This is a genomic window from Microbacterium sp. P26 (genome assembly GCF_023712585.1).
GTDB classification, from domain to species: Bacteria; Actinomycetota; Actinomycetes; order Actinomycetales; family Microbacteriaceae; genus Microbacterium; species Microbacterium algihabitans_A.
The window spans coordinates 114023-168884 of the sequence record NZ_JAMAXZ010000002.1 but is presented as its reverse complement, the minus strand read 5'-3'; the positions used below and the strand labels follow the sequence as shown (position 1 = coordinate 168884).

The window sequence follows — 54862 nt, the reverse complement described above, 5'->3', positions numbered from 1 at the left end:
CCGGGCCGGCAGCGCGGTGTTGAGCAGCGTCGCGGCGACCAGGCCCAGCAGCATCGACAGCGGCGTCACGAGCAGAGTGAACAGCACGGTGTTGCCCAGCGCCCGCCAGAACAGCGGGTCACCGACGAGCCGTGCGTAGTTGTCGAGGCCCGCGAAGGTGCCGTCGCCGAACCCGTCGGTGCGCTGCAGGCTGACGAAGAACGCCCCCACCAGCGGCACGAGCACGAACACCAGCAGCAGCAGGTAGTTCGGCGCGAGGAACCCGTACGCCGCGAGCGCCTCGCGACGGGCGCCGGGGCGGCGGGTGCGCAGGCGCTCCCCCCGCTCCGGTCGGCCCTGTCGCGACAGGCGCGGTCGGGCGACCGCGGTGTCAGCCACCGGTGGCCGCTCCGATGCCCGACTGCAGGTTCGTCACCGTGGTCGCGGCATCTTGGGCGCCGGTGAAGGCGAGGTCGAGCTGCTCCTTGAGCACCGGGATGATCGCCGACATCGAGGGGCTCGCGACTTGGGCGACGTCCTGCGGCTGCACGAGCGAGGCCTGGCCGGCGAAGACCGGGGCGAGCTCGGGCCGCACGTCGAACTCGAGCTGGTCGTTGAGCAGGTCGCCACGGGTGGGGAGGAGAGATGCCGCGCGGCAGAAGTCGCGCATGGGATCGGCATCGGTCACGAACTCCAGGAACGCCGCGGCCAGCTCGGGCTGCTGTGTGTTCGCGGTCGCCACGAGCGCGTTGCCGCCGAAGTCGCTGCCCGCGCGGGCGTTGCGGGGCGCGTAGGTCGCCGTCCATTCGAAGTCGGCCGTGGTGTCGGCATCCGGGATCTGGAAGGCCCCTGACCACACCATCGCCACCGACTGCGAGAACCACGACTCGGCCGCGTAGCTGGAGGAGGCGATCGTGTTGTTGGCGGGCACGTAGTTCTTGGTGAAGAACGAGCTCGAGAACTCGACGGCCTCGCGGGCCGCATCGGAGTCGATCGCCGGGGTCTTCTGGTCGGACTCGAGGAACGCACCGTCGGACTGGAAGAGCAGGCTCAGCCAGCGGGTGACCCCGTTGCCCTGCCAGTTGTAGGCCCACGGCCAGCGGTCGGCCGGGAGTCCGGCGCGCAGTCGCTCACCAAGGGCGTCGAGCTGGTCCCAGGTCCAGGCGTTCTCGGGCGAGGTCGGGATCTCGGACGCGTCGATCCCGGCCTGACGGAACAGGTCGAGGTTGACGAGGATCGCCGAGGTGTCAGTGTGGTGCGGCAGGCCGAAGGTGCCGTCGCCGTTCTGCACCGCAGCCCACGCCTGCGGGGTGAACTGCCCCTGGCGGTCGGCCGACAGCAGGGGCTTCAGGTCGAGCAGCTGGCCGCGACCCGCGTACGCGCCGAACGTGTAATAGGGCACGCGGAAGATGTCGGGCGGGTTGCCCGCCTGCAGCTGCGCGTCGATGTTGGTGAACATCTGCTCGTAGGGCACGGCGTTGAGCTCGACGGTCGAGCCCTCGTTGGCCGCTTCGAAGGCGGCGATCGCGGCGCGGAAGCCCGCGAGCTCGGCATCCGTCCCCCACGTGGTGAAGGTGAGGGTGCCTTGACGTTTCTCGGCGGGGGCGGTCTGCACGAACCCGCAGCTGGCGAGGAGGAAGGGCAGCGCGAGCGCTCCCGATCCGGCGAGGAAGGTACGGCGTGTCAGGGGCATGGCGTTCTCCGATGTCTCTCCGCGAGGAGCGGACGCCGGGGCCGCGCTGCTCCTCCGGGCTGACGGTACGCGTGCGGGTCCGTCGCACCGGGGGGTTGCGAGGACGCCGGCTTTCTGCGCGCACAGGGTATTCGTGCCGCGTCCAGCCCCCTCTTCTCGGGCCGCCCCGCGGGTAGCGTCACGCCCGTGACCTTCAACGACAACGCCCGCGTCGGCAACAACACCGCCAAGCGACGCGGCGGCACCGTGGCCGCGGTGGGCGGCGGAGCCGTCGGCGTCGGCGGCATCGTCGTGCTGCTGATCTCGCTGTTCACCGGCACCGACCTCACCGGTCTGCTCGGCGGAGGCGGCGCCCCGGCAGCCCCGCAGAGCGGCGGCGAACGCGTCGCCAGCTGCGAGACGGGCGCGGATGCCAACAGCAACGACGACTGCCGACTCGCGGCCGCATCTCTCAACCTCGACCAGTTCTGGGGCAACACCCTCGAGGGGTACCGGGCTCCGCAGCTGATCATCGTCGACGGCTCGACCTCGACCACGTGCGGCACGGCCTCGAACGCCACGGGGCCGTTCTACTGCCCGCCCGACGAGACGGTGTACGTCGACCCCACCTTCTTCGCGATCCTGCGCGAGCAGTACGACACCACCGCAGGTCCCCTCGCCCAGCTGTACGTGCTCGCCCACGAGTACGGCCACCACGTGCAGAACCTCATCGGCGTGATGGACCAGCACCCGAACAACGGGACCGGACCCGACAGCAACGGCGTGCGCACCGAGCTGCAGGCCGACTGCTTCGCCGGCGCGTGGGTGGCGAACGCGGGCGAACAGGTCGACGAGACCGGCACGCCCTACCTCGAGCCCCCGACCGACCAGCAGATCACCGACGCCCTCGCGGCGGCCGCGGCCGTCGGCGACGACCACATCCAGGCCGAGTCGGGCGGGGTCGTCAACCCCGAGAGCTGGACCCACGGCTCGAGCGAGCAGCGCCAGCGGTGGTTCGACACCGGGCGTCAGGGCGGGGTGAACGCCTGCGACACGTTCTCGGTGTCGGGCTCGAGCCTGTAGGCCGGGGCTCCTCGCGGGCGTGCGGGCCGGAGGGCGACACACCGATCCCGGATGCCGTTACCCCGGCGCGCCGCACGTCCGGTCCGCGAACGTCGAACGTCGAAGACCGGCCGGGTCGATCGGCATCCGCAGACTCGTCCGACACCCCGCGCGGGCCCACGCTGAGCGGACCCTCGCCGCGGGTCAGTCCTCCCGCGGACGCGTCCGCACGATGATGACGATCAGCACGACCACCAGCACCAGCACCCCGCCACCGGCGAGGAGGCCGATCAGCAGGCCCGAGGGCGCACCGCCGTCGGAGGCCGGGGCGGCTTCGACCGGGGCCGCGGTTGCGCCCGCGGCACTCGCGCACACCGACGCGTCGGTACCGGCCGAGGTGCTCGCGCCGGTGTACGTGAACGGGATGACGCCCGAGACGGGGTGACCGTCGGATGAGACGGCACGCCACTCGATCGAGTAGTCGCCGGGGTCGCCGAGGGCCACCGAGGTCGTGAGATTCGGACCCGCGAGGGCCGCGCAGTCGCTCTCGTAGTGCCGACCGTCGGGGCCGAGCACGATGACGATGTTGCCGCCGTCGTAACCGAGCAGGTTGGCGCTGAAGTCGAGCGACACCTCCGACAGCGACGACACGCTCTCGCCCTCGGCCGGCGACGACGACACGAGGCTGTCGTGCGCCGAGGCCGCGATGGCCCCGCCGAGGGCGGCGGTCATCGCGGCTGCGACGACCACCGCCCCGGCCAGAACCCGACGCAGCGTGTTCCGGGAGCCCATGATCAGGCGCGCTTCGACCGGCGCGCGAAGGCGAGGGCGCCGAAGACGGCGCCGACGGCCGCGACCACGAGGGCCGCGATGCTCAGACCGAGCGCCACGCCCGAGGAGTCGTCGCTCGTCGAGGCAGCCGCGGTCATGTCATCGGCCGCGTGGTCGGTCGAGCCGCTCGCGGTCGAGCCGTGGCTGTGCTCACCCGTGGGCGGGGTGTCGGTGATGTAGAGCACGGGCGCCGGCTCGAGCGACTCGTCGGCCGCGACCTGGTCGGGCGTCGCCGCCCAGTCGACGACCTCTCCGTCGGAGTAGGTCTGCTCGGCGGGCAGCACGATGTGCCCGGTGTCGGGCACGGGACCGAGCACCGCTGAGAACATCTGGAACTGGTCCTGCCCGATCCCCACGCCGGGGTCGGCCTGCCACACGATCTTCAGCGCGGCATCGGTGATGGTGTTGCCCTCGACCTCGACGGGGGCGGGGAGCGCGCCCTTCTCGACGGTGGCGGTCCAGCCCGGAACGGGCTCGACGAGCACCGCGCTGAGGGGGGTGTCGGTGGGCAGCGTCACCTCGAGCTTGACGGTCGACGCCGTCTCGGACTCGGTCGGAACACGGAAGTTGACCGTGGCGTAGCTGCCGGGAGTGGCGGTGTTCGGGTTGACGGTGACGTGCGCCGAGGCCGCCAGCGGCACGGCGACGGCGAGGGCGGCACCCGCGGTGAGGCCCAGGAGGGTACGGCGGAGAGTGGTCTTGCGAGACATGGGTTGCTGCTTTCTGAAAGTGCGCACGCCGAGAAGGCGTTTGACGCGCGAGAGGAGGGGTCGAGGTCAGGCCGCGAGCGGCGGACCCCGGTGCCTCATCGGCGACAGCACCGTCATCGCCTGCGGCAGCAGCAGCGGCTCGGGCTCGGTGCGCACGGCATCCGTGTGCGCGGCGATGCCCCGGAACGGACGCAGAACCAGAAGAGCGGCGATGAAGAAGCGGGCGATCGCCTGCGCGGCGCGCTCACCCCGGCCGAGGGCCAGGATCGTCACGACGGCGGCGAAGGCGTGCGCGGCCCACATCCACGGCGAGTGCCCGGCGTGCGCCGCGACGGCATGCGTGGATGCAGCCGTGTCGATCACGACCGCGGCCGTGCCATGGTGGCCCCCGCTCACGGCGGCCCCGTCACCGCGCAGATCGAGGATCAGGATGCCGTGGAACAACGCCTGGCTGAGCGCGACAGCCGCCGATAGACGCCACCACGACATCGCCCGCCCGGCCAGCAGCACGCACACCGGGGTGGCGAGGCAGAGGGCGACGGCGATGTTGATCGCGGACGGCAGAGCGGAGTCGACCGCGCCGTGCGAGACGGTGGCGAGGAAGGTCGCGACAGCGGCCGCGGCGACACCGCGACCCGCGCGCTGAGCGCGCCCTGCTCTCGACGACATGGGACTCCTTCTCTCCCAGCCTATTCGGCGCGCGCCCTCGCGCGGCGGCGGTGCTCCGGCGTCGAGACAGGTCGGGTGCGAGGCGTGGCGGCCGCGCACCCGCTGGTGTCCCAGACCCCCCTGGGGCTGGTTGACTTCTTGACCTCGCGGTTGCGCTCGCGCAACGGTGGGGTGATCGTCGTGACACACGATCGCGCCCTGCTCTCCGATGTCGCGGAGACGATCATCGACCTCGATCCCACCGCTGACGGTCGGCCGCGCACGTATGGCGACGGGTATGAGGGTTACCGCTCCGGCAACCTTCAGCCCCACACGGGCACCGTTCGCCGCCCGCAGCACGTGCGTCTCGGCATTCTTCGCCAGGAAAGCTCGCTGCCGCTCGATCGGCGGGCCAGCTCCGTCTACGCCGAGCATGTCGACAAACTCGTCACCGCCCGGCAGATTTCCTCGAGCGAGGCTGTAGGCCTGTCTCAGCTCGGACTCCTTCGTGCGCGGGAGTCAGGCAAGCGCATAGGTGAGCTGTCGATGGGACAGCAACGCCGATTGGACCTCGCGCTGGTTCTCGCCTCGAAACCGCACGTACTGCTGCTGGACGAACCCACCAACCATCTGTCCATCGCCCTCGTCGACGAACTCACCGACGCGCTGGGGGCCACACAGGCAGCGGTGATCCTCTCCACACACGACAGACAGCTCCCCCGCGACGTCGAAGCGTGGGAATCGCTTCCTCTCCCTCCACCCGCTGAGAGCGAGGTGTACGCATGAGCGGGAGAGCACAACCGCGGGCCGAATCCGCGTCATACCGCGCCACGGCATCCGGAGACGGCATGTCGGTCACGATCCCCGCCGCGGTGCACGCGAGCCGCGCCCGCAGATCAGGCCGAGCCGGCGCGCAGCGCTTCCCACGCGTCGTGCGCCGCATCGGCGAGCAGCTCGACGTCGGGCACGGCGAGCGGATCGACGCAGAAGCCCACGCCGAGCCAGCGATCGTTCGAGACCGCCGCGACGCGCAGCGCGTGGCGCGGGCCGGGCTCCGACGAGGTGTAAACGTGCGCCACCCGTCGCCCGGCGACGGCGACCGCGACCCGGGGTCCGGGGACGTTCGAGATCGCGAGGGCGAACTCCCGCGGGTCGTCGGCGAGCCCGCGCGCGAAGACCCCCACCGGACCGGCCGCGGCGAGCGCGTGGAAGAGCTCGTCGAGAGAACGGGCATCGTGCCCGCGCTTGCGCTCGCGGGTCTGCGCGCTGAGCAGGTCGAGGCGCCGCAGGTCGTCGGGCTCGTGCAGATGCAGGTCGAGGTCGATGAATGAGTCGCGGTTTCCGGATGCCGCGGCATCCTCCCCCCGCTCGTGCAGGCTCACCGGCACCTGGGCGTTGAGCCGCGGGGTGTGCCCGTGATGCAGGAGCCGTCGGCGCAGCGCGCCCCCGATGACGGCGAGGAGCACGTCGTTGACGGTGGCGTGATCGGCGCGCGAGGCCCCGACCGCTCGGGCCTCGGCGAGCGGCACGTCGACGAAGGCGAGCGCGCGGCGCGCGGTGATCGGCCGGTCGAACGGCGACCGGGAACCGGGGTGACCGAGTTCGCGGGCGAGGGTCTGCGGCATCCGCTCCCATTCGCTCCAGCGGGTCGGCCGCGCCTCTGGGTCGCGCACGCCGACGTCATGCGCGGGCGCGTCGTGCGGCTCGAAGACGACGCTCTCGAGGAAGCGCACGGCCGTCAGTCCGTCGGCGACCGCATGGTGCAGCCGCACGGCGAGGGCCTCGCGGCCGTCGGCGAGCGGGCCGATGAGGTCGATGCTCCACAGCGGGCGCGAGCGATCGAGCGGTTCCGACATGAGGTGTCCGACCACCGCGCGCAGTTCGGCCGGGTCCGCCGCCGCGCGCTGCCGCACGTGATGCGCGAGGTCGAGCTCGTCGGCATCCGCCCACGACGGAACACCGCGGTCGTCGACGACCACCTGGCGCCCGCGCGGGAAGGCGGGGAGCCTCTCGGCGACGCTGGCGCGCAGGGCGTCGAGGTCGAGGGCGTCGCCCGGGTCGAGCACGAGGAGCTTCAGCGCGTGTCCGCGCACGACGTCGGACTCCAGCGCCAGGATGCGGGCGTCTGCGGCCGACAACGGCTCGTTCATGCCGCAACGGTAGCGGCCCGGGGCGTGTTCGGTAGCGTCGGATCATGGCCGATGACGCGATCCACGACACCGACTCCGCCCTTGCCTACGGCTCCGCGCTACTGCGAGGGGAGCGCGTGCGGCTCAGGGGACTCGCGGATGCCGACCTCGAACCGCTCGTCGACTGGTGGCGGCGAAGCGATGCCGCCACGCTGCAGCAGGCGAGCGTGACGGTTCGTCCGGAGGCGGCACTGCGTGAGATGTTCCAGATCTGGAGCCGCAACGACTCCCCCGGCGGAGCCGGCTTCAGCATCGACGACGAGACCGGCAGCCTGATCGGACACGCGACCCTGTGGGGCGCGACCCTGCCCGCACGCGTCGCGACCCTCGCGATCATCATCGGTCCCGATGCTGTCGGTCGAGGGTACGGAACGGATGCCACGCGCACGATGCTCCGCTACGCGTTCGACGAGCTCGGGGTGCGAAAGGTCGAACTGCGCGTGTGGGCGTTCAACGATCGCGCGATCCGCGCCTACGAGAAGGCCGGATTCGTGCGGGAGGGCGTGCGTCGGCAGGTCGCCTTCCACGGCGGGCGGTTCTTCGACGAGGTGCTCATGGGCGTGCTCGAAGAGGAGTTCCGCAACCGCTGAGGAGCGCCTCAGTCTTCAGAGGCGCGAGAGGACTAGAGCCGACGCGGCGCGTCATCGGGTTTCGGTGGCGCGGGCGCGCAGCCGATCGAAGTAGCCGGCGTCCATCTCCGAGCCGTCGCCGGAGCGGATGCCCTCGAGAACGGCGTCACGGAGCCGGGCGTTGTCGCGGTCGCGCCGGATGAGCTCGCGCACGTACTCGCTGCTCGACGCGAAGAGGTGGGCGGCCACCTGCTCGTCGGCGAAAGCCCGCAGCTCGTCGGGGAGCGAAATGTTCATCGTCGCCATGAAGAGAGGTTACCCTTGATGGCAAAGATTGTCATCAAGCGGATGTGGCCCGGTCCACCGACGGGCTCACGACCCCTGCGCGGTCGTCGACCAGGCGGCGCCGCCCGATCCAGCCCGTGAGGCCGCGGCCGTCGCGCCAGACGAACAGCATGACCACCGTGGCGAGTGCGAGCACGATCGACGTCAGCGACCACGGGGTCGGGAGAGACGCGAGCAGCACGTACGTTCCCGCGCCGGTGACGAAGCGCAGCGGCCGGGCGAGCCACGCCGGCAGGACGCCGTCGGTGAATCGCACGCGCGTGGCGATGTCGCCGACCGAACGCCCGGTCGCCAGCACCACGGCCGCCCACAGCGCCGCCGAGCAGACCGTGCCGATGACGATGGCCAGCCCGGATGCCGCGGTCGAGTCCGCGTCGCGGCCCGACAGCACGAGCGCCGCCTGCAGCACCGTCGTCACGCCGAAGCCGACGAGCCAGGTGCCCACGACATCGCAGACGATGCCGAGCAGTCGCCGCCGGCGGGTCACGGGGCGGGGCTCCTCGGCATCCGGAGCCTTCTTCACCCCCCGGTGCTGCGCCGGTACGGCGAAGGCCAGGAGCGAGCCGAGCAACGCTCCGCTGGTGTTGGCGATCACGTCGTCGACGTCGAAAACCCGGTAGGCACACGGGAAGATCCCCCACACGCCGGTGAGCTGCGTCGTCTCGATGAGACCCGACGCCAGGAAACCCGCGAGACCCGCGACGACGATGCCGCGGCCGCCGAGCACCCGCAGGAAGAAGCCGAGAGGGGCGAACAGCAGCACGTTCAAGGCCACCTGCAGCACGACCGGGTCGGTCAGGTACCGCCCCGACACGGCGACGGCGGAGCGGATGTCATCGACGAAGGCGAAGGGCTGCAGGTTGACCCCCGCGCAGCGGTAGACCTGCGATGCGGGCAGGGGGATGAGGGTGTACGTCCAGATCGCCCAGAAAGACACCGCCGCGCCCGCCCACAGCAGCGTGCGCCACAGCGTCAGACCGCCGCGACGACGGTAGCTGATCGCGACGAACGGCACGAAGGCCAGCACCGCCACAACCGCTCCCGCCGCGACGGCGAGCAGGCCCGAGCGCACGATGGAGTCCACTCGACGAGCCTATTGAGCCGGCGCGAACGCCCCGGTCGGTTTGCCGACGCGCCCGTAGCCTGGGAGCATGACCCGCGCCGACGCCCTCCGCGACGACATCGTCGCCCGCATCGACGAGACCGGCTTCGGCGCCCACGGCCTGCACGTGCACGTCGGTGACGACATGGCGACGCACCGATGGGCGGCCGACGTACGCGAAGAGATCCACTCCGTCGCCAAGGCCGTCGCGGTGCTGGCCGCGGGCCTCGCCGCCGACGAAGGGCTCGTGGACCTCGACGAGCCCGTCGCCCGGATCGTTCCCGCGACCTCGGACGTGACGCTGAGGCACCTGCTCTCGATGTCGAGCGGCGTCGACTTCGCGTACTCCGAGACGATGATGACCGACTGGCCCGATCTCGCCGCCGAATTCTTGTCGCGCCCGTCGCGCGGCCGGGTGTTCCAGTACTCGAATGCGAGCACCTACACCGCGATGCACGTGCTCTCGCAGCGCACCGGAGACGTCGAGGAGTTCCTCCGTCCGCGCCTGTTCGTCCCCCTCGGGCTCGACGACCTCTCGTGGCGTCGCTGCCCGAACGGGCGGGTGCTCGGCGGCGAGGGGCTCGCGCTGCGGACGGACGAGATGGCGCGGATCGGTCTGCTCATCCGGGATCGGGGCGTCTGGAACGGTCGCCGCCTCGTCTCGCCCGAGACGGTGGATGCCATGCACTCGGGCTGGATCGAGACCGGCGGCACCGGCGACGGCTACCGGCGCTACGCCCTCGGCGGGTGGGACGGACCGGGCGACGCGTGGCGCCTGCACGGGGCGTACGGCCAGCTCATCGTCTTCGCCGGCGATGCCGTCGTCACGATCTCCGCCGACGACCACGTCGGCGCCGACGCCGTGGCCGCATTCATCGCCGAGACCGCCGTGCGCTGATCGCATTCTTGGAATGTCGGGAATACGGCATCCGTTGCATTCGTTGATCACGTTCCAGCGACCAGAGGCTGAACGACCTGCGCGTCAGATTGCGCAACGCCCTGAGTGCGCGTAGTGTCGCGCGCCGTGACTGACGAAAGTCGCGTTGACGGCGAAGAGACGCCGATCGCGAAACGCATCCTGATCGGCGAGCCCCTCACCTCCGAGAAACTCGACGAGCAGCTCCTTCCGAAGAAGATGGCGTTGCCCATCTTCGCCTCCGACGCGCTGTCCTCCGTGGCCTACGCCCCGCAGGAACTCCTGATGATCCTGCTCATCGGTGGAACGGCCCTCCTGACCCTCAGCCCGTGGGTCGCCGCAGCCGTCGTGTTGCTGCTGATCGTGGTGGTGCTGAGCTACCGACAGCTGATCAAGGCCTACCCCTCGGGCGGTGGCGACTACGAGGTCGCCAGCAAGAACCTCGGCGAGGTGCCGGGTGTGGTGGTGGCCGCGGCCCTGTTGGTCGACTACGTGCTCACGGTCGCCGTGTCGGTGGCATCCGGAGTCGACAACATCATTTCGGCGTTGCCTGAATTGAATCCCTTCCGCGTCGAGATCGCCGTCGGGTTCGTCATTCTCATCGTCGTCGTGAACCTCCGCGGAGTGCGCGAGGCCTCGGGCGTCTTCGCGATCCCGACCTACCTCTTCATCGGCTCGGTCGGCCTCATGATCGTCGTCGGGCTCGGGCGCACGCTCCTGGGCAACGCCCCCGTGGCCGAGAGCGCCCAGTACGCCGTGCAGGCCGAATCGCTCACGCAAGCCGCGCTGATCCTGCTCGTACTGCGCGCGTTCTCGAGCGGATGTTCCGCCCTCACCGGTGTCGAAGCCGTGTCGAACGGCGTGCCCGCGTTCCGCATGCCGAAGATCCGCAACGCCCAGACCACGCTCACGATGATGGGCGGCATCGCCATCGTCCTGTTCGTCGGCCTCACGGCGCTGGCACTCATCTCGGGCGTGCACTACGCCGAGAACCCCTGCAACCTGGTCGGTTTCGACTGCGCCAACAACCCGCAGCCGAGCCTCATGGCTCAGGTCGCCGCCGCGACCTTCGGCATGGGCAGCATCCCGTTCTTCATCATCCAGGCCGCGACCGCGTGCGTGCTGCTGCTCGCGGCCAACACCGCGTTCAACGGCTTCCCCCTGCTGGGATCGGTGCTCGCGCGCGACGGCTACGCCCCCAAGGCGCTGAACACCCGCGGCGACCGCCTGGTCTACTCCAACGGCATGATCATCCTCGGCATCGTCGCCATCGGCGTGCTGATCGTCTACCAGGCCAACCTCACGACGCTGATCCAGCTCTACATCATCGGGGTGTTCGTGTCGTTCTCGCTGGGTCAGATCGGCATGGTCCGGCACTGGCGCCGCGCGCTGCGCGGGCTGAGGGACCTTCCGCCCGAGGCCGCGAAGCAGCAGTCCGCCGCGATCGAACGCCGCTCGGCCGTCTCGGGTCTGTGGATCAACTCCGTCGGTGCCGCGATGACCGTGCTCGTGCTCGTCATCGTGACCATCACCAAGTTCACCCACGGGGCGTGGCTGGTCTTCATCGCGATCCCGATCCTCGCGGTGCTCATGATCGGCGTGAACCGGTACTACCGCGACGTCGAGCACGAGATCCGGATGGACGACGACGTGCACTTCGGCTCGTCGGGCGACGTCGCCATCGTCCTGGTGAACCGCCTGCAGAAGCCCGTGATGAAGGCCATCGATTACGCTCTCGCCGCCAACCACGACAAGACCCTGGGCGTGCACGTCGCCATCACCGACGAAGACGCGGCCCGGTTGCAGAAGGAGTGGGCGGAGCACGAGATCCCGATCCCGCTCGTCATCATCGACTCGCCGTACCGCACCTACAGCTCGCCGGTGTCGACCTTCATCAAGAAATACCGCGAGAACAACGGCTCGGCCGTCGTCACGGTGTACCTGCCTCAGTTCATCGTGGGCCACTGGTGGGAGTCGATCCTGCACAACCGCCGCTCACGCCGTCTGGCGCAGCAGCTCATGCTCGTGCACGGCGTCTCGATCACGCTCGTGCCCTGGCTGCTCGACTCGTCGGAGCTGATCTACGGGCGGCGCTCACGCCCCCTGCCGGGCCAGCAGCGCAGTGGCCGGCCCGTCGCCGAGGTGCCGGCGCACAAGTCCAAGAAGGTGCCGCAGCCGCCGGCATCCTGAGTCCGTACCGAACGCCCTCGCCACTCCGGCGGGGGCGTTCGGCCTTTTCGCGGCGCCCGCTCCGCGGCATCCGGGGTCCGACGCCGCCGCCGGGGCGCTCAGCTTGCCTGAGTGTCCAGAACACCCGGACGATTTCGAGAAACGTCCGGGTGTTCTGGACACGCAACAGGGTCGCGGGGGGGGCTGCGGCAGAACGGGGCGCGCGCCCCGGCGCCCGCCCGCCTCAGCGGACCGTCCGGCGTAACAGGGCCACCGCGATCGACGCCGCCACGATGAGGATCGCGAGGCACCACGCCAGCGCGATCCAGATCTGCCCGCCGACGGGCTGCTGAGCGAGAAGGGCGCGGATCGTGTCGACGATCGAGGTGACCGGCTGGTTCTCGGCGAACCACCGCACGGGTCCGGGCATCGTCGCGGTCGGTACGAACGCCGAGCTCACGAACGGCAGGAAGATCAGCGGGTAGCTGAAGGCACTCGCGCCGTCGATCGTCTTCGCCGCGAGCCCCGCGATGACCGCGATCCAGGTGAGTGCGAGCGTGAAGAGCATCAGGATGCCGACCACCCCGAGCCACGCCGTGACCGAAGCCCCCGACCGGAAGCCGAGCAGCAGCGCGACCCCGACGACCAGGGCGAGCGAGACCGCGTTGGCGACGAGCGAGGTGAGCACGTGGCCCCACAGCACGCTCGTGGCGGCGATCGGCATCGAGCGGAACCGATCGACGATGCCGCCCTTCATGTCGAGGAACAGTCGGTAGGCCGTGTAGGCGATTCCGGATGCCACGGTGACCAGCAGAATGCCGGGCAGCAGGTAGTCGACGTACGCCGTTCCGCCGGTGTCGATCGCTCCGCCGAACACGAACACGAACAGCAGCATCATCGCGATCGGCATGATCGCCGTGGTCACGATGGTGTCGGGGCTGCGCAGAATGTGGCGCAACGACCGTCCGGTGAGCACGGCGGTGTCGGTGAGGGCGTGCGTGGTCATGATGCCTCCGCTTCGGTGGCGCCGGTGGGGCCGACGATGGCGAGGAAGATTTGCTCGAGGCTCGGCTGCTTCTCGACGTACTCGCGGGTCGCCGGGGGGAACAGCGCGCGCAGTTCGGCGAGGGTGCCCTCGGCGATGATGCGCCCCTCGTGCAGGATCGCGATGCGGTCGGCGAGGTGCTCGGCTTCTTCGAGATACTGCGTGGTCAGCAGCACGGTCGTGCCCGCCGCGGCGAGCGCGCGCACGGCCTCCCACACGTCGATCCGTGCCTGCGGGTCGAGGCCCGTGGTGGGCTCGTCGAGGAAGACGACCGAGGGGTCGCCGACGAGACTCATCGCGATGTCGAGGCGCCGCTTCATGCCGCCCGAGTAGGTGGATGCCGCGCGCCCGGCGGCATCCGTCAACGAGAACCGTGCGAGCAGGTCGTCGGCGACGCGGCGGGGGGCGGCGAGGTGTCGGAGGCGGGCGACCAGCATGAGGTTCTCGCGGCCGGTGAGCACCTCGTCGACGGCCGCGAACTGCCCCGTGAGGCTGATCGCGGCGCGCACCCGCGCTCCCTCGGTCGCCACGTCGAGGCCGTCGACCTGCGCCGTGCCGCCGTCGGCGGCGAGGAGGGTCGAGAGGATGCGGACGGCGGTGGTCTTGCCGGCGCCGTTGGAGCCGAGCAGGGCGACGATCGAGCCGCGGGCGACGTCGAGATCGACGCCCGTCAGCACGTGCACGTCGCCGTAGGACTTCACGAGGCCCCGCACGCGGATGGCGGGGGCCGTGTCGATGACAGGCATGGGTGTTCCTTCCGTTTCGTCCGGTCGGAGGGCGCACGAGGCCATCGCCTCCGGCCGACCGGGTGCCGGAGGACGTGCGGGCGGAGCGGCTCAGCCCTGCTGGCGGGACGCCTCGTCGATGGCGCGCGCGAGGCGCGTGCGTTCGCGGCCGATCCAGCTGCCGTCGCCGTAGTTCGCCATGAACTCCTCGGCGAAGACGACGGGGTCTGCGCCCACGAGGTCGCGCACGGGCGTCTGGGCGGCGGCGGCCTGCTCGAGCAGGTCGGCGAGGTCGCTCACCATGCGGATGAGGCCGTCGGTGTTCTCGGTGGGGCCGAGGTTGAGCAGGTATCGCTCGAGGGCCGCGGCCGTCTGGCGGTAGGGCTCGGGCAGGGCGTGCACGCGCTGGCGGTACTCGCGCCACTGCTTCTTCGCGCTCAGGTCGCCGATGATCTTCTCGTACCAGGCCATGTCACTTCCCCTTCTCGCGGAGCGCTTCGAGCCGGTCGGCGAGCGTGCTCCAGGTCGTCCAGAATTCGGCGAGCTGCGCCCGCCCGTCGTCGTTGAGCGTGAAGACCTTGCGCGGCGGCCCTTTTTCGGACGCCACCTTCTCGACGTCGACCAGACCGCGCTGCTCGATGCGCACGAGGATCGCGTAGATCGTGCCCTCGGCGAGGTCGGCGAACCCGCGTTCGCGCAGGTCGGCCGTGATCTCGTACCCGTAGGCGGGTCGCCCCGCCAGCACGGCGAGCACCACGCCCTCGAGCACGCCCTTGAGCATCTCGCTGTCTTGCTTGGCCACTCGCTACTCCTTCACGCTGACTACCGGTACAAAGTAACACTGAGTACCGGTACTCCACAAGACCGAGTACCGCCTGGCCGCGACGACCCCGTTGAGCGTCCAGAACACCCGGACGGATGCCGCACGGCATCCGGGTGTCGTGGACACTCGGCGAGGGGAACGGCCCGCTGCTCAGTCGATCGGGCGCCGGCGCATCTTCTTCACGTCGGTGCGGCGCTGCTTGGCCTGCAGGCGGCGCTCCTTCGACCCGCGCGTCGGCTTCGTCGCGCGACGCGGAGGGGCGGGCGGGCGAACCGCCTCGGCGACCAGGGCCGCGAGCCGGGCACGCGCGGCGTCGCGATTGCGCAACTGCGCGCGGTGTTCCGAGGCCGCGATCGTCAGCACCCCGTCGACCAGGCGGTCGCCGAGCCGTTCGAGCACGCGCTCGTGCTGCACCTCGGACAGAACGGCGGATGCCGCGGCATCCCACATCAACTCCACCCGGGAGTCGGCGGTGTTCACGCCCTGACCGCCCGGGCCCGACGAGCGCGAGAACCGCCACGACAGCTCCGCCGCCGGGATCACGAGCGCAGCGCTCACGCGCACGTCGGATCCGTCGGAGGAGAGCATGCCTCCATCATGCGCGGTCGGCGGCGCGGCCGGGGCTCGGGGCCTGAGGCGGCGCCGAGACTGCAACCGGCTGACAACTCGGCGTCAGGCTGCAACGGAGATGTCAGCGAGATGCAGTCTCGCGGACGGGGGGGGCGGGGGGGGGGGACGGGGGTGGACGGGAGGCGCGCCCAGCCAGCCCGTAAGCACTCCGTATGCGTCCGTCAGGGAGCCGTAGGGAAAGCGTTAGGAGCCCCGGATGCCGGCTCCCGGCGGAGTTGTATCGACAGACGTGCCGCCCCGCGGCGCCCGCGGCTCGCCCGCGGTACAGACCCGAATCTGGAGTCGTCGTGCTCGATGTCGTCTTCCTCGCCGTGACCGTCGCGCTGTTCGCGCTGGTCGCGCTCGTCGCCAAGGGGGTCGAGAAGCTGGGCCCCGAGGCCCGTCCCTCGTCCGCCCGCACCACCGGTCGAGGCGGTGACCGCTCGTGATCTTCTTCTCGATCCTGGCCGCCGTGCTCGCGGTCGCCGCCGTCGTGTACCTCGTGGTGGCACTCGTCCGACCGGAGAAGTTCTGACATGGACAGTGGCACCATCTGGTCGGTCGTCCTGACCAGCCTCACCCTCCTCGTCGCCCTGGGCCTGGCTTACCGCCCCCTCGGTGACTACATCGCCCGCGTCTACACCGGCGAGCGCGATCTCGCGGTCGAGCGCGGCACCTACCGCCTCATCGGCGTCGACCCCCGCAGCGCCCAGACCTGGCAGGCCTACCTGCGCTCGGTGCTGCTGTTCTCGTTCGTCAGCGTCGTGTTCGTCTACGCGATCATGCGCCTGCAGGGAGTACTGCCGTTCTCGCTCGGCCTGGACACCCCCGGCGAGGCCCTGTCGTTCAACACGGCCGTCTCGTTCGTCACGAACACCAACTGGCAGGCCTACTCGGGTGAGGCGACGCTCGGCTACACCGTGCAATTCGCCGCCCTCACCGTGCAGAACTTCGTGAGCGCGGCCGTCGGCATCGCCGTGGCCATCGCCCTCGTGCGCGGCTTCGCCTATCGCCGCAGCGGCGTGATCGGCAACTTCTGGGTCGACCTCGTGCGCGGCACCTACCGCCTGCTGCTGCCGATGTCGGTCATCGCGGCGATCGTCCTGCTCGCGGGCGGCGTCATCCAGAACCTGTCCGGGTTCACGGATGCTACGACCGTGGCGGGAGCGGCGCAGTCGATCCCCGGCGGCCCGGTCGCCTCGCAGGAGGCCATCAAGCTGCTCGGCACCAACGGCGGCGGCATCTTCAACACCAACGCCGCCCACCCGTTCGAGAACCCCACGCCCTGGACGAACCTCTTCGAGATCTTCCTGCTCCTGGTCATCCCGTTCTCGATGCCGCGCGCATTCGGCCGCATCGTCGGCGACGACCGCCAGGGCTACTCGGTCCTCGGCGTCATGGCCGCGATCTTCGTCGCCTCCAACGCGTTCGTGGCCTGGGCCGAGTTCGCCGGCGCGGGCACCGCTCCGATGCTCGCCGGCGGCGCGATGGAGGGCAAGGAGGTGCGCTTCGGCATCTTCGGCTCGACGCTGTATGCCGCCTCGACCACCCTCACCTCGACCGGGTCGGTCAACTCGATGCACGACAGCTACACGGCCCTCGGCGGCATGGTGCCGATGATCAACATGATGCTCGGCGAGGTCGCCCCCGGCGGTGTCGGCGCGGGCCTCTACGGCATGTTGATCCTCGCCGTGATCGCCGTCTTCGTCGGCGGACTGTTGATCGGTCGCACCCCGGAGTACCTCGGCAAGAAGATCGGGCCGAAGGAGATCAAGCTCGCGAGCCTGTACATCCTCGTCACCCCGACCCTCGTGCTCGCCGGGACCGCGTTGAGCTTCGCCATCCCCGGCATCCGCGACGACGTCGAGACCACCTCGATCTGGAACCCCGGCGTCCACGGCCTGAGCGAGGTGCTCTACGCCTTCACCTCGGCCGCGAACAACAACGGCTCGGCCTTCGCGGGTCTCACCGCCAACACCCCGTGGTTCAACACCGCGCTCGGTGTGGCGATGCTGCTCGGCCGGTTCCTGCCGATCCTGTTCGTGCTGGCCCTCGCCGGTTCGCTCGCGGCCCAGGATGCCGTGCCCTCCACCGCCGGCACCCTGCCCACGCACCGCCCGCAGTTCGCCGGCCTGCTCGGCGGCGTGGCCGTGATCGTGACGGCTCTCACCTATTTCCCGGTCCTCACCCTCGGACCCCTCGCTGAAGGACTGACCCGCTGATGTCCACCACCACTCCTACGGCCCCTGAGCCTGTCGAAGGGCCGGCCATGGCCGAAGCCCCGGCCTCCGCTCCGCGCCGCGCGTTCAGCGCCGCGCAGGTCGTCGCCGCCCTTCCGGGCGCCGCGAAGAAGCTCAACCCCGCCGCCCAGTGGCGCAACCCCGTGATGTTCCTCGTCTGGGTGGGAGCTGCCCTGACGACGCTCATCGCGATCGCCGAGCCGTTCGTCGGCGGAAGCGACGACAGCCTGCCGTTCGGCTTCACCTGGGGCATCGCCATCTGGCTGTGGCTCACCGTGTTCTTCGCGAACATCGCGGAGTCGGTCGCCGAGGGCCGCGGTAAGGCCCAGGCCGCGACCCTGCGCAAGACGCGCACGACGACCTCGGCCCGCCGCGTCGTCTCGTACGACGAGAAGGCCGACCCCTCGGCATCCGGCGCCTCCACCGAAGACGTCCCCTCGGGCGATCTGCGCGTCGGCGACATCGTGCTCGTCGAGACCGGGGAGCTCATCCCCGGCGACGGCGACATCGTCTCGGGCATCGCGACGGTCGACGAGTCGGCCATCACGGGCGAGTCCGCCCCGGTCGTGCGCGAGTCGGGTGGAGACCGCAGCGCCGTCACCGGCGGCACCCGCGTGCTCAGCGACCGCATCGTGGTGAAGATCACCTCGAAGCCGGGCGAGACCTTCGTCGACCGCATGATCGCCCTGGTCGAGGGCGCGTCGCGTCAGCGCACGCCCAACGAGATCGCGCTCAACATCCTGCTCGCGAGCCTGTCCATCGTCTTCGTCGTCGTGGTGCTGGTGCTGAACCCGATCGCCTCGTACGCGGCATCCCCCGTCTCGATCCCGGTGCTCATCGCCCTGCTCGTGTGCCTCATCCCGACCACCATCGGAGCGCTGCTGAGCGCCATCGGCATCGCGGGTATGGACCGCCTCGTCCAGCGCAACGTGCTCGCGATGTCGGGACGCGCGGTCGAGGCCGCCGGTGACGTCACGACCCTGCTGCTCGACAAGACCGGCACCATCACCTACGGCAACCGCCGCGCCTCGGCCTTCGTCACGATGAAGGGGGTCGGTGGCCCCGAGCTCGCCGAGTACGCCTCCCTGTCGTCGCAGGCCGACCCCACGCCCGAGGGGGTCTCGGTGGTCGAGCTTGCCGCCGCCCAGGGCATCATCGCCGAGATGCCCCGCGGTGCGGAGCCCGTGCCCTTCACCGCGCAGACCCGCATGAGCGGCCTCGACCTCGTCGACGGCACGCAGGTGCGCAAGGGCGCGAGCTCGGCCGTGCTCGCGTGGCTCGAGACCTCGGGCAGCCCGGTCGCCCCGGCGCTGCGCGCGCAGCTGATGAGCGAGACGGATGCGATCGCCCAGTCGGGCGGCACGCCCCTGGTCGTCGCGACCCTGTCGAAGGGCGAGGGCCGCATCCTCGGCGTCATCCACCTCAAGGACGTCGTCAAGGACGGTCTGCGTGAGCGCTTCGGCGAGCTGCGCGCGATGGGGATCCGCACCGTGATGATCACGGGCGACAACCCCCTCACCGCCAAGGCGATCGCCGCAGAGGCCGGAGTCGACGACTTCCTCGCCGAGGCCACGCCCGAAGACAAGCTCGCCCTCATCCAGCGCGAGCAGGAGGGCGGCAACCTCGTCGCGATGACCGGTGACGGCACGAACGACGCGCCCGCCCTGGCACAGGCCGACGTGGGTGTCGCGATGAACACGGGCACCTCGGCCGCGAAAGAGGCCGGCAACATGGTCGACCTCGATTCCGACCCGACGAAGCTCATCGACATCGTGCGCATCGGAAAGCAGCTGCTCATCACGCGCGGCGCGCTGACCACGTTCTCGCTCGCCAACGACATCGCGAAGTACTTCGCGATCATCCCGGCGATGTTCATGGGCGTGTTCCCGGGCCTCGCGGCGCTGAACATCATGGGCCTGCACTCCCCGGCATCCGCCGTGACGAGCGCGATCATCTTCAACGCGATCGTCATCATCGTGCTCATCCCTCTCGCCCTGCGCGGCGTGAAGTACCGCGCCGCGAGCGCGTCGAGCATCCTCAGCCGCAACCTGCTCGTCTACGGGCTCGGCGGCGTCATCGTCCCCTTCATCGGCATCAAGCTCATCGACCTCGTCGTGAGCCTGCTCCCCGGCTTCTGAAAGGCCCCGTCATGCGCACCACCCTGCGTACCACCGGCGTCGCCGTCCGCGCGATGGCCGTCTTCACCCTGCTCCTCGGCGTGGGCTACATGCTGCTGATCACCGCGGTCGGCCAGGTCGCCCTGCCGTTCCAGGCGAACGGTTCGCTCATCAAAACCGCCGACGGACAGGTGTCGGGCTCGCAGCTGATCGGGCAGTCCTTCGCGGATGCCGACGGCAACGCCCTCCCGCAGTACTTCCAGTCCCGTCCCTCGGCCGCGGGCGACGGCTACGACTCGACCGCCTCGAGCGGATCGAACTGGGGGCCCGAGAACGAGGACCTCATCGCCGCGATCGAGGAGCGCAAGGCCGCCTCGGTCGAGCTCGACGGGTCGGGGCAGATCCCCGCGGATGCGCTCACCGCCTCGGCATCCGGACTCGACCCCGACATCTCTGTAGCCAACGCCGAGCGCCAGGTCGCCCGCGTCGCGGAGGCCCGCGGCCTCTCGGCATCCGAGGTCGAATCCCTCGTGAGCGCGCACACGATCTCGCGCGACCTGGGATACCTCGGCGACCCGCGCGTGAACGTGGTCGAGCTCAATCGCGCGCTCGACGCCCTCTGAGAGACGAGAATCAGGGACATGACTCTGTCACCCGCCGCCGTCGCGCCTTTCGCGCGGCGGCGGCGCCGTGCGTCCGAGCGAGCGGTCGCCGAGCGGCGAGCGGTCGCTGAGCCTGTCGAAGCGTCCGCGGGCGTCGCAGAAGGGCGAGCGGTCGCTGAGCCTGTTGAAGCGTACGCGGGGGTCGCGGTCCCTTCGACAAGCTCAGGGACCTCGGCAGGCTCGGGAATATTCGCCCCGAGGAGCGCCCCGTGAAGCGCGGACGCCTGCGCGTGCTGCTGGGCATGGCACCCGGTGTCGGCAAGACGTACGAGATGCTCGAAGAGGGCAGGCGCCTGCGCGAGGAAGGCCATGACGTCGTCATCGCGATCGTCGAGACCCACGGCCGCGTCGCCACCGCAGCGCAAGCCGAGGGCCTCGAGGTCATCCCCCGCCGCGCCGTCGCCCACCGCGGCGTCGAGCTCGACGAGATGGACCTCGACGCCGTGCTCGAGCGGCATCCGCGCATCGCACTCGTCGACGAGCTCGCGCACACCAACGTGCCGGGCTCGCGCAACGAGAAGCGCTGGACCGATGTCGAAGAGTTGCTCGACGCCGGCATCGACGTGATCACGACCGTGAACGTGCAGCACATCGAATCTCTCAACGACGTGGTCGAGAAGATCACGGGCGTCGTGCAGCGCGAGACGGTTCCGGATGCCGTGGTCCGCTCCGCCGATCAGATCGAGGTCGTCGACCTGGCACCGCAGTCTCTGCGCGATCGCCTCGCCGCGGGCTCGGTGTATCCGGCCGAGCGCATCGACGCCGCACTGTCGAACTACTTCCGCCTCGGCAACCTGACCGCGCTGCGCGAGCTCGCCCTGCTGTGGCTCGCCGACGAGGTCGACTCGGCCCTGCAGCGCTATCGCACCGAGCACGGCATCGAGGGCTCGTGGCAGGCGCGCGAGCGCGTGGTCGTGGCCCTCACCGGCGGCCCCGAGGGCGAGACGCTCATCCGCCGCGGGGCTCGCATCGCGGCCCGCTCGGCCGGCGGCGAGCTGCTCGCCGTGCACGTGTCGAGCCAGGACGGCTTGCGCACGAGCGCCCCGGCCACGCTCGCCGAGCAGCGCGCCCTCGTCGAATCACTCGGCGGCTCGTACCACCAGGTGGTGGGCGATGAGCCGGCGACCGCTCTCGTCGACTTCGCTCGGTCGGTCAACGCCTCGCAGCTCGTCATCGGCGTGAGCCGCCGCGGCCGTCTCGCCGCCGCCCTCACTGGTCCCGGCATCGGCGCCACCGTCATCCGCCTGTCGGGCGACATCGACGTGCACATCGTCAGCCACGCGCGCGCGGGCGGCCGGTTCACGCTCCCCCGCCTGAGCGGCCCCGCGCTGAGCGCGAAGCGTCGCATCCTGGGCTTCGTCGTCGCCGTGCTCGGGGGACCCCTGATCTCGCTGCTGCTGATCTCGACGGGCTCCGACGACTCGATCGCCGCCGACGTGCTCGTGTATCAGCTGCTCGTCGTGGTCGTGGCGCTGATCGGCGGGATCTGGCCGGCCCTCTTCGCAGCGGTCCTGTCGGGCTTCACGCTCAATTTCCTCTTCATCGAGCCGCTCTACACCGTGACCATCAGCAATCCCGCGAACACGATCGCGCTGGTGTTGTACGTGGTCATCGCGACTCTCGTGAGCACCGTGGTCGACCAGGCTGCCCGCCGGGCCCGCTCCGCCCGCCGCGCCACGGCCGAGGCCGAGCTGCTCGCCACCGTCGCGGGCAGCGTGCTGCGCGGCGAGAGCACGGTGCCCGCCCTCGTCACCCGTGCCCGAGAGGCCTTCGGCTTGGCCGGAGTGCGTCTCGTCGCCGCCGACGGCACGGTTCTCGCAACCGACGGCGAGCCCGTGCGCGACGAGCGCTCCGTGTCGGTCGCGGTCGGTGACGGACGCGCGACGCTCGAGCTGCACGGCGGCGACCTCGACGCCTCGGAGCGCCGCCTGCTCGACGTCGTCGTCGCGCAGCTCGCGGCCGCCCTGGAGCGCACCGACCTGGCCGAGACCGCCGCCGAGGCCGGAGCCCTCGCCGAGACCGATCAGGTGCGCAGCGCCCTTCTCTCCGCTGTCAGCCACGACCTGCGCCGGCCCCTCGCCGCCGCCGTCGCCTCGCTCGGCGGCCTGCGCGCCGCCGGTGATCACCTCTCCGAGGACGACCGTCGCGAACTGCTCGAGACCGCCGACGAGAGTCTCGCGACGCTCTCGATCCTCGTGACCGACCTGCTCGACGTGAGCCGCGTGCAGGCGGGCGTGCTCGCGGTGTCGCTCACGCCGACGGATGCCGCGGGCGTGGTGCTCATGGCGCTCGACGAGCTCGATCTCGGCCCCGACGACGTCGAGCTCGCCCTCGACCCCGACCTGCCGATGCTCAGCGCCGACCCGGTGCTGCTGCAGCGGGTGCTCGTCAACGTGCTGACGAACGCCCAGCGCTACACGCCCGACGGCGAGCGCGTACGCATCGCCACGAGCCGCCTCGGCGGCACGGCCGAGATCCGCGTGATCGACCACGGACCGGGCATCGCCGCCGAGCGCCGCGAAGACATGTTCTCGCCGTTCCAGCGCCTCGGCGACACGGACAACACCGCCGGCCTCGGCCTCGGCCTCGCGCTCTCGCGCGGGTTCGCCGAGGGCATGGGCGGTACTCTCACCCCCGAAGACACCCCCGGCGGCGGGCTCACCATGGTCGTGGCGCTCCCCGTCGCGGGCGCGGCTGCCATGGCATCCGGAATCTCCAGGAGGACGCCGTGAAGGTACTCATCGCCGACGACGACCCGCAGCTGGTCCGCGCTCTGCGCATCACGCTCGCCGCGCACGGCTACGACGTGGTGGCCGCGGCCGACGGCGCCGCAGCGATCACCCTCGCCGCCCAAGCGCATCCCGACATCGTGCTGCTCGATCTCGGCATGCCGCATCTCGACGGCGTGCAGGTGATCGAGGCCCTGCGCGGGTGGACGACCGCGCCGATCATCGTCGTGTCGGGCCGCACGGGCTCGGCCGACAAGGTCGAGGCGCTCGATGCCGGCGCCGACGACTTCGTGACGAAGCCGTTCCAGATCGACGAGCTGCTCGCGCGCCTGCGCGTGCACGCGCGGCGGTCGGTGCCCTCGGCGGGAGACGCCGTCGTGCGCTTCGGCGACGTCGAGGTCGACCTGGCGGCCAAGGCCGTGCTGCGCGCGGGCACTCGGGTGCATCTCACCCCCACGGAGTGGCGGATGCTGGAGTTCCTCGCCCGCAACCCCGGTTCGCTCGTCACGCGCCAGACGCTGCTGAAGGAGATCTGGGCGAGCGAACAGGTCGCCGACTCCGGCTACCTGCGGCTGTACATGTCGCAACTGCGAAAGAAGCTCGAGGCCGATCCGTCGAACCCCGTGCACCTGCTCACCGAGCAGGGGATGGGCTACCGACTGGTCGTGTGACCGGCGCTCACTTCCGTGTGCCGCGGGTGCGGGCGATCCAGATCGCCTGCCCGATCGTGATGGCCGCCCCGCCGATGGAGAAGACGACGCCCGTCATCACCGCCCCGGCGGCGAACGCCAGCGACGCACCGATCACGATCAGGACGAGCCCCAGCGCGAATCCGCCCCACTGCTTCGCTGTGCGGTCCGCGTCGGTCATGATCCCATCATGTCGGCACGACGCCGCCGCAGGGTGCGACGGGCCACGAGCGGCTCACGAGATCGTCAGCGTCGCCGTCGCGGTGAGGTTCTGATCGCTGTCGCGGTACGCCGCCGTGATCGTCGATGATCCGGATGCCGCCTGCGCGGTGATCTGCGTCGTCCACACGCCGTAGTAGCTGGTGGTGCCCGAGCTCGCCGCCAGCGTCGCCCCGCCCGACGCCGACGCTGAGACGGACTGGCCCGCCCAGCTCTTCCCGGCGTTGTCGGTGACCTTGACCGTCACCGTGGCCTTGCCGCCCGGGGCCACGCTGGTCGGCGAGACCGACACCGACAGCACCCGGCGGGCGAAGGTCACGGTCGTCGAGGCCGAGGCCGTTCCGCCGCTTCCGGTCGCCGTCGCGGTTGCCGTGGCCGTGGCGTCGGCGCGACCGGTCGCGATGGCTTGCGTGCGGAAGACGCCGTTCGCGTCCGTCGTGCCGGCGCGAGCGGCGAACTGCCACGCCCCGCTCGTTCCGCTCAACGTCACGGATTGCCCCGCCAGCGGCCGGCCGGACGCGTCCTTGCGCACGATGGTGACGTTCACCGCTTCGCCGGAGCGCACGAGGGTCGAACTGAAGGTCAGCGTGACCGCCCCCGGGTCCGACCCCGCGTGCGCGGGCGAGGTCACGGCCAGCACCACCGCGGGAACGGTGAGGGCCGCAGCGCCGACGACGGCGCGGCGCGAGGGGATGCGGTGCTCGGGGGTGAGGTGCTCGGACATATCGGCGCGGCCTTTCGCTCGGTGAGCGGCGATGTGGAGCGCCGCACGCTCGGCACGGTCTCCGCCATCGTCACCCCTGTCACGCGCAGCGATCCGACGGACCTCGTCCGATTAAGCCGACGACGCCGAGTTCTTCACCCTCAGCGCATGTCGACGAGCGTGTCGTCGCCGCTCTCGTCGTCGACCTCCGTCGCGAGGAACTCGGCCTGCACCCGGGCGCAGCGCGACGCGAACACGATCGAGTGCAGCAGCATCAGCGCAGTTCTCCGACCGTGTGGCATCCGGGACACGGGAAGGCGATGCGGTCGCCCACGCGCACGTCGCCGGGGAGCACGACGGTTCCGCACGACTCCTCCCCGTGGGCGTCGACGACGGCGAAGGGTTCGTCGTAGGCGTGCGAGACGCGTCCGATGAGCCGCGCCTCGCGCCAGACGGCCTCGAGCCCTGTGACGCAGGCGTCGAGGCGCAGGGTGTCGGGCGTGGCATCCGTCACCGTCGCCACGACGACGGTCGTCGACAGGATCGCGGATGCCACCCCGCCCGAGGCCGGGATCACCGCGGGCCCCGTGCACACGCAGGGCGTGCCGCAGATATCGGCGTACCGACCGACCGACATCGCCCGCACCGTGACGTCGTCGAGGGTGGGCGCGGAGCCGGCGGGCCATGCCGCCGCGTCGAAGGGCGCCGGGATGCTGGCGCGAAGGGTGGGGAGCAGGGCCGTGAGGGTCATGGCATCCGGTCTACGCCGCGTCGGGCGGCGGATCCGCGGCCCTCACGATTCGCGAACGGCCGCGGGAGCATTCCTCACTCTTCGCTCGCGGGGCCCGGGCGCCGGGGGTTCGTGCACCGAAACGGCATCTCGCTGACATCTCCGCTGCAGGATGACGCGCGGTTGTCAGCGAGATGCAGTCTCGCGGCCCGTGAGCGAGGCCGCGAGACTGCTGGGCCCGACACCGGCGGGGGCGGAAGCCGGGGCGACCGCGAGGCCGCACGCCGGGCCCCACGCCGCGCTCACGACGCGTCGCCCGCGATCTCACGCAAGGTCGCGAGGTGGCTCCGCCAGGCAGCGCGACCCTGGGTGGTGAGGGTGAGCGAGGTGCGCGGCATCTTGCCCGCGAACGACTTGCCGACCGAGACGTATCCCGCCGCCTCAAGGCTCGACACCTGCTTGCTGAGCGCGGAGTCGGTCACCTCGATCGCGTCGCGCACCTCTTTGAAGCTCAGTGTGCCCGCGCGGTCGAGGGCCGCGACGATCGAGAAGCGCACAGGATTCTGCAGCAGCTCGTCGAGACGGTGACGCGGGTGCGAGGCGGCCATGGTCACGACCGGGCCTCGCGGGCCGCGCACACGAACGACACGACGAGCACGAGGCCCGAGGCGAGGCTCGCGAGCAGCACGTTGCCGTGAGCCCAGATCACGACCGAGAGCGCGATCGCGTACGAGACGAACCAGCTGGCGATGTAGGTGGTCCAGCGGCGACCGCGTGCGAAGGCGGCCCGCCCCTGGATGCTGATGACGAAGAAGATGATGAGCGCGAACATCACCGCCAGAAGGCTGACGTAGGCGAGACCGAAGGCGTCGCCGGTCGCGAGGGCCATGGCGAAGGTGCCCATCGAGGTCGCCACGCCCAACGCGACGATGAAGGTGATGTACGGCCACCGCGTGGCGTTGTGCGCCGAGTGGCTGAGGCGGTCGGCGTGGTCGAGCAGCGCTCGCGCCTCGGTCGGGGTGACGGTGGGCGTGTGGTCCATGGCGGATCCTTTCGACCCTTCTACTGTGACATGTACTTTCCCTACTGGCAAGTAGTTCCTCCATGAACTGTCGCCGAGACTGCATCTCGCTGACGTCTCCGTTGCAGGATGACGCGCGGTTGTCAGCGAGAAGCAGTCTCGCGGCCCAGGGCGCCTCACGACCGACCCCACGAGACCCCGAGCCGACCGCACGGCACCCACCCACTCGGCGCGACGTAGCCTGGAGGGGTGAGCCTCCCCTTCGACGTCGCCGCCGTGCGCGCCGACTTCCCGATCCTCGAGACCGAGATCGACGGTCACCCCCTCGTGTACCTCGACTCGGGGGCGACGAGCCAGAAGCCGCGCGCCGTGCTCGAGGCCGAACGCGAGTTTCTCGAGCGGGCGAACTCCGCCGTCCACCGCGGGGCCCACAGCCTCGCGGCCGAGGCCACCGAGCTGTTCGAAGACGCGCGCGTCACCGTCGCCGAGTTCGTGGGCGCCGAGCCCGAGCAGCTCGTGTGGACCAGCGGCGCCACCGCCGGCCTCAACCTCGTGGCGGGTTCGCTCGGGTACGCCGGGCGCCTCCGCGAGGGCGACGAGATCGTCGTGACCGAGGCCGAGCACCACGCCAACCTCATCCCCTGGCAGGAGCTCGCCGCCCGGACCGGTGCGCGCCTGCGCCACATCCCCGTGCTCGAAGACGGCATGCTCGACCTGCACGCTGCGGCCGAGCTCATCGGCGACCGCACCAAGGTCGTCGCCTTCCCGCACGTGTCGAACGTGCTCGGCATCGTGAACCCCGTCGCGAAGCTCGTCACCCTCGCCCGCGGCGTCGGCGCGCTGACCGTGCTCGACGCGTGCCAGTCGGCACCTCATCTGCGCCTCGACCTGCCGGCATCCGGAGTCGATCTCGCCGTCTTCTCGGGCCACAAGGTCTACGGGCCCTACGGAATCGGGGCGCTCTGGGGCCGCGACGAGGTGCTCGACGCACTGCCGCCGTTCACGACCGGCGGGTCGATGATCACCACCGTCACGCTCGACAAGGCCGAGTACCTGCCCCCGCCGCAGCGCTTCGAACCCGGCACGCAGCCGGTGTCGCAGGCCGTCGCCCTCGCCGCCGCCGTGCGCTGGCTCGGCGAGCACGACCTCGACGCCGCGCACGCCCACGAGGCCGCGCTCGAGAAGCGCCTGCGTGAGGGGCTGCGCTCGATCGACGGCATCCGTCTTCTCGGAGACACGGATGCCGCCGAGCGCGTCGCCCTACAGGCCTTCGAGGTGCAGGGCGTGCACGCGCACGACGTGGGTCAGTTCCTCGACTCGCGCGGCGTCGCCGTGCGCGTCGGACACCACTGCGCGCAGCCGCTGCACCGCCGATTCGGCATGACGGCGTCGGTGCGCGCGAGCGCCGCGATCCACACCACGGAGGCCGAGATCGACACCCTGCTCGACGCCGTCTCGGGCGTGCGCGGGTTCTTCGGCGTGGGGGCCGCGGCATGAGCGGGCTCGAGTCGCTGTACCAGGAGCTCATCCTCGACCACGCGAAGAACCGTCGGGGTTTCGGCCTGGCCGAACCCGGGGCGCACAGCGCGACCGTGCACCAGCGCAACCCGATCTGCGGCGACGAGATCACCCTGCGCGTCTCCGTCGACGGTGACCGCGTCAGCTCCGTCACGTGGGAGGGTGCGGGCTGCTCGATCTCACAGTCGTCCGCGTCGATGCTGGTCGCCCTGCTGCAGGAAGACGGCGGCGACGAGGGCATGGCGAAGGCCGATGTCGAGGCGCTGATCGCGCAATTCCGCGAGGCGTTGCGGTCCCGCGGCAAGGTCCCCCTCGACGAGGAGACCTTCGCGGACGCCGCCGCCCTGTCGGGGGTGTCGAAGTACACGGCCCGCGTGAAGTGCGCGATGCTCGCGTGGGTCGCGCTCGAGGAGGGGCTGCGGCAGGCCTGAGCGCACCGGCGCGCTCGGCACAACCTCAGCGATACGCACAACCTCCGTCGGCATCCGCCGATGCGGGCTGAGAATGCGCGAATCACTGAAGATACGCCCGGGCCGACCCGCGCCCGCGCCGCACAACCTCAGCAAGACGCACAAGCTCCGCCGGCATCCGCCCACCCGAACTGAGAATGCGCGAATCACTGAAGATACGCCCGGGCCGACCCGCGCCCGCGCCGCACAACCTCAGCAAGACGCACAACCTCCGCCGGCATCCGCCCACCCGAACTGAGAATGCGCGAATTACTGAAGATACGCCCGGGCCGACCCGCGCCCGCGCCGCACAACCTCAGCAAGACGCACAACCTCCGCCGGCATCCGCCCACCCGAACTGAGAATGCGCGAATCGCGGAGGATACGCCCGGGCCGACCCGCGCCCGCGCGGCACAACCTCAGCAAGACGCACAACCTCCGCCGGCATCCGCCCACCCGGACTGAGAATGCGCGAATCACTGAAGATACGCCCGGGCAGACCCGCGCTACCCTTCCGTCAGAGCACGAGAGGGCGGATGCCATGGCCACCGGTGGAGCAGGATTCAGCGACGAAGAACGCGCGGCGATGAAGCAGCGCGCCGAAGAACTGAAGGCCATGAAGGGCCTGAAGGGCGCGGCGAAGCTCGAGAAGGAGAACGAGGCCTGCCTCGAGGCGATCGACAAGCTCGAGGGCGTCGACCGCGCGGTCGCCGAGCGCCTGCACGTCATCGTGCTCGAAGAGGCGTCGCACCTCACGCCCAAGACGTACTACGGCTTCCCCGCCTACGCGAAGGACGGCAAGGTCGTCGTCTTCTACCAGCCGGCGTCGAAGTTCAAGACGCGGTACGGCACCGTCAGCTTCGACGACAGCGCGCAGCTCGACGACGGGCCGATGTGGCCGGTGTCGTTCGCCGTGGTCGAGGTGACGGCCGAGGTCGAGCAGCGCATCCGCGAGGCCGTGCGCCGGGCGGCTCCCGCGGCCTGAGCCGGCGCGCTCGCAGTATCGGAGAACCGCACCAGAATCAGACCGCGCGAGCCGCGGCATCCGATTCCGGTGCGAATCTCCGATTCCGATGAGCGGATGCCGCGACCCCGGGCCACGGCATCCGTCGCGCTTCAGGCCAAGACGACGCGCTCCATCCGCTCGAAGCTCTGCTCCATGCCGTCGACCATGCCGGTGGCGAGCACGGTGTCGCGGGTGGCGGCGTCGGGATACTCGATCAGCAGGGTGAGGAGTGTGGCGCCGTCCTCCTCGTAGAACGACAGGTCGTTCGTGGTCGAGGGGAAGTCGGTGCCGGTCATGTGCTCGGTCTGCACGATGCGCCGCGGCTCGTCGATCAGCAGGGTCGTGCCGTCGAAGCCGAACCCCTCGCCCTCGGTGCCCGGTTCGGGCTCCCACGCGACGCGGTAGTCGCCGCCGACCGACACGTCGACGTCGGCGACGCTCATGCGCCAGCCGTCGGGGCCGAGCATCCACTGCCGCATGAGGTCGGGGTCGACGTGCGCGCGCCAGACGAGCTCGCGCGGGCCCTCGATCAGCCGCGTGATGCGCACGTGCTGGTCGTCGAGGATCTCGAGCTGCGTCCCCTTGCCCTGGGCGAACTCCCGTAGCCCTTGCAGCACGGCGTCGAGCTGGTTGATGGCGAGGGTCGATCCCTCGACGGCGCCCATGGCGAGCACCTGCTCGAGTCCCTCGAGCGAGTCGAAATACGTCACATTGGTCAGGCGCGAGCCGGAACCGGTCTGATCGAAGGCGAAGGTCATGCGCATCGCGGGCATGCCGGGGATCGCGTCGCCGCCCTCGTCGACGAACGAATCGACCACCTCGAAGCCACGGGGCTCGTCGATGTCGATGAACTCCCAGCTCCCCCGCGCGATCTCTCCGGTCGGGCTGGTCATGGCGTAACGCGCGCGGCCCCCGCGCTCGAAGTCGAAGCTGGCGAAAGTCGCCGGCCAGCCGGGAGGACCCCAGAAGCGCTCGAGCTGACGTGGGTCGGTGAAGACCTGCCAGAGGCGCTCGGGCCCGGTGGCGAAATCGGCGACCAGGGTCATGGTGAGCGCTTCAGCGTCGCTCTCGATGGATGTGACGGGCATGGCGGACTCCTTCGTCTAGCTCTCGTTCGGGGTGGATTCGGACTCGCTCAGCAGGGCGTCGAGCCGGTCGATGCGGCCGCGCCACAGGTCTTCGTACGACCGGAGCAGTTCTTGCGCCCGGGCGAGGGCGGCGGGATCGGCACGCACGAGTCGCACCCTCCCCTCCGCGCGTTTGGTGATCAGCCGCGCCTCGGCGAGCACGGCGATGTGCTTCGACACCGCGGCGAACGACATCGCGTAGGCCGCCGCGAGCTGCGTGACCGACTGCTCGGAGACGAGCGTGCGCCGCACGATGTCGCGTCGCGTGGCATCGGCGAGGGCGTGGAACACCCGGTCGATGTCGGCGTCGCTCTGTTGTTCAACCATTTGGTTGTACGTTAGCGCGGGGTGAACCGCTAAACAAGACCCCAAGCGCAAGACGGAGTAGAAGGTCGACCACTTAGATAAGTTCGGGTGATGAGCCGCCCGTTTGATGATTTGGGAGATTGGGTCGGACACCTCGACGAGGAACGTCCGACTACAGTCGCGCTGACTCTTCGCGCGCCTGTTCGGCGAGCTCAATCTTCAGGTGCTGGGGCCTTCCTTGGCCTCGGCGATGACGGTCACCAATACTGGTTCAAGGTGCCTGGCAACGCGCAAGGAAACTACGTCCTTGCGAACGAGGTAATTGTCGAGCGAGTCGGGAACCTCATTGGAGCCCCGGTGTGCGAGCGACACCTCGCGTGGGTGACCCCCACCGCCATGACCTGGCGAGATTACCCCGTCGCACCGTCAAGTGGTCGCCTTGTCGCTCATGCGTCGAAGCACGTGAGCGGCGCGGTGGATGACGACGCCATGGCATATACGCGACGCGACGACAACTCACGGCGACAGGCTTCGCTGCTTGCCCTATGGGACTGGTGCCTTGGGGATGACGAGCAATGGTTATACGAAGCCGCGTCCTCGTCATCCATCTGGTCCTACGACCACGGCCTGTGGTTCACGACCGGGGAAGGCGACTGGGATACGAGGGTGCTGCAAAGCCTCGTGGGCGTCGACGGGTCATTCCGCTCACCGCCTGCGGGCCTGAACCGCACGCGACTGCACGAAGTGGCGGACCGGCTGCTGACTGTCACCAGGGAGGAGCTCCTAGGAGCGATGTCGGAGGTCCCCGTAGAATGGGGAGTGCCCACCGCCGATCTGGAGGCGATGGGATGGCTTCTATACCGGCGCGCACCTGCCGTTGCTCAGCGCATGAGAGATCTGGCGTCCCCGAAACACATTTGACCGGACAGGAAAACCGAGATGAATGAGCCGTATCACTACTGGCTCGTTCGCTATGTGCCTGACATCGCACGGGGCGAAAGGGTCAACATAGCCGTCATTGTCGGCCGGGACAGCGGCGACTGGGCAATCAGGTCTGCCCCCAACCTGAAGCGTGCGAGCAGGCTCGGGGGCGACGCGCAAGCCTTGCGCCCCTGGCTGGAGAGTCTCGAGAGATCTGTAAGAGATTACGAGCACCCTCCCCTCGCCCTCTTTGCCGCAGTCAATCCCGAAACCGTGAGCCGCGCCTGGCTATCTCTGCTCTCGCATCGGTTCAATAACATCCTGCAACTGAGCGATCCGGTCCCGGTCGATGGACCGTCTGCAGAAGAGGCGGCAGAGTTTCTCTACTCGGCCCTAGTCGCAACCCCAGACGCGCGCCCGCGCTCCAAGACGCGTACCCGGCTTGTGCAGAACCTGAACGATCTTTACCTACGTACTGGGAGCCTGGCCCTCGGCGAGTCTCTCCTCCGCCGCCCTCGGGCGATTGTTGGGAAGCAGCGCGGCCGATTCGACTTCGCGGTGGTTGACCACCGCGTTGACCAGCTCTCTCACGCGTTCGCCTTCGACGTGAAGGACACTGAATTACTCGAGCAAGAGTTGCAGTCCTGGAATTTTGTCATGACAAGACTCCGCGATGATGGGGCGAGATTGCTGGCAGGGCAAGAGAGTCATCTCGCTCAAGCGGACGTGCCGGTGTCCGTGGTCTTCCAAGAGCCCCCCAGCGGCGCAGACAGTCGAGCACGCGACGTTTTCGACGCCGCGCTTGACGCGTGGGCGACGCTAGGTGTTGATGCAGTCCCAGGTTCAGAAATGGGCAGGATTGCGGTCGAAGCCCGCGACCTGGTGCACAACTGACAAACCGCTAGCTCGCCTCCGACTGCGTTCCTTGACCTACCCCAAATTGTTGGGCTGAAGAACCTCGAGCGGCCCATCCGGCAGCACCACCCAGCCCTCGCGCCGCGCGACGGAAAGCATGTCGGATGCCGGCTTCTCGAACGACCCGAGCGCTCCCGCGCGGGTGGCGAGAGCGGCGATGAGCGCGTCGAACGCATCGGCTTTCGCGATCGCGAGCGGGGCGAATCCGCCGATGTCGAGCCAGGGCGCGCGTTCGCGCAGCGCATCGAGGAGGATCGCGCGCCGCGCGGCATCCACCCGGTAGCCCGAGGTGTCGAAGCCCCACCGGCGCAGCGACCCGCCGGGGTACACCTCGAACAAGCGTCCCTCCCCCGCCCGGTCGACCGGGAAGCCGACCGCCGCGAGGCGCCGCAGCAGCCCCGCGCCGCGCAGTGCCGTCACACCGAGTCGGTCGGTCGAGACGCTCAGCGGCCAGCGGCCGATGCGCTCGCGCACGACGTGATCGGTGTGGCGGTAGACGAGCTTCCGGCGCCAGTCGGCGTGACCCTCCACCGGTCCGAGCCTCGGCTCGGAGGAGGCGTGGTGCGCCCCGACGAAGTCGACGAATGCGTCGGGCCACCCCAGCGGGCAGTCGACGCCGAGCCACACCTCGCCCGAGGCGACGGATGCCACGATGTCGGCATCCGTCATGCCGATCTCGAGGCGCTCGAGCCGAGCCGCACCGGACGACCAGACGATCTCGGCGAGCGCGGTTCCGGGCGCGGCCGCGGCGAGGTCCACTCCGACGGTTCTCATCGCTTCGAGCCTAAGCCGGGGGCGGGCACGACGGGCGGGCGACCCCGTCGACCGGGCGCGACGGCCGCAGGACCGAACGCCGACGGCCCGGACCACCGTGAGGTGACCCGGGCCGTTCCCGTGGGAGTGTCGCTCAGCCGAGGAAGGGCACGACGAAGATCGCGATCGTGATGACGGGTCCGATCACGACCATCGACAGACCCCAGATCGTGAGGTGCTTGTACAGGCGGGGGCGTTCGCTCTCGTGCGCCGAGGCGACGATGGTCGCACCGGTCGTTCCGAACGGCGCGCAGTCGACGAGCGAGGCCGAGATGGCGAGGGCGTAGATGAAGCCGGTCATCTCGAGACCACCGCCGGGCAGCAGCAGCGGAACGGCGAGCGGAACGAGGGCGCCGATGATGCCGATCGTCGAGGCGAAGGCCGAGACGAGACCGGCGATGATGCACAGCACCAGCGCGGCGATGAGCGGCTCGTTCACCGAGCGCGCGAACTCGCCCAGCTGATCGATCGCCCCGAGGCGGGTCAGCACACCGACGTACGTGATGATGCCGCCGAGCAGCAGGATCGTGTTCCAGTCGACCTTCGCCAGGCCCTCGCGCCCGGCCTTCGGGTTGATGAAGGCGAGCAGCACGGCGAGCGTCAGGGCGACGGCGCCGAGGTTGAGGTCGATGTCGTTCAGCGTGAGCGTGAAGAACGCGATGACGAGCACGGGGATCGAGACGAGCGTCATGAGCTGATAGCCGGTGAGCTTCTGGGTCACGGTCTGCTCGAGCAGGGCCGTGCCGCCGCTGCGGGGGCGCGTGCGGAAGCCGGTGCCGGCGACGCCGTCGGAGCCTCCGGTGCCGAGTTCGCCGGATGCCGCCTTGGCGGCGCGACCACGGGCGATGAGCTCGCGTCCGCCGAACATGAGGAACGCGACGGCCACGATGACGGTGTTGATGCCGACCGAGAGGCCGAACATGAGGGCGGCGTTGTAGGGGATGCCCGCGGTGGTGGCCACCGTGAGCACGGTGATGCCGACGATGCTCGTGGGGGCGAGGGCGCCACCGACGATCGCGGAGCTCATCGCGATGCCCATCATCGTGGAGTGGATGCGGTGCTTGTGCGCGAGGCTCATCGCGATCGGAACGAGGGTGAACGCCGCGTGCGAGGTGCCGAGGCACGCCACGAGCGTGCCGACCGCGAACATGGCCCAGGGGATGAGCGCGACCCGGTCTCCGATGAGGCGCACCGAGCGATCGACCAGCCAGTCGATCGTGCCGACGGCGCGGGCGATGCCGAAGAGGTACGTGATGCCGAGCAGGATCAGCAGGGCGTCGACGGGGAAGCCGCCGAGCACGTCGTCGAGCGACTCCCCGACGAGCAGCACGCCGATGACGCAGGCCGCCACGAGGGCGAGCGCGCCCATGTGCACGTTGCGGATCGCCGAGATGGCGAACACCGCGACGAGCACGATGAGGGCGATGATCTCCACGTTCACGAGATCACCCCACGCGGGGCGAGGGGGATGGTCTGGGCACGGTGCATCGTCGTCGATCTCCTGGTGGTCGGGGGTGAGGGGTCAGACTCCGAGCGCGAGCCCGGAGAGGTAGGCGGATGCCGCGGGCTCGTGCACGCCGTCGAGATCGGCGAAGCGCACGAGCTCCCCGGCGGCGACGTCGCGGCGCAGGCGCGCGCCGGAGAGCAGGTAGTACGGGGCGATCTCGCCCGCGTCGGGGGCGACGATGACGGGGGCGACACCCGAGATCTCGTGGTGATGCCCCTCGACGCGGAACGGGGTTCCGGCGGCGAGGTCGGTGGACGCGCGGGCGGCGAGCACCGTGTGCTGGCGCGGCTCGGAGGTCGCGGCGGTGTCGTCGACCGCGGCGGCGATGGTGAGCGGCGTCTCGATGCCCATGAAGTGGTACGGCCAGTAGATGCAGGCGTAGCGGCCGTCGCGGCTCACGACGTGACCCTTTCCGCGCAGGATCTCCCACGTGACGTCGTCTCCCGTGCGGACGATCGCGAAGACGCCGCCGGCGAAGCTCGCCTCGCCGGGCAGGCGCAGCATCGAGAACACGTCGATCACCCCGGTGGAGCCCAGGATGCCGCCGTCGGCGCGCTCGGCGTAGACGTCGGCGAGCTCGTCGGGACGCACGACGGGGTAATGCATGGTCTCGACGTCGGCGGTCGCTCCCGTGTAGAGCGAGACCACGTTCATCTCGCACGAGTCGGCTGCCGCGGCGCGCTTGAGACCCGCCACGGCCTCGGCGCGAGCCGTGAGAGTGGCGCGCAGGTCGTCACCGCGACCGAGCAGGCCCGCGAGCGCGGGCGCGTGCTGTTCGACGCCGTTCTGGTTCACGATCCCGGTCTCGGGGTCGAACGCGAGGTCGTACTCGCCCGACTTGCCGAGGGCGACGATGTCGAATCCGGTTGCGAGCACCCCGTCGACCAAGCGCAGCAGGTTCGCGGGCTGATCTCCGTCTCCGGGGAGGTACCGCAGGCCGCGCTCACGCGCCTTGGCGCTGAGGGCGACGCCCGCGATCGTCTCGACCTCTTTGCTGACCATCACGACGTGGGCGCCGTTGTCGAGCGCGGCGTCGGCGTACGAGAAGCCGGCGTCGATGCGGCCGGTCGCCTCGACGAGCACGTCGACGTGCGACCAGGCGACGTGGGCGGCGTCGGCGACGACGGCGGTGCGCCCGGCGTCGACCGCGGCTGCGGCCTCCGCGGCATCCGTCGCCGTCACCATGTCATCGCCCGTCATGCCGAGGTCGGCGAGCATCCGGCGGACGCCGTCGACGTCGGGGTCGACGAGCTGGGCCGCCGCCATGTCGGGGAGCCGACGAAGCTGGTCGAGCAGCGTGCGGCCGTACCCTCCGTTCGCGCCGGTCACCGCGATGCGGATGGGGGCCGGACGGCGCTGTGCCGAGCTGTGGATCACCGTTGTTCCTCTTACGTCGTCGAAAGTCATGGGGTGCGTCGGGAGCGCACCTGGTGCTCCGCAACTGTAACGCCGTCTCACAAATTGTCAAAGTATCTTCTCAAATATTCACATACACTGAGAGGGGCCGTGGTTGCGGCCCGCCCTCGATGAAAAGGTTCCCCATGCACTTCGGCGCCATCGCTGACGACTTCACCGGAGCGACCGACCTCGCCACCGCTCTGCGGGAGCGGGGACTGCGCACGGCTGTCGTCATCGGCGACAACGACGTCCCCGCCGACCACGATGCCGTGGTCGTCGCCCTGAAATCGCGCACCGCCCCCGTCGCCCAGGCCGTGGCCGACTCGCTCGACGCCGGCGAGCGCCTCGTCGCCGCGGGTGCCGAGCGCCTCTATGTGAAGTATTGCTCCACCTTCGACTCCACCGACGAGGGCAACATCGGCCCCGTCCTCGATGCGGTGGTCTCGATGGCGGGCACCGATCGCACCATCGTCGTCCCGTCGTTCCCCGCGAACGGACGCACCGTGCGCGACGGGAGCCTGTACGTGAACGGCACGCTGCTCGAGCACTCCTCGATGCGCCACCACCCGTTGACGCCGATGACGAGGTCGCGCCTGCGCGAGATCCTCGCCCCGCAGACCGCCGCGACGCTGACCGAGATCGGTCGCGACACCGTGCACGCGGGCACCGATGCCCTCCGGGCCGCGATCGACGACGCGGAGCCGGGATACCTGATCGTCGACGCCGAGACCGACGACGACCTCGCCGTGATCGCCGCGGCATCTCGCCATCTGCGGGTGCTCTCGGGAGGCGCGGCCCTCGCAGCGCACCTCGACGCCCCCGCCGACGCCTCGGTCACACTACTCCCCGCCGTCGGACCGGGCCGGCTCGTGGTGTGCGGCTCCGCCTCCGCTGCGACGCGCGCGCAGATCGCCGACGCCGTCGGGCGGGGCGCCACGATGCGACGCGTGGATCTGGATGCCGCGGCATCCGACCCCGACGCCGAGATCGCGGCCCTCACCGCCTGGGTGCGGAGCCTCCCGCAGACGGAGCTGCCGCTCATCTCCTCGGTCACCGAGCTCGCCGACATCCGCCGAGACGCCTCCGCGACCGCCGACGCCGTCGAACACGTGCTCTCGGCCGTCGTGGCCGATCTCGTCTCGACGGGCGACGTGCACCGGGTCGTCGTCGCGGGAGGTGAGACCAGCGGTGCCGTCGTGCAGGCGCTGGGCGTTCCGAGTCTCGAGATCGGCCCGCAACTCGCGCCCGGAGTGTGCTGGAGCGCCGGCCAGTCGGCATCCGGAGACACCGTCGCCCTCGTCCTCAAGAGCGGCAACTTCGGCGGCCCCGACCTGTTCACGACCGCCTGGGAGGCCCTCGCATGAGTGCCCTCGACGACCTCATCGCCGCCGGCCGCACCCTGGTCGACGCGGGGCTCAGCCCCGGCACCTCGGGCAATGTCAGCGTGCGCGAGGGCGACCGACTGCTCATGTCGGGCACCGGCACCCGCCTGGGCGCCCTGACCCCCGACGACATCGCCGTCCTCACCCTCGACGGCGAGATCGTCGGCGGCGCCCGCCCCTCGAAAGAGGTGCCGCTGCACGTCGCGATGTACGCGCGCACTCCCGAGCACCGTGCCGTCGTGCACGTGCACTCCCCCTCGACCGTGGCCGTGTCGTGCCTCGAGCCCTGGGCGCCCCACTCCGCCGTTCCCCCGCTGACGCCGTATTCGCTCATGCGCGTGGGCCAGGTTCCGCTGCTCGGGTTCGTACCCCCGGGCGACCCCGCGATGGGCGACCTGATCACCGACTGCCCCTTCCCCTTCCGCGCCGCCCTGCTCGCCAACCACGGCGCCGTCGTGAGCGCAGCGGATGCCGCGGCGGCGGTCGACAGCACGATCGAGCTCGAAGAGGCGTGCCGCATCACGCTGCTCACCGACGGTCGACAGCGACGACTCATCGCCCCGGAGCGCGTGGCCGAGATCACCGCCCGCTGGGGGACCCCGTGGACCGCGACCGCTTCAGTAAGCTGAGCGGGACCGAAGGACGACGATGACCGAAGCCGCTCCGATGATCCCCGATCAGCGCAGGGAGAGCATCGTCCAGGCCCTGCATCGCGAACGCGTCCTCAGCTTCCGTCAGCTGAGCGATCTGGTGGGCGTCAGCCAGATGACCGTGCGCCGCGACGTCGCCGTGCTCGAAGAGCAGGGGCTCGTGCAGGCCACCACCGGTGGGGCGAAGCTCGTCAGCCGGCTCGTGCTCGAACCCTCGCGCGCCGAGAAGGCCACGAGCGAGATCGCCGAGAAGACGGCCATCGCGCGCGCCGCGGCGACCCGCGTGCACGACACGATGACGATCTACCTCGACGCCGGCACCACGGCGCAGGCCATGCGTCCGTTCCTCGAGCACGTGCGCGACCTCACCGTCGTGACGAACGACATCGCCACGGTGCAGACCTTCCTCGACCACCCCTCGGCCGACCTCATCTCGGTCGGCGGACGCGTCGACCGCACGAACCTCTCGACGATCGGCCGCCTGACCCGCCTCACCCTCGCCGAGCTCTCGCTCGACCTCGCCTTCATCTCGTCGAGCTCGTGGGATCTCGGCCATGGGGTCACCACCCCCGTCGAGGCCAAGATCGAGGCGAAGCGGGCCGCGGTCGAGGCCGCGGAGCGCGCCGTTCTCATCGCCGACAGCTCGAAGTACGGCCGTTTCGCCAAGTACCGCGCCCTGCGCCTCGCCGAGGTGGCCGAGGTGATCACCGACGCGGCCCTGCCCGACGGGGCGGCCGAGGCGATCGCGGCCACCGGCATCGAGGTCGTCCGCGCGTAGGCCGGCGTCAAGCAGGTCCGAATCACCTCGCGACCTGGGAGGATCAGCACATGGCAGACGAGGACCTCCCCGATTCGCTCGAACCGGCGATCCACGTTCCGCCGCGCGACGAGCCCCCCGCTCCGCCGACGCCCAAGGGCGACCTGCGGGCGGTGTCGATCATCGCCCTCGTCACCGGCGTGATCGTGATCGCCTGGTACCTGTTCCTCGTGACGGCCAGCGCCATCGCCGACCTCGAGAACCTTGCGTGGATCCAGATCGGCATGTGGGTGCTCGCCCTCGTGTCGTTCGTCTGCGGCATCCTGAGCCTGAACGCCCGCATGGCCCGGGAACTCGCCGCGGCGGGCTTCATCGCGGGGGTCGCCGCGGGACTGCTGTCGATCTCGATCGGGTTCTTCAGCGGGCTCGAACTGCTGAGCTGAGCGGAATACCGCCTGCCGCGCGGCGGTTCTGGGTCTCATGACGCCGGATGCCGCTCTGGAACGCGCCCTGTCACGCATCGACGTGCGGCCGGGCCACGCCTGGCGGCAGACGCTCGCCGCGGGCGGCACCCTGTCGCTGAAACGCGGCGAGGCGGCGATCGTGTACCTGCGCGAAGGCGAGATCACCGGACGCACCGGCGCGCGTGCGGCCTGCACGGTCGATGCCGCGTCCGGCGAGACGGCCGCTCTCGACGGGGGCCGCACCCTTCTCGCCGGAGACGCGCTGATCTCGCTCGGCTGCCACGGCGTGACCGTGTCATCGCAGTCGGGCGCCGAGGTGACGGTGGTGCCGCTCGAGGTCGTCCCGACTCTCGACACGCGCGCTCTTCCGCCCCTGATCTTCGTCAGTGGCTTCGCCGGGGCCGAGCCGGCCGCCGCCCAACTTGCCGCTCACCTGGGCGTCCCGAAGCCGGGCACCGGTCGCCAGGGCGACCAGACGATCTGCCGACTCATGGTCACGACCGTGCTGCTGTCAGCGCTGCGCACGTGGGCGTCGAGCCAGCGCGAGTCGTCGTGGCCTCCGCTCAGCGCCGACCCGTTCCTCACCCGCGTGGTCGCGGCCGTGGCCGACGACCCCGGGCGCGAGTGGACCCTCGACCACCTCGCGGCGCTCGGAGCGATGTCGCGGTCGGTGTTCGCCGCGCGCTTCCGCGAGGTGTTCGGCACCTCGCCCGCCTCGTACGTGACAGAGGTGCGCATGCGCCGGGCGAAGGAGCTGCTCGACGCCGGCACCTCGGTGTCGGAGACGTCGCGGTCGCTCGGCTATGGATCGGACGAGGGCTTCCGGCGCGCGTTCCGCCGCCACACCGGTGTCGCCCCCTCGGCCTGGCGCACCGCTCGGCGGCCGCTGACCGTCTGACCGGGGGCCGCCGTCGAACGCACTGTTCCGTCCGATCGGCGAACGATCCATCCTCCGACCGGCGCCCCTTGATTGGATGAGCGACATGACGCACGACGCTCCCGCTCGCCTCACCGGAGACGGCATCGCCGATCTCCGCCTTCGGCTGTCGCGACGCCGTCGGTCGGCTGCGCTCCTGGGCGGTCAGGCGGCCGCGGGCATCTCCTCGGCGTGGCTCGAGTCGCTCGCCGCCCGGTGGGAGGAGAGCTACGACTGGTCGGTGCTCGATGAGCGTATCCAAGCGCTTCCGTGGCAGCTCATCGACGGCGATGTTCCTCTGCGCGTCGTGCATCAGAGAGGGCCGGGAGACGCTCCGGTGATCCTCCTCCTGCACGGCTGGCCCGACTCCGTGCTCCGCTTCGAGAAGGTGCTCACCCTCCTCACCGCGTACACGGTGGTCGCGCCTGCACTCCCCGGTTTTCCGTTCAGTCCCGACGCGGGCGCAAGCGGGATGTCGGCGATCCAGATGGCGGATGCCGTCGCCACGGCCATGCGAAGACTCGGATACACGCGCTTCGTCGTGAGCGCGGGCGACATCGGCTGCGACGTCGCCGAGGCTCTTCTGCGCCACCACCCCGGGATGGTCCGCGCGGCGCATCTGACCGACGTCTCTCAGATCCATCTCGCCGGCGGAGTACCCGACGACCTGTCGGATGCCGAGCGCGACTATGTGCAGCGTTGGCAGGCCTGGCAAGACGAAGAGGCCGCGTACAGCCTCGAGCAGGCGACGAAGCCCGCGACGCTCACGGCCGCCTTGAGCGACTCCCCGACGGGCCTGCTCGCGTGGATCGCCGAGAAGCTCGACCGCTGGACCGACCACCCCGGCGACATCGACGCGGTGTTCCCGCCCGACGACGTGCTCACGTGGGTGTCGGCGTACTGGTTCACCGGCGCGATCGGGTCGTCGTTCGGGCCCTACGCGTTGCGCACCCCGCCGCCCAATGACAAGGTGCCCGGCGGCGTCCCCGTCGTGCTCTCGGTGTTCCCGGGGGATCTGGTCAACGCGCCGCGCGACTTCGCCGAGCGCATCTTCGACGTCGTCGCCTTCCGGGAGCACGCGGCCGGTGGGCACTTCGCGGCGTGGGAGCAGCCGAGCACGTACGTCGCCGACCTCGAGATCGCGATCGCCGCTGCCCTCCGCTGAGAAGGCTCGCGCCGACGGGCGCCGGGACGGCATCGCCCCGGCGCCCGCTCTCAGACCGTCGCGGGTCGGCGCGGGCGCAGAGAGAGCCCGAACAGCACGGCCCCGACGATGAGGAGCGCGATGCCGATGGCATCCGCCGCGAACACCCCTGCGGCGTCGACGAGGAGGCCGCCGGCGCCCGCCGCGATGGTGATCGCCAGCTGGAAGCCCGTCACGACGAGGCTTCCGCCCGCCTCGAGACGGTCGGGCATGAAGTGCCCCACCCAGGTGTTCACGATGATCAGCCACGACGAGAAGAAGAAGCCCCACACCAGCACGGCCGCCGCCACCGCGGCGAAGGCTCCGGGCAGCAGGGCGACCGCCGCGATCGCCAGCGCGATGGCGAGGGGGCCGATGACCGCGAGGCGGGCGAACGCCCGGTCGACGATCATGCCGACGGCGATGTTGCCGACGAACCCGCCGACACCGAAGAGGGCGAGCAGCAGCACGATCGTGCCGGCGGTGACGTCAGGGATGCGCTCGAGCGAGAGCCGCACGTACGTGTAGGCGAGGAAGTGGCCGAGCACGACGAGCACGTGACCCGCCATGCCACCGAACACGCCGGGTCGGCGCAGAGTATTGCCGAGGATGCGCAGGCTCGACGCCGCCGCCGGCGGCACGGGCGGCAGCACCACCCGCACGGCGACGCCGACGAGGGCGGTGGCGACGGCGATGAGCAGGAAGGCCAGTCTCCAGTCGAGCGCCTCGCTGAGGGCGACCCCGATCGGCACGCCCGCGACCGTGGCCAGCGACAGGCCCGCCGAGCCGAACATCATCGCCCGGCCGATGCGGTCGGGGCTCGACAGGCGCGCGGCGACGGTGATCGACATCGACCAGAACGCGCTGATCGCCGCGCCCAGCAGGAAGCGTGCGATCAGGATCGCGGGAAGGCTCGGGGCGATCGCGACCACGAGGCTCGAGATCGCGGCCGACGTCGCCGCCGCGACCAGGAGCGAGCGGCGATCGAGCCGCGGCAGGAGCAGGCCCACGGTCGGGGCGAACAGGAACCCCGCGAGAGCGGTGACGGTGACGGTTTGACCCGCTTGCCCGGGCGTCACGCCGAGGGCGGCGGCCATCTCGGTCAGCACGCCGTTGGGGAGGAACTCGGCCGTCACGAGCAGGAAGCTCAGCAGCATCACGACGACGAGTCCGCCGTAGCGCATCACGGGGACCCCCGCGACGGGGGTGGGAACGGGGGCGGTGGTGGTCATGCTCCGATGCTCGTCCGGCCTGGGAGGGGGCGCCCGACCGTTCGTCCGTCGCATCCGACCGATCGTCCGGGCCGTCGGATCACCCCGCGAACGGCGGACCCACGTACCGCGCGGCGGGGCGGATGATCTTCGGGTCGGCCGCCTGCTCGAGCACGTGCGCGCTCCAGCCGATCGTGCGGGCCAGGGCGAAGGTCGGCGTGAACAATCCGCGCGGAATGCCGCACTCCTCCATGACGACGGCGGCGTAGAACTCGACGTTGGCGTGCAGAGGGCGTTCCGGATGCCGTGCCGCGAGCTGCCGCTCGGCCTCGACCTGGAACGCGAGGGCCTGGGCCACGCGCGGGCCTCCGAACTGCTCGGCAACACCCCTCAGCAGCTCGGACCGCGGGTCGCTCGTGCGGTACACCGCGTGCCCGAAGCCCATGAGGCGCCTCCCGGCCTGCAGCTCCCCTGCGATCCACGCCGCCGGGTCATCGCCGGCACGGTCGAGGCCGTCGAGCGCGCGGGCCGGGGCTCCCCCGTGCAGCGGGCCCGACAGGGCACCGAGGGCGCCGGTGAGGCACGACGCCATGTCGGCCCCGGTCGACGCGATGACCCGAGCCGTGAAGGTCGAGGCGTTGAAGCCGTGGTCCATCGCCGCGATCAGGTAGGCCGAGAGGGCGCGCACGTGCCGCTCGTCGGGGTCGTGCCCGGTGACCCGCGCGAGGTAGTCCGCGACGATCCCCCGCCCGGTCGATGCCTCACCCGAAGCGAGGGCGAGCGGTGCCATGGCCGCGAATGCGATCGCCTCGTCGAGCCGGGCGGCGGGGTCGAGATCGAACAGGGGTTTCGACGAGCGGGCGGATGCCGCGAGCGTCCACACCGCGCGCAGCGCCGCGAGCGGCCGGTCGGTGCGCGTAGCGACCGCGGAGATCAGCTCGGGGAGGCGGGGATCGCCCTGCTCCGCGGTCACGCGAGCGGCGAAGGAGGCTCGGGCCGTGGCATCCGGAAGCTCTCCGACCACCAGCAGATGCCAGACGTCTTCGAACGAGTGCGACCGCGCGAGGTCGACGGCCGCATGGCCGCGGTAGTGGTACCAGCCCGCCTCGCCGTTGACGTCGCTGATGGTCGTTTCGGCCGCGACGACGCCGTTCAGGCCGCGGGGCACATCGATCAGGTCGCTCATGGGCTCAGTGTGCGAACCTGACGGTCATAGCGTCAACGTTGATCGGATCAATATGGCCCTCCCCCGCCTGACCGCCGCGCAGGTCGCCGCCCGCCTCGGCGTCAAACCCGAGACCGTCTACGCCTACGTCTCGCGCGGGCTGCTGACCCGCGAGCGCGACGCGCACGGCTCGAGCTTCGACGCCCTCGAGGTCGAGGCCTTCGCCGCGGCTCGTCGACGCACGCCCGCCCGCACGCCGATGCACCCCACGACCGGCATGCCGCTGGGCGTGGTGCAGACGCAGATCGCCGACATCGAAGACGGCGAGCTGCTGTACCGCGGTCGCCGTGCCCGCGACCTGATCGGCACGCCGTTCGCCGAGGCCGTCGCGTGGTTGTGGGGCGCGGAGCGGGTCGATGCCCCCGACCCCGCGATCGGTAGCGCCCGCGCGATGGTCGAGGCCCTCCCCCTGCACGCCGGGGCCATGGACCGACTCCGCGCCGCGGTGACGGGCTTCGCGGCCGACGACCCGCTTCGCTACGACGCGTCGGCGGTGACCGCCCACCGCATCGGCTGGACGCTCATCACCGGGCTCCCGGTCGCTCTCCGAGGCACCCCCGACGTCGATCTCGCGCGCTCACTCGTCGGCGGCTGGAGGGGATCGGCGGATGCCCCGACCCTGACCGCCGTCGACGCCGCGCTCGTGCTGCTCATGGACCACGACCTGGCCGTGTCGACGTTTGCGGCGCGGGTCGCGGCCTCGGCGCGCGCCGACGGGTACGCCGCGATCAGCGCGGCGCTCGGAGCTGCGGATTCGCCGCTGCACATCTCGGCGGCGACGCGCACCGCGCGCCTGCTCACCCGTGTGCGGCGCGGACAGGAACCCGAGCGCGCCCTCGCGGAGACACTGCGCGAGGGCAGCGGCATCCCGGGCTTCGGTCATCCGCTCTACCGCGAGGGTGACGATCGCGCCGACGCGCTGTTCCCGCTGATCGCCGCGCTCCCCGACGGGGCCTCGGCGATGGATGCCGTCGAGCGCCTCTCGGCCGTCGTCACCGACCGCACGGGGCTGCGCCCGAACGTCGACCTCGCGCTGGCGGCCCTGGTGTCGGCCGCGCGCCTGCCCGACGACGCGGCGAGCACCATCTTCGTGCTCGGCCGGATCGCGGGGTGGACCGCGCACATCGCCGCCGAGTACGCCGAGCCCGCGATGCGTCTGCGCCCTCGCGGGCAGTACGTGGGGCCGTGAGTGACGGGGCTTCGACAGGCTCTGCCACAGCGCTGCGGCTCCGCCAACGCGACGGGAGGTCCCTGAGCTTGTCGAAGGGCCCGGCGACGGGAGGTCCCTGAGCCTGTCGAAGGGCCCGGCAACGAAATGACGGGACGACCGAGGGTGAATTCTCTTCTTGCTAGCCAGGAACCTGGCTAGCCTGGCGCCATGATGTACAACGTGCTCGAGGCGCGCAACAACCTCTCGAAGCTGATCGCCGAAGCCGAGTCCGGCGTCGAGGTCACGATCGCGCGGCGCGGGGTTCCGGTCGCGCGGATCGTTCCGATCGACGTCCAGCCGCCTCGGCCGGGCAACGCCTTCGCGAAGTGGTTGGAAGAGAACCCCCTGACACCCGAGCTCGCGCGACCGGTCGAAGAGATCGAGGCGCTCATCGCGGAGAATCGCGCGGCAGGGGCGTGATCTATGTAGACAGCTGCCTGGTCATCTACGCCGTCCAGCGCGACGACATCATCGGCGACCGCGCGCGCCTGGCTCTCGCTGCGGCTCACGCGCCCTTGGCGGCGAGCCCGCTCGTGATGCTGGAAGCAATGGTCGGGCCCATGCGCGAGCGAGGCGCCGAGTCGCAGCTTCGTATGTGGAGCGTCTTCGAACGTTTCGAGATGTTGCCGATCGGGCCCGACGCCTATCTCCGCGCTGCACGTCTGAGAGCTCGCAACCCCGGCCTGCAAACGGCAGATGCGCTGCACCTCGCTGTCGCGCTCGAGGAAGGGTGCTCGCTCCTATGGACGAACGACTCGCGCTTGGCCGCGATAGCGCCAGAATTCGCTGTCGACGTGCTGAGGGCCGACTGACCCTCAGCGAGAGGCGCCGACCAGTGCTGGCAAACTCGGCACCTCCTCGGCGTGCCGGGCCAGTGCCTCTCGGCCCACGACCAGTCGACGACCAGCCCCCCACGCCTCGCGGCTCAGCGGTTCTCCCACCCGCGGGCCATCTCCACCACCGCGGCCACCGCGGCTTCGGTGTCGGCGGGTGACCCGCCGGCGCGGCCGGCCACCAGACCCGCGACGAAGGCGCTGAGCGGAGCCGCCGGGCGGGCGACCCCGTTCGCGACGTCGCGCGCGAGGTCGAGGATCAGCGAGATCGGGATGTCCCCCTCGGCCAGATCGAAACGCTCCGCAAGGGCGGCGCTCCAGTCGTTCAGCGCCTCGGGCGGCAGCGTGCGGGATTCGGTCATGACTCCTCCTCGGGCCGTCGGGCGATCGACGACCGCGCCTGCGTCAGATCGTCCCACGTGTCGACGTCGCGCGTCAGGGTCTCGTCCGCGGCGATCGCGATGATGCGCAGTCCGCCCAGCAACGCGCGCATCGAGGCGTCGCGTCCGTCGTCGGGCAGGACGGATGCCGCTTCTCGCAGCGCCGCGGAACGATATCGGCCGATCAGCCACTGCCGGCGCCCGTCATCGAGGCAGGCGCCGTCGGCATCCGGAGTCAGCTCGTCGGGCAGAAGGTCGAGCGCAGCTCGAGCGGTCGGCAGGTCGCACGCGAGCACGAAGACCTCGTCGGCGCGCACGCGGGACAGGGCGGCGACGATGCCCGCGACCGGCCCGCCGAAGGGCGGGTCTTCGCGCACCCACTCGACGTCGAGGTCGTCTGCGAGCACGGGTGCGGCCACGACGATCCGCTGTGCGCCGTGAGATCGTACGGCCGCGATCGCCGCGTGCAGCAGCGTCGTTCCGTTCACCTCGAACAGCGGCTTCGTCGCCCCGTCGACCCGTGAGGCGCGTCCGCCGGCGAGCAGGATCGCATCCACGCTCACCACAGCAGCACCTCGACCTCTTCGCCCACGGCGGTCGCCCGTGCGCTCGGGGGGATCACGGCGAGGCCGTTCGCGTCACCGAAGCCCCGCGTGCCCCGCTCGACCGGCTCGGCCACCGGATGCGCGGGGTCTGACCGGTCGATCCGCACGGGCACGTACTGCGCCCGCTCGGGCCGCGCGCGCCACTCGGCGGCGAACGGCACGACGGCCCGGGCCCGACCCCGCTCGCGGTCGCCCTCGAGCGCGCGCAGCGCCGGTCGCACGAAGAGCTCGAACGACACCGCCGCGCTGACGGGGTTGCCCGGCAGCCCGAACAGCAGCGTTCCCGCCTCGGAGCGGCCGAAGCCCTGCGGCTTGCCCGGCTGCATGCGCACGGGCTCGAATCGCATGAGGTCGCCGAGGGTGTTTCTCACCACCTCGTAGGCCCCGGCGCTCACCCCGCCCGAGAACACGACGACGTCTGCGCCCGCGGCCTCGGCGGCGGCGATCGCGCGGCGCGGGCCGTCGCCGCTGTCGTCGACGCTCGTGCGCAGCACCACCTGTGCCCCCGCCTCTTCGGCCAGGCCGGCGAGCAGCACGCTGTTCGACTCGGGGATCTGCCCCCGCCGCAGCGGCGTGCCGGCAGGTCGCAGCTCGGATCCCGTCGACACGATCGCCACCCGCGCGGCGCGAGCGACCGAGACGGTCCCGACTCCGGATGCCGCGATCGCACCGACCCGTCCCGCGGTGAGCCGGACGCCGGCAGCCGCGACGAGCGACCCCGCCCGCACGTCGGACCCGCGTCGACGAATGTGCGCGCCCGTGCCGCGGGGCGCCGTGAGCACCGTCACGGGGCCGAGGCCACCCGCGAGACCGTCGGCGGTCTCCTCGAACGGCACCACGGCGGTCGCCTGCGTCGGCACGGGGGCTCCGGTCATGATGCGCACCGCCTCGCCGGCCCCGATCGGCGGGTCGAGGTCGCTGCCGGCCGGCAGGTCGGCGACCACGCGCAGGGTCGTCGGCGCACCCGTGACGTCGTCGGCCCGCACGGCGAAGCCGTCCATCGCGGAGCAGTCGAACCCCGGCACATCGACCGCGGCATGCACGGCGACTCGCAGCACCCGGCCGCGCGCGATCGCGACGTCGCGCGGTTCGGGCTCGAGCGGCACGACCGCCTCGAGGATCGCGGCGAGGTGCTCGGCGACGTCGATCACGCGAGCGCACCGGGGGCTGTCAGGGGCATGCCCTCAGCGTAGGCGCGGCCACCGACACCACTCTCGCGTCAGAGGTCGAACCGGTGCGGAATGCCGCCCTCGCCCTGACCCTCGCGATACGGCACGAAGCCCATCGCCACGTAGTAGGCGAGGCCGGGGGCGTTGTCTGCGCCGATGGTGGCGTCGATGTGGCGGAGCCCCGCGTCTTGCGCCGCCGCGACCGACCGTGCGAACAGGCTCCGGCCGATGCCGCTGCGCCCCATATCGGGGTGGATGTGGGTGCCGATGATGCCCCAGCCCTCTTCCACGCCGTACGGGTTTCCCGCCCAGGCGCGCTTGAGCGACTGGAAGCCGATCACGACGCCGTCGCGCACGGCCACCGTGAGAGCGATCGTGTGTTCGCCGTCGAGATAGCGCTCGCGCACGAAGTCGGCGTCGACCGCCCACGCGCGCAGCCCCGCCCGGTGGATGGCGTTCTGCACCTCGACCATGTCGTCGAGATCTTCGGGGCGGGCGTCGCGGAACTCGATCATGCGGTCATCCTTGCACCGCTTCTGATGCGCATGTCCGCATGCCACGCCAGCCTCACCCGTCTGAAAGCCTCGACTCACCGACGCGCAAGCCCGGCGGCATCCGGATGCCACGGCCCTACCGTGATCGCATGGACGGCCTGACGTACGCCGAGGTCGGCGCGACCGCCGGCACGATGCCCGCGGGCTACCACCACGTGCGCGCCCGGCGCGTGATCGGCCGCGGTCATGCGGAGTTCGAGCGCGCGGCCGACCTGCTGCTGGCGGGAGAGGCGCAGCGGCGCGCGGGGGCGCGGGTGGCGCTGTCGGAGGCGCCGATGCGCGTGGGCACGCATGTCACGATGCGGCTGGGTCTCGGCATCCTGAGCTTCCGCATCCCCTGCCTGGTCGTGTGGGCGGAGCGGTCCGCCACCGTCGCGGGTTTCGCCTACGGAACGCTGCCGGATCACCCCGAGCGCGGCGAGGAGCGCTTCACGCTGACTCTTCGGCCGGACGACGAGGTGGTCTTCGAGATCGCCGCCTTCTCGAAGCCGGGCCGCTGGTTCACCCGCATCGGTGCTCCCCTCGGTCGTCGCGTGCAGGCGTGGATGACCCGGCGGTACCTGCGCGCGCTCGACGCGCGCTGAGCCGCGCCAGGTCGGGTGCGAGTGCCCGCGCGCGTGCACAGCTCCTGAGTTTCGGGCAAGCCGGTTCATGAACCCCGAGAATTCCGCGGCTGGGACACACGCGACGGAAGAATCTCCGGCGTTGTGCACCGCGCCGCGGGGAGATGTCGACGTGAAAACCAGAAAGGCCCCGCCGAAGCGGGGCCTTGCAGGTGTCAGCGAACTCAGGGGCGCGGACGCTCGTCCTCGACCACCGACTGCACGCTGTCGGTCGCGGGGGTCTTGTCGTCGGCGCGCACCTCGTCGGCAGCGATCGCGATGTCGATCGCGGCGTCCTCGAGGGCTTCGGCGACGACGTCGCTCACATCGCCGCGATCATCCGCGGGCGGAGTGATCGGCTCGGGCTCCAGACCCTCGGTCACGCGATCCGCGGCCTCGATGTCCGACTCGGCGTCGGCTGTGGCCACGCGCTCCCGCGCCTGACGGACCGTCTCGTCGACGGCGGCCGCGGCTCCGGCCGCGATGTCCTTCGTCTTCGAGACGGCGGTGTCGATGGTCTCCGAGGCGCTGGCCGCGAGGTCCTTCGACCGCGCACGCGCGTCATCGGCCACCGCCGACGCGCGATCCGCGACGTCCTTCGCCTTGGCTCTCGCATCGTCGGCCACCTCGGACGCGCGGGCCGCGACGGCATCCGCCTTCTCCTCCGCCTCGGCCACGACGTCGCGGTCGAACGGACCGAACACGCCGGTCACCACGACGTCCACGTCGATGCGCTCGCGCCCGAGCGGCTCGAGCGCGGTGCGAACGGCCCGGCGGACCTCGTCCGACACCTCGTGCAGCTTGTGCGGATAGTCGACGACCAGCGAGATGGTCGCGGTGACGGCGCCGGCACGATCGGTGTCGATCTTCACACCCGGCGCCGTGCTGGCGAGGCCGACGCGCTCGCGGACGGCGTCGGAGGCGCGACCGAGCAGGCTGCCCAGCGCGTGCACGCCCGGAACGGAACCGGCGGCCGTCGCCGCGAGCGTCGCCGCGGCCTCGAGATCGGGCGGGTCGATGGTCGCATCGATGGTGGACATCAGGTCTCCTCGTGGGGGTGTCAGTGCACGCGGGTGTTGTCGCGCGCGAGCTTGGCGCGAAGACCCGAGTGGATCGAGATGTAGGCGCGCAGGTTCTGTCCGGTGAGGGCGGCGAGGTTCGACACGAGCGTGTCGACGTGCTCGGCCACCTGACGCGGCGAGGTGTTCTGCCGCGGGGTCACCGCGACGTGCAGCACGGACTCGTGCTGGATCTCACCGGCGGTGATGCGCGACGACAGGATCTCGTCGCGCTCGGCGAGCGCGTTCTTCAGCGCCTCCGAGGCGAACGCGTCGGTCACCGTGATGCGGCCTTCGGCGCTGTCGCTGCCGGTCGACTGCAGCGGCGCCTGACGGCGTCCGCGGATGGCCGACGAGGCGATGACGATGAGCACGATCGCGATCACCACGAAGGCGGCGACGGCGCCCCACCCGGCGGACTCACGGCCGAGCGACTCGAGCCAGCCCTGGAAGCCGCCCATGACGGTCGTCCAGGTGTCGGCGCCGCCGGGCGCGAGGCCCACCAGCAGCGCGAGGGGCGCGAGAGCAAGCAGCACGAGGGCGACCACGAAGAGGATGAAGCGGTTCAGACCGCGACGCGTGGCGTTCATCGGGACTCCTTGGTGTCGGGGCGCTCGACGCGCAGGTGCGTGCGCACGGCAGGGGTGAGCTTGTAGGCGGCGACTTCCTCATCGACGATGCGGCGCAACTGCGCCTCGTCGACCGGGATGCCGACCGGGGGACGCACGGCCACGTCGACGGTGCGGTGGGCCACACCCACGACGATGTCGTCGCGAGCGATGCCCGACTCGTTGCTGAGGTGCTGAGCGAGGGACGATGCCACGACGCCGTTGTCGACGACGACGGCACGGTCTCCCCACTCCATCTCGTGGCGCGACAGGCGCCCGGGCTTGAGAGCGAGCACCAGCACGATCAGGCCGAGGATGGCCAGCACGACGCCGGCGACGATGAAGGCGACCGGCATGAGCGCGGTCGGCGCCGCCACGAGGGCGTTCAGGGCCTCGCCGGGACCGACCAGCAACGGCTGGGCGCCCACGAGGTGCAGGATGATCTCGACCGCGGCGTAGGCCAATGCGAGCAGCAGCAGCACGACCACGATGAGCATCGCTGCGGTGCGCGGGGAGTGGGTCTCGCGGCGCACGACGGTGCGGAGCACGCTATCGCTCATCACAACACTCGCTTTCGCTGGGGGGCGCTGGCGCCCGTGATCGTCAGATCGACGCGCGAGACCTCCCGGCCGAACAGCCGGGTCAGACGCGTTCGCAGTTCGCTCTGGGCCGCGCGTGCCGCGTCGAGCACGGGGGTGGCGGCCCGGACGGCCTCGGTGTCGTCGAGGCGGGGAACGGGGAATGCCGTCGACACGCGCACCACGGCGGTGTCGCGGGACGAGACGATCTCGACGTGGACGTTCTTGGCGTCCACGCCGACCACGTCGGCGGCGGCCCGCTCGGCCGTCTTCTGCAGCACGCGGTCGGCGATGTTCACCCGACCGGCGGGGAGGCCGGGGCCGGCAACCGCGGTGCGGTTGCCGACCCCGGGGGAAGCGGTGACGGTGGTCACGATGTGCTCCGACCCTTGAAGGCGTTGACGACGTTGCGGACGTCGATCTCACCCGCGCTCATGCGGGCGACGACCACACCGATCGCCATGAACAGGGCGACGAGGATGAATCCCCAGAAGCCGAAGATCAGGGCGCTGAGGGCCAGGACGAGGCCGGCGAGGGCGCCCTTCGTGCTGGCGCTCACTGGACGCGCTTCTCGGACTCGGCGTCGTTGTTCTCGTCGCCCGGGATGTGGACGTCGTTCACGTCGACGTTGACCTCGACGACCTCGAGGCCGACGAGACGGTTGATCGCTCCGGCGACGCGGGCGCGCACCTGGTCGGCGACCTCCTGGATGGGGGCGCCGTACTCGACGACGATGGTCACATCGGCGGCGGCCTGCGTCTCGCCCACCTCGACCTTGACGCCCTGCGTCAGGTCGGTGGCGTTGATGGCGTCGCGGATGGCGCCGAGGGCGCGGGCTCCGCCGCCACCGAGGGCGTACACGCCGGTGACCTCACGGGCCGCGATGCCGGCGACCTTGGCGACGACGCCTTCGGCAATCGTGGTCTTGCCTTCGGTGTGGGCCTCCGGGCCGCGTCCGCCGAGGGGACGGTTCACGCGCGACGCCGCCTGGGGGACGTTCTGCGCAGCGGGGGTGGTGGTGGAGTCGGTAGCCATGTCCGTGCCTTTCGATGTCTTGACCCGGATGCTTCCGGGGTGGCGCTTCGGCCTACATGACTAAGACGTACTGGGTGGAGGAATCGTCACGCCGCACTTGAAAAATCCCGAAAAATCTGTATTCGACAGAATGGGAAAGGCCAGATTCCGCAGGATTCCGAGGATGAGCGCGGTCCCACCGCCTGAGGCCCCGCGCCGCGGAATCGCGCGGAATCGACGAGCTTTCCGTCGACCGTCGAGCCCGAACGCGGGCGTACGCTCGACCCATGACCCCCATCTCGCTCGCGGCCAGGTCCTGACATGGGCCGTCTCACCGCCTCCCGTCGCGTCACGCGTCTCACCCTCGACGGCGTCAACAGGCAGAGACCGGATGCCGTGGCGGTGGAGGAACCGCTCGAGATCCGCGTCGCCGGAACACCGTTGTCGGTGACGATGCGCACGCCCGGCCACGATGTCGAACTCGCCGCCGGTTTCCTTGTGTCGGAAGGCGTCATCAGCCGCGGCGAGCAGTTCGCCCGGGCGATCCACTGCGGCGGTCCCGGAACGGGCGGAGCCGACGGCAACACCTACAACGTGCTCGACCTGACCCTCGCGCCGGGCGTCGAGCTCCCCTCCACCGACATCGCGCGTTCCTTCTACACGACGAGTTCGTGCGGGGTGTGCGGAACGGCATCGATCGACGCCGTCGAGAAGGTCTCGACGTACGACGTCTCGACCGACCCGCTGACGGTGTCGGCCCACGCGGTGGCGTCCTTCCCCGATCGCCTGCGCGAGCAGCAGAAGACGTTCGACAAGACCGGTGGTCTGCACGGGGCCGCCCTGTTCGATGTCGCCACGGGCGAGCTGCTCGTGGCGCGCGAAGACGTGGGGCGCCACAACGCCGTCGACAAGGTGGTCGGCTGGGCTCTGCTGAACGATCGCCTTCCGCTGCGCGGCACCGTTCTACAGGTGTCGGGCCGCGTGAGCTTCGAACTCGTGCAGAAGGCCGTGATGGCCGGCATCCCGATGCTTTCCGCCGTGTCGGCGCCCTCATCGCTCGCGATCGAGCTCGCCGAGCGCGCCGGTCTCACCCTCGCCGCTTTCGTGCGGGGCAACAGCATGAACCTGTACACGCGGACGGATCGCATCATCGCACCGTCCACAACCCCCGCGACGACCGATCTCGCGAGCGTACGCTGACGACGACCGGATGCCAGGGGCCCGGCGCCACGACCATCGGAGGGACTGAAATGGGTGAGTCGTTCGGACTGATGACCGAAGAACCGCGCCAGGGGGGCCTCGGCCCGCAGGTCGAGGGCGACTGGTCGAGCACCGGTCCCTACGAGCACCCGGCCGCCGGCTGGGGCGCCGCGCTCACCGTCGGCAAGGTGCTGTACGAACAGCGCCAGCCAATCGCGGGCACCAAGGCGATGTTCACGATGAACCACCCGAAGAGCGGTTTCGACTGCCCCGGGTGCGCCTGGCCCGACGACAAGGGCGTGACCCTCGACATCTGCGAGAACGGCATTAAACACGTCACGTGGGAGATGACGCACAAGAGGGTCGGCAAGGAGTTCTTCGCCGAACACTCCGTGAGCGAGCTGTCGCGCTGGAGCGATTTCGAGCTCGAGGACGCCGGTCGCCTCGTCGGCCCGATGGTCTACGACGCCGAGACCGACCACTACGTGCCGATCTCGTGGAACGACGCGTTCCGCATGATCGCGCAGCACCTCACCGCGATGGAATCCCCCGATCAGGCGGTCTTCTACACGTCGGGGCGCCTCAGCAACGAGGCCTCGTTCCTCTACCAGCTGTTCGCGCGCGAGCTCGGGACGAACAACCTCCCCGACTGCTCGAACATGTGCCACGAGGGCTCGGGTCGTGGGCTCACGGCGTCCCTCGCCACCGGCAAGGGCACCGCCGACCTCGAGGACTGGGAGAACGCAGACGCGCTGTTCATCCTCGGCGTCAACGCGGCCTCGAACGCCCCGCGCATGCT

At 70.6% G+C, this 54862-nt stretch carries 62 protein-coding genes and 1 pseudogene (2 of these 63 cut by a window edge); 28 read left to right on the top strand and 35 right to left on the bottom strand.

Translation table 11 applies throughout. The features are described from left to right. Together M3667_RS04445 and M3667_RS04440 are read right to left on the bottom strand one after the other, a co-directional pair. Nucleotides 1-378 carry the 5' portion of a carbohydrate ABC transporter permease gene (locus tag M3667_RS04445; protein WP_251505511.1) on the bottom strand. 576 nt of this gene lie to the left of the window's left edge, so only the first 378 of its 954 coding nucleotides appear in the window; its start codon is at nt 376-378; its stop codon lies off the left edge, out of view. After that, nucleotides 371-1672, bottom strand: coding sequence for a sugar ABC transporter substrate-binding protein (locus tag M3667_RS04440; RefSeq protein WP_251505510.1), 1302 nt, complete (start codon nt 1670-1672; stop codon nt 371-373). The genes M3667_RS04445 and M3667_RS04440 overlap by 8 nt, the downstream gene beginning before the upstream one ends. A gap of 186 nt (nt 1673-1858) precedes the next feature. On the opposite strand from M3667_RS04440, the gene M3667_RS04435 reads away from it, so the two are divergent. Next, entirely contained in the window at nt 1859-2734 is an 876-nt protein-coding gene (locus tag M3667_RS04435) for a neutral zinc metallopeptidase (protein WP_251505509.1), read from the top strand. Nucleotides 2735-2917: 183 nt separating this feature from the next. Here M3667_RS04435 and M3667_RS04430 read toward each other — a convergent pair whose 3' ends face one another. The 3 genes from M3667_RS04430 to M3667_RS04420 form a co-directional block, all read right to left on the bottom strand. Beyond that, nucleotides 2918-3505, bottom strand: coding sequence for a copper resistance CopC family protein (locus tag M3667_RS04430; RefSeq protein ID WP_251505507.1), 588 nt, complete (start codon nt 3503-3505; stop codon nt 2918-2920). 2 nt (nt 3506-3507) lie between these two features. Then, the gene (locus tag M3667_RS04425; RefSeq protein WP_251505505.1) at nt 3508-4254 is read right to left on the bottom strand and encodes a YcnI family protein; all 747 of its coding nucleotides are present in this window, start codon (nt 4252-4254) and stop codon (nt 3508-3510) included. Between the two features lie 66 nt (nt 4255-4320). Beyond that, a complete protein-coding gene (locus M3667_RS04420) occupies nt 4321-4923 on the bottom strand; it encodes a hypothetical protein (RefSeq protein ID WP_251505503.1) in 603 nt (200 codons plus the stop codon). 135 nt (nt 4924-5058) lie between these two features. On the opposite strand from M3667_RS04420, the pseudogene M3667_RS04415 reads away from it, so the two are divergent. Beyond that, a pseudogene (locus tag M3667_RS04415) lies at nt 5059-5688 on the top strand (ATP-binding cassette domain-containing protein); the annotation flags it as partial. A gap of 110 nt (nt 5689-5798) precedes the next feature. On the opposite strand, the gene M3667_RS04410 reads toward M3667_RS04415, so the two are convergent. Continuing rightward, entirely contained in the window at nt 5799-7052 is a 1254-nt protein-coding gene (locus M3667_RS04410; RefSeq protein WP_251505499.1) for a wax ester/triacylglycerol synthase domain-containing protein, read from the bottom strand. 44 nt (nt 7053-7096) lie between these two features. Between M3667_RS04410 and M3667_RS04405 the strand changes: the two genes are divergently transcribed. After that, nucleotides 7097-7681 (top strand): GNAT family N-acetyltransferase, encoded by a 585-nt coding sequence (locus tag M3667_RS04405; RefSeq protein WP_251505497.1) that lies wholly within the window; start codon nt 7097-7099, stop codon nt 7679-7681. A 51-nt stretch (nt 7682-7732) separates the two neighbouring features. On the opposite strand, the gene M3667_RS04400 is transcribed toward M3667_RS04405, so the two are convergent. Then, nucleotides 7733-7966, bottom strand: coding sequence for a type II toxin-antitoxin system ParD family antitoxin (locus M3667_RS04400; protein WP_251505495.1), 234 nt, complete (start codon nt 7964-7966; stop codon nt 7733-7735). A gap of 34 nt (nt 7967-8000) precedes the next feature. Further along, nucleotides 8001-9089, bottom strand: a complete 1089-nt coding sequence (locus M3667_RS04395; RefSeq protein ID WP_251505493.1) for a VanZ family protein — start codon at nt 9087-9089, stop codon at nt 8001-8003. A gap of 67 nt (nt 9090-9156) precedes the next feature. On the opposite strand from M3667_RS04395, the gene M3667_RS04390 reads away from it, so the two are divergent. Both M3667_RS04390 and M3667_RS04385 read left to right on the top strand, forming a co-directional pair. Continuing rightward, nucleotides 9157-10005, top strand: coding sequence for a serine hydrolase (locus M3667_RS04390; RefSeq protein ID WP_251505491.1), 849 nt, complete (start codon nt 9157-9159; stop codon nt 10003-10005). Nucleotides 10006-10119: 114 nt separating this feature from the next. Continuing rightward, the gene (locus tag M3667_RS04385) at nt 10120-12213 is read left to right on the top strand and encodes an APC family permease (RefSeq protein WP_251505489.1); all 2094 of its coding nucleotides are present in this window, start codon (nt 10120-10122) and stop codon (nt 12211-12213) included. 223 nt (nt 12214-12436) lie between these two features. Here the strand turns inward: M3667_RS04385 and M3667_RS04380 are convergent, their stop codons facing one another. From M3667_RS04380 to arfB, 5 genes are all read right to left on the bottom strand, one after another. Next, a complete protein-coding gene (locus tag M3667_RS04380) occupies nt 12437-13198 on the bottom strand; it encodes an ABC transporter permease (RefSeq protein WP_251505487.1) in 762 nt (253 codons plus the stop codon). Beyond that, nucleotides 13195-13983, bottom strand: coding sequence for an ABC transporter ATP-binding protein (locus M3667_RS04375; protein WP_251505485.1), 789 nt, complete (start codon nt 13981-13983; stop codon nt 13195-13197). The genes M3667_RS04380 and M3667_RS04375 overlap by 4 nt, the downstream gene beginning before the upstream one ends. A 90-nt stretch (nt 13984-14073) precedes the next feature. Then, complete coding sequence (locus M3667_RS04370) at nt 14074-14433, bottom strand: DUF1048 domain-containing protein (protein ID WP_251505475.1); 360 nt, start codon at nt 14431-14433, stop codon at nt 14074-14076. A gap of 1 nt (nt 14434) precedes the next feature. After that, nucleotides 14435-14764 carry a PadR family transcriptional regulator gene (locus tag M3667_RS04365; protein WP_308196430.1) on the bottom strand — a complete coding sequence of 110 codons (330 nt, stop codon included), beginning with the start codon at nt 14762-14764 and terminating at the stop codon, nt 14435-14437. Between the two features lie 171 nt (nt 14765-14935). Further along, nucleotides 14936-15373 carry an alternative ribosome rescue aminoacyl-tRNA hydrolase ArfB gene (gene arfB, locus M3667_RS04360; protein WP_251505473.1) on the bottom strand — a complete coding sequence of 146 codons (438 nt, stop codon included), beginning with the start codon at nt 15371-15373 and terminating at the stop codon, nt 14936-14938. A gap of 329 nt (nt 15374-15702) precedes the next feature. On the opposite strand from arfB, the gene M3667_RS04355 reads away from it, so the two are divergent. The 7 genes from M3667_RS04355 to M3667_RS04325 all read left to right on the top strand — a co-directional run bounded on the left by M3667_RS04355 (nt 15703) and on the right by M3667_RS04325 (nt 23813). Then, complete coding sequence (locus tag M3667_RS04355) at nt 15703-15843, top strand: hypothetical protein (RefSeq protein ID WP_230703986.1); 141 nt, start codon at nt 15703-15705, stop codon at nt 15841-15843. After that, nucleotides 15840-15929, top strand: a complete 90-nt coding sequence (gene kdpF / locus M3667_RS04350; RefSeq protein ID WP_074696280.1) for a K(+)-transporting ATPase subunit F — start codon at nt 15840-15842, stop codon at nt 15927-15929. Before M3667_RS04355 ends, kdpF begins: the two co-directional genes overlap by 4 nt. A 1-nt stretch (nt 15930) precedes the next feature. Then, nucleotides 15931-17616 (top strand): potassium-transporting ATPase subunit KdpA, encoded by a 1686-nt coding sequence (gene kdpA, locus M3667_RS04345; RefSeq protein WP_251505470.1) that lies wholly within the window; start codon nt 15931-15933, stop codon nt 17614-17616. Between the two features lie 47 nt (nt 17617-17663). Further along, nucleotides 17664-19772 (top strand): potassium-transporting ATPase subunit KdpB, encoded by a 2109-nt coding sequence (gene kdpB, locus M3667_RS04340; RefSeq protein WP_251505467.1) that lies wholly within the window; start codon nt 17664-17666, stop codon nt 19770-19772. A gap of 11 nt (nt 19773-19783) precedes the next feature. Next, nucleotides 19784-20374, top strand: a complete 591-nt coding sequence (gene kdpC / locus M3667_RS04335) for a K(+)-transporting ATPase subunit C (RefSeq protein WP_251505464.1) — start codon at nt 19784-19786, stop codon at nt 20372-20374. 248 nt (nt 20375-20622) lie between these two features. Beyond that, a complete protein-coding gene (locus M3667_RS04330; RefSeq protein ID WP_251505461.1) occupies nt 20623-23145 on the top strand; it encodes a DUF4118 domain-containing protein in 2523 nt (840 codons plus the stop codon). Then, a complete protein-coding gene (locus M3667_RS04325; RefSeq protein ID WP_251505457.1) occupies nt 23142-23813 on the top strand; it encodes a response regulator in 672 nt (223 codons plus the stop codon). Before M3667_RS04330 ends, M3667_RS04325 begins: the two co-directional genes overlap by 4 nt. A 7-nt stretch (nt 23814-23820) precedes the next feature. On the opposite strand, the gene M3667_RS04320 is transcribed toward M3667_RS04325, so the two are convergent. The 5 genes from M3667_RS04320 to M3667_RS04300 form a co-directional block, all read right to left on the bottom strand. Continuing rightward, a complete protein-coding gene (locus M3667_RS04320) occupies nt 23821-24012 on the bottom strand; it encodes a hypothetical protein (RefSeq protein ID WP_251505454.1) in 192 nt (63 codons plus the stop codon). Between the two features lie 54 nt (nt 24013-24066). Then, the gene (locus M3667_RS04315) at nt 24067-24774 is read right to left on the bottom strand and encodes an Ig-like domain-containing protein (protein ID WP_251505449.1); all 708 of its coding nucleotides are present in this window, start codon (nt 24772-24774) and stop codon (nt 24067-24069) included. A gap of 253 nt (nt 24775-25027) precedes the next feature. Then, complete coding sequence (locus M3667_RS04310; protein WP_251505433.1) at nt 25028-25504, bottom strand: hypothetical protein; 477 nt, start codon at nt 25502-25504, stop codon at nt 25028-25030. Between the two features lie 281 nt (nt 25505-25785). Beyond that, nucleotides 25786-26091 (bottom strand): transcriptional regulator, encoded by a 306-nt coding sequence (locus tag M3667_RS04305; protein WP_251506500.1) that lies wholly within the window; start codon nt 26089-26091, stop codon nt 25786-25788. 2 nt (nt 26092-26093) lie between these two features. Beyond that, nucleotides 26094-26525: a chemotaxis protein CheY gene (locus M3667_RS04300; protein ID WP_251505430.1), complete on the bottom strand. Its 432-nt coding sequence runs from the start codon at nt 26523-26525 to the stop codon at nt 26094-26096. 228 nt (nt 26526-26753) lie between these two features. Between M3667_RS04300 and M3667_RS04295 the strand changes: the two genes are divergently transcribed. The 3 genes from M3667_RS04295 to M3667_RS04285 all read left to right on the top strand — a co-directional run bounded on the left by M3667_RS04295 (nt 26754) and on the right by M3667_RS04285 (nt 29456). After that, a complete protein-coding gene (locus M3667_RS04295; protein ID WP_251505427.1) occupies nt 26754-28001 on the top strand; it encodes a SufS family cysteine desulfurase in 1248 nt (415 codons plus the stop codon). After that, nucleotides 27998-28453 carry a Fe-S cluster assembly sulfur transfer protein SufU gene (gene sufU, locus M3667_RS04290; protein WP_251505424.1) on the top strand — a complete coding sequence of 152 codons (456 nt, stop codon included), beginning with the start codon at nt 27998-28000 and terminating at the stop codon, nt 28451-28453. The genes M3667_RS04295 and sufU overlap by 4 nt, the downstream gene beginning before the upstream one ends. 559 nt (nt 28454-29012) lie before the next feature. Further along, complete coding sequence (locus M3667_RS04285) at nt 29013-29456, top strand: hypothetical protein (protein WP_251505421.1); 444 nt, start codon at nt 29013-29015, stop codon at nt 29454-29456. Nucleotides 29457-29587: 131 nt separating this feature from the next. On the opposite strand, the gene M3667_RS04280 is transcribed toward M3667_RS04285, so the two are convergent. Both M3667_RS04280 and M3667_RS04275 read right to left on the bottom strand, forming a co-directional pair. Further along, entirely contained in the window at nt 29588-30565 is a 978-nt protein-coding gene (locus tag M3667_RS04280; RefSeq protein ID WP_251505418.1) for an SRPBCC family protein, read from the bottom strand. Nucleotides 30566-30580: 15 nt separating this feature from the next. Then, entirely contained in the window at nt 30581-30931 is a 351-nt protein-coding gene (locus M3667_RS04275) for a helix-turn-helix transcriptional regulator (protein ID WP_251505415.1), read from the bottom strand. Between the two features lie 918 nt (nt 30932-31849). Between M3667_RS04275 and M3667_RS04270 the strand changes: the two genes are divergently transcribed. After that, nucleotides 31850-32725, top strand: a complete 876-nt coding sequence (locus tag M3667_RS04270; RefSeq protein ID WP_251505412.1) for a DUF3037 domain-containing protein — start codon at nt 31850-31852, stop codon at nt 32723-32725. Nucleotides 32726-32761: 36 nt separating this feature from the next. Here the strand turns inward: M3667_RS04270 and M3667_RS04265 are convergent, their stop codons facing one another. From M3667_RS04265 to M3667_RS04255, 3 genes are all read right to left on the bottom strand, one after another. Beyond that, on the bottom strand, nt 32762-33520 hold the full coding sequence (locus tag M3667_RS04265; RefSeq protein ID WP_251505409.1) for a DUF429 domain-containing protein: 759 nt from the start codon (nt 33518-33520) through the stop codon (nt 32762-32764). Nucleotides 33521-33653: 133 nt separating this feature from the next. Continuing rightward, nucleotides 33654-35000 (bottom strand): SLC13 family permease, encoded by a 1347-nt coding sequence (locus tag M3667_RS04260; protein ID WP_251505406.1) that lies wholly within the window; start codon nt 34998-35000, stop codon nt 33654-33656. A gap of 81 nt (nt 35001-35081) precedes the next feature. Further along, on the bottom strand, nt 35082-36443 hold the full coding sequence (locus M3667_RS04255) for a homoserine dehydrogenase (protein ID WP_251505403.1): 1362 nt from the start codon (nt 36441-36443) through the stop codon (nt 35082-35084). Nucleotides 36444-36607: 164 nt separating this feature from the next. Here M3667_RS04255 and otnK point away from each other — a divergent pair, with 164 nt between their 5' ends. The 6 genes from otnK (at nt 36608) to M3667_RS04225 (ending at nt 41798) form a co-directional block, all read left to right on the top strand. Then, on the top strand, nt 36608-37828 hold the full coding sequence (otnK, locus tag M3667_RS04250) for a 3-oxo-tetronate kinase (RefSeq protein ID WP_251505401.1): 1221 nt from the start codon (nt 36608-36610) through the stop codon (nt 37826-37828). Next, entirely contained in the window at nt 37825-38475 is a 651-nt protein-coding gene (locus tag M3667_RS04245) for a class II aldolase/adducin family protein (RefSeq protein WP_251505398.1), read from the top strand. The genes otnK and M3667_RS04245 overlap by 4 nt, the downstream gene beginning before the upstream one ends. A 19-nt stretch (nt 38476-38494) precedes the next feature. After that, entirely contained in the window at nt 38495-39274 is a 780-nt protein-coding gene (locus M3667_RS04240; protein WP_251505395.1) for a DeoR/GlpR family DNA-binding transcription regulator, read from the top strand. Nucleotides 39275-39324: 50 nt separating this feature from the next. Then, entirely contained in the window at nt 39325-39696 is a 372-nt protein-coding gene (locus tag M3667_RS04235; protein WP_251505392.1) for a hypothetical protein, read from the top strand. A 37-nt stretch (nt 39697-39733) separates the two neighbouring features. Then, complete coding sequence (locus M3667_RS04230; protein ID WP_251505387.1) at nt 39734-40615, top strand: helix-turn-helix transcriptional regulator; 882 nt, start codon at nt 39734-39736, stop codon at nt 40613-40615. A gap of 85 nt (nt 40616-40700) precedes the next feature. After that, entirely contained in the window at nt 40701-41798 is a 1098-nt protein-coding gene (locus M3667_RS04225; protein ID WP_251505384.1) for an alpha/beta fold hydrolase, read from the top strand. A 50-nt stretch (nt 41799-41848) separates the two neighbouring features. Here M3667_RS04225 and M3667_RS04220 read toward each other — a convergent pair whose 3' ends face one another. Both M3667_RS04220 and M3667_RS04215 read right to left on the bottom strand, forming a co-directional pair. Next, nucleotides 41849-43048 carry an MFS transporter gene (locus M3667_RS04220; protein WP_251505381.1) on the bottom strand — a complete coding sequence of 400 codons (1200 nt, stop codon included), beginning with the start codon at nt 43046-43048 and terminating at the stop codon, nt 41849-41851. Between the two features lie 79 nt (nt 43049-43127). Next, nucleotides 43128-44213, bottom strand: a complete 1086-nt coding sequence (locus M3667_RS04215) for a citrate/2-methylcitrate synthase (protein ID WP_251505378.1) — start codon at nt 44211-44213, stop codon at nt 43128-43130. A gap of 52 nt (nt 44214-44265) precedes the next feature. Here M3667_RS04215 and M3667_RS04210 point away from each other — a divergent pair, with 52 nt between their 5' ends. The 3 genes from M3667_RS04210 (at nt 44266) to M3667_RS04200 (ending at nt 46274) form a co-directional block, all read left to right on the top strand. Beyond that, nucleotides 44266-45441 (top strand): citrate synthase, encoded by a 1176-nt coding sequence (locus M3667_RS04210; protein WP_251505376.1) that lies wholly within the window; start codon nt 44266-44268, stop codon nt 45439-45441. Nucleotides 45442-45630: 189 nt separating this feature from the next. Next, nucleotides 45631-45882, top strand: a complete 252-nt coding sequence (locus M3667_RS04205; RefSeq protein WP_251505373.1) for a type II toxin-antitoxin system Phd/YefM family antitoxin — start codon at nt 45631-45633, stop codon at nt 45880-45882. After that, nucleotides 45879-46274, top strand: coding sequence for a PIN domain-containing protein (locus M3667_RS04200; protein ID WP_251505370.1), 396 nt, complete (start codon nt 45879-45881; stop codon nt 46272-46274). The genes M3667_RS04205 and M3667_RS04200 overlap by 4 nt, the downstream gene beginning before the upstream one ends. Before the next feature lie 113 nt (nt 46275-46387). Here M3667_RS04200 and M3667_RS04195 read toward each other — a convergent pair whose 3' ends face one another. From M3667_RS04195 to M3667_RS04180, 4 genes are all read right to left on the bottom strand, one after another. Next, complete coding sequence (locus M3667_RS04195; RefSeq protein ID WP_222123912.1) at nt 46388-46657, bottom strand: DUF6457 domain-containing protein; 270 nt, start codon at nt 46655-46657, stop codon at nt 46388-46390. Beyond that, nucleotides 46654-47238 (bottom strand): molybdenum cofactor guanylyltransferase, encoded by a 585-nt coding sequence (locus M3667_RS04190; protein ID WP_251505367.1) that lies wholly within the window; start codon nt 47236-47238, stop codon nt 46654-46656. Before M3667_RS04190 ends, M3667_RS04195 begins: the two co-directional genes overlap by 4 nt. Then, complete coding sequence (gene glp, locus M3667_RS04185; protein WP_251505364.1) at nt 47235-48431, bottom strand: gephyrin-like molybdotransferase Glp; 1197 nt, start codon at nt 48429-48431, stop codon at nt 47235-47237. The genes M3667_RS04190 and glp overlap by 4 nt, the downstream gene beginning before the upstream one ends. Nucleotides 48432-48499: 68 nt before the next feature. Then, nucleotides 48500-48964 carry a GNAT family N-acetyltransferase gene (locus M3667_RS04180; RefSeq protein WP_251505359.1) on the bottom strand — a complete coding sequence of 155 codons (465 nt, stop codon included), beginning with the start codon at nt 48962-48964 and terminating at the stop codon, nt 48500-48502. A gap of 128 nt (nt 48965-49092) precedes the next feature. Here M3667_RS04180 and M3667_RS04175 point away from each other — a divergent pair, with 128 nt between their 5' ends. Beyond that, nucleotides 49093-49587: a DUF1990 family protein gene (locus tag M3667_RS04175; protein WP_251505356.1), complete on the top strand. Its 495-nt coding sequence runs from the start codon at nt 49093-49095 to the stop codon at nt 49585-49587. Between the two features lie 203 nt (nt 49588-49790). Here M3667_RS04175 and M3667_RS04170 read toward each other — a convergent pair whose 3' ends face one another. From M3667_RS04170 to M3667_RS04145, 6 genes are read right to left on the bottom strand one after another with little or no spacing between them, the layout of a single operon-like run. Next, nucleotides 49791-50645: an Asp23/Gls24 family envelope stress response protein gene (locus tag M3667_RS04170; protein ID WP_251505351.1), complete on the bottom strand. Its 855-nt coding sequence runs from the start codon at nt 50643-50645 to the stop codon at nt 49791-49793. Between the two features lie 20 nt (nt 50646-50665). Further along, a complete protein-coding gene (locus tag M3667_RS04165) occupies nt 50666-51253 on the bottom strand; it encodes a hypothetical protein (protein ID WP_251505348.1) in 588 nt (195 codons plus the stop codon). Continuing rightward, a complete protein-coding gene (locus M3667_RS04160) occupies nt 51250-51831 on the bottom strand; it encodes a DNA/RNA endonuclease G (protein ID WP_251505345.1) in 582 nt (193 codons plus the stop codon). Before M3667_RS04160 ends, M3667_RS04165 begins: the two co-directional genes overlap by 4 nt. Continuing rightward, nucleotides 51831-52223: an alkaline shock response membrane anchor protein AmaP gene (locus tag M3667_RS04155; RefSeq protein ID WP_251505343.1), complete on the bottom strand. Its 393-nt coding sequence runs from the start codon at nt 52221-52223 to the stop codon at nt 51831-51833. The genes M3667_RS04160 and M3667_RS04155 overlap by 1 nt, the downstream gene beginning before the upstream one ends. After that, complete coding sequence (locus M3667_RS04150; RefSeq protein ID WP_251505339.1) at nt 52220-52408, bottom strand: DUF2273 domain-containing protein; 189 nt, start codon at nt 52406-52408, stop codon at nt 52220-52222. The genes M3667_RS04155 and M3667_RS04150 overlap by 4 nt, the downstream gene beginning before the upstream one ends. After that, entirely contained in the window at nt 52405-52884 is a 480-nt protein-coding gene (locus M3667_RS04145) for an Asp23/Gls24 family envelope stress response protein (protein ID WP_251505336.1), read from the bottom strand. Before M3667_RS04145 ends, M3667_RS04150 begins: the two co-directional genes overlap by 4 nt. Nucleotides 52885-53184: 300 nt before the next feature. Here M3667_RS04145 and fdhD point away from each other — a divergent pair, with 300 nt between their 5' ends. Then, nucleotides 53185-54063, top strand: a complete 879-nt coding sequence (gene fdhD / locus M3667_RS04140) for a formate dehydrogenase accessory sulfurtransferase FdhD (protein WP_251505331.1) — start codon at nt 53185-53187, stop codon at nt 54061-54063. Between the two features lie 50 nt (nt 54064-54113). Continuing rightward, nucleotides 54114-54862, top strand: partial view of an FdhF/YdeP family oxidoreductase gene (locus M3667_RS04135; protein WP_251505328.1) — the 5' portion only. Its footprint extends 1573 nt past the window's final position; 749 of the gene's 2322 nt are visible here — the first part of the coding sequence; the start codon lies at nt 54114-54116; its stop codon lies beyond the right edge, outside the window.

Excerpts from the sequence above, each read along its gene's own strand:
- M3667_RS04440 (WP_251505510.1), bottom strand. The coding sequence starts at position 1,672 with ATGCCCCTGACACGCCGTACCTTCCTCGCCGGATCGGGAGCGCTCGCG.
- M3667_RS04430 (WP_251505507.1), bottom strand. The coding sequence starts at position 3,505 with ATGGGCTCCCGGAACACGCTGCGTCGGGTTCTGGCCGGGGCGGTGGTC.
- M3667_RS04425 (WP_251505505.1), bottom strand. The coding sequence starts at position 4,254 with ATGTCTCGCAAGACCACTCTCCGCCGTACCCTCCTGGGCCTCACCGCG.
- M3667_RS04420 (WP_251505503.1), bottom strand. The coding sequence starts at position 4,923 with ATGTCGTCGAGAGCAGGGCGCGCTCAGCGCGCGGGTCGCGGTGTCGCC.
- M3667_RS04410 (WP_251505499.1), bottom strand. The coding sequence starts at position 7,052 with ATGAACGAGCCGTTGTCGGCCGCAGACGCCCGCATCCTGGCGCTGGAG.
- M3667_RS04405 (WP_251505497.1), top strand. The coding sequence starts at position 7,097 with ATGGCCGATGACGCGATCCACGACACCGACTCCGCCCTTGCCTACGGC.
- M3667_RS04400 (WP_251505495.1), bottom strand. The coding sequence starts at position 7,966 with ATGGCGACGATGAACATTTCGCTCCCCGACGAGCTGCGGGCTTTCGCC.
- M3667_RS04390 (WP_251505491.1), top strand. The coding sequence starts at position 9,157 with ATGACCCGCGCCGACGCCCTCCGCGACGACATCGTCGCCCGCATCGAC.
- M3667_RS04380 (WP_251505487.1), bottom strand. The coding sequence starts at position 13,198 with ATGACCACGCACGCCCTCACCGACACCGCCGTGCTCACCGGACGGTCG.
- M3667_RS04375 (WP_251505485.1), bottom strand. The coding sequence starts at position 13,983 with ATGCCTGTCATCGACACGGCCCCCGCCATCCGCGTGCGGGGCCTCGTG.
- M3667_RS04370 (WP_251505475.1), bottom strand. The coding sequence starts at position 14,433 with ATGGCCTGGTACGAGAAGATCATCGGCGACCTGAGCGCGAAGAAGCAG.
- arfB (WP_251505473.1), bottom strand. The coding sequence starts at position 15,373 with ATGCTCTCCTCCGACGGATCCGACGTGCGCGTGAGCGCTGCGCTCGTG.
- kdpA (WP_251505470.1), top strand. The coding sequence starts at position 15,931 with ATGGACAGTGGCACCATCTGGTCGGTCGTCCTGACCAGCCTCACCCTC.
- kdpB (WP_251505467.1), top strand. The coding sequence starts at position 17,664 with ATGGCCGAAGCCCCGGCCTCCGCTCCGCGCCGCGCGTTCAGCGCCGCG.
- kdpC (WP_251505464.1), top strand. The coding sequence starts at position 19,784 with ATGCGCACCACCCTGCGTACCACCGGCGTCGCCGTCCGCGCGATGGCC.
- M3667_RS04320 (WP_251505454.1), bottom strand. The coding sequence starts at position 24,012 with ATGACCGACGCGGACCGCACAGCGAAGCAGTGGGGCGGATTCGCGCTG.
- M3667_RS04315 (WP_251505449.1), bottom strand. The coding sequence starts at position 24,774 with ATGTCCGAGCACCTCACCCCCGAGCACCGCATCCCCTCGCGCCGCGCC.
- M3667_RS04310 (WP_251505433.1), bottom strand. The coding sequence starts at position 25,504 with ATGACCCTCACGGCCCTGCTCCCCACCCTTCGCGCCAGCATCCCGGCG.
- M3667_RS04305 (WP_251506500.1), bottom strand. The coding sequence starts at position 26,091 with ATGGCCGCCTCGCACCCGCGTCACCGTCTCGACGAGCTGCTGCAGAAT.
- M3667_RS04300 (WP_251505430.1), bottom strand. The coding sequence starts at position 26,525 with ATGGACCACACGCCCACCGTCACCCCGACCGAGGCGCGAGCGCTGCTC.
- sufU (WP_251505424.1), top strand. The coding sequence starts at position 27,998 with ATGAGCGGGCTCGAGTCGCTGTACCAGGAGCTCATCCTCGACCACGCG.
- M3667_RS04285 (WP_251505421.1), top strand. The coding sequence starts at position 29,013 with ATGGCCACCGGTGGAGCAGGATTCAGCGACGAAGAACGCGCGGCGATG.
- M3667_RS04280 (WP_251505418.1), bottom strand. The coding sequence starts at position 30,565 with ATGCCCGTCACATCCATCGAGAGCGACGCTGAAGCGCTCACCATGACC.
- M3667_RS04275 (WP_251505415.1), bottom strand. The coding sequence starts at position 30,931 with ATGGTTGAACAACAGAGCGACGCCGACATCGACCGGGTGTTCCACGCC.
- M3667_RS04270 (WP_251505412.1), top strand. The coding sequence starts at position 31,850 with ATGAATGAGCCGTATCACTACTGGCTCGTTCGCTATGTGCCTGACATC.
- M3667_RS04265 (WP_251505409.1), bottom strand. The coding sequence starts at position 33,520 with ATGAGAACCGTCGGAGTGGACCTCGCCGCGGCCGCGCCCGGAACCGCG.
- otnK (WP_251505401.1), top strand. The coding sequence starts at position 36,608 with ATGCACTTCGGCGCCATCGCTGACGACTTCACCGGAGCGACCGACCTC.
- M3667_RS04245 (WP_251505398.1), top strand. The coding sequence starts at position 37,825 with ATGAGTGCCCTCGACGACCTCATCGCCGCCGGCCGCACCCTGGTCGAC.
- M3667_RS04240 (WP_251505395.1), top strand. The coding sequence starts at position 38,495 with ATGACCGAAGCCGCTCCGATGATCCCCGATCAGCGCAGGGAGAGCATC.
- M3667_RS04235 (WP_251505392.1), top strand. The coding sequence starts at position 39,325 with ATGGCAGACGAGGACCTCCCCGATTCGCTCGAACCGGCGATCCACGTT.
- M3667_RS04230 (WP_251505387.1), top strand. The coding sequence starts at position 39,734 with ATGACGCCGGATGCCGCTCTGGAACGCGCCCTGTCACGCATCGACGTG.
- M3667_RS04225 (WP_251505384.1), top strand. The coding sequence starts at position 40,701 with ATGACGCACGACGCTCCCGCTCGCCTCACCGGAGACGGCATCGCCGAT.
- M3667_RS04220 (WP_251505381.1), bottom strand. The coding sequence starts at position 43,048 with ATGACCACCACCGCCCCCGTTCCCACCCCCGTCGCGGGGGTCCCCGTG.
- M3667_RS04215 (WP_251505378.1), bottom strand. The coding sequence starts at position 44,213 with ATGAGCGACCTGATCGATGTGCCCCGCGGCCTGAACGGCGTCGTCGCG.
- M3667_RS04210 (WP_251505376.1), top strand. The coding sequence starts at position 44,266 with ATGGCCCTCCCCCGCCTGACCGCCGCGCAGGTCGCCGCCCGCCTCGGC.
- M3667_RS04205 (WP_251505373.1), top strand. The coding sequence starts at position 45,631 with ATGATGTACAACGTGCTCGAGGCGCGCAACAACCTCTCGAAGCTGATC.
- M3667_RS04195 (WP_222123912.1), bottom strand. The coding sequence starts at position 46,657 with ATGACCGAATCCCGCACGCTGCCGCCCGAGGCGCTGAACGACTGGAGC.
- M3667_RS04180 (WP_251505359.1), bottom strand. The coding sequence starts at position 48,964 with ATGATCGAGTTCCGCGACGCCCGCCCCGAAGATCTCGACGACATGGTC.
- M3667_RS04175 (WP_251505356.1), top strand. The coding sequence starts at position 49,093 with ATGGACGGCCTGACGTACGCCGAGGTCGGCGCGACCGCCGGCACGATG.
- M3667_RS04170 (WP_251505351.1), bottom strand. The coding sequence starts at position 50,645 with ATGTCCACCATCGATGCGACCATCGACCCGCCCGATCTCGAGGCCGCG.
- M3667_RS04165 (WP_251505348.1), bottom strand. The coding sequence starts at position 51,253 with ATGAACGCCACGCGTCGCGGTCTGAACCGCTTCATCCTCTTCGTGGTC.
- M3667_RS04160 (WP_251505345.1), bottom strand. The coding sequence starts at position 51,831 with ATGAGCGATAGCGTGCTCCGCACCGTCGTGCGCCGCGAGACCCACTCC.
- M3667_RS04145 (WP_251505336.1), bottom strand. The coding sequence starts at position 52,884 with ATGGCTACCGACTCCACCACCACCCCCGCTGCGCAGAACGTCCCCCAG.
- fdhD (WP_251505331.1), top strand. The coding sequence starts at position 53,185 with ATGGGCCGTCTCACCGCCTCCCGTCGCGTCACGCGTCTCACCCTCGAC.